Raw genomic sequence first — 54,088 nt, 5'->3', positions numbered from 1 at the left:
GTGCAGGTGCACGGTGTCGGTAATCACTGACTTTCCCGGCGTTCGGCGTTGACTCGAAGGGCGCGTTCCGTATATGTCGCCGCTCTTCGCCCGAGGGGTCTCCTTCGGGCGCTATCTTTTTTGCGTTTACGCTGAGGCTCCAACATGTACGCGGTGATCAAGACCGGCGGAAAACAGTACCGGGTTCAACCGGGCGACGTCATCGTTGTCGAGAAGCTCGATGGCGAGGCTGGCGCTTCGGTATCACTGGGCGACGTCCTGATGCTGGGTGGCGACAAGGGTATCACCCTGGGCGCGCCGCTGATCGCGGGTGCCGCAGTCGCCGCGACCCTGGTCGAAACCCGCAAGGGTGAGAAGATCAAGATCTTCAAGAAGACCCGTCGTCAGGGCTATCGCCGTACCAACGGCCATCGTCAGATGGAATCGGTCCTGCGCATCACCGGCATCGACGGTGCCGGCGAGAACGCCAAATGGGACGGCGAGACCTCGCTGATGACCAAGGCCGAGATGAACCTGCGTGCTCGCGGTCTGGCCCCGCGTACGGAAGAGACCGAAGTCGAGGCCAAGCCTACCAAGAAGGCCGCTGCCCCCAAGGCCGAGGCCGCCGCGACCGAAGACAAGCCTGCTGCCAAGAAGGCCCCGGCCAAGAAAGCCGCCGCCCCCAAGGCCAAGGCCGCCGAAACCGACGAAGCGTAAGAACAGTTTCGCGCACACGCTGACCTCGCGGTCGCTGGCGCACTAGAGAAAGACGGAGCAGACCTATGGCTCACAAGAAATCCGGTGGTTCGTCGCGTAACGGTCGCGACTCCGAGTCGAAACGCCTTGGCGTGAAGAAGTTCGGCGGCGAGCGCGTGCTGGCCGGCAATATCATTGTGCGTCAGCGCGGCACCCAGTTCCACCCGGGTGACAACGTCGGCCTGGGCCGCGACCACACCCTGTTCGCCACCGCCCACGGTGCCGTGAAATTCACGAAGAAAGCCAACGGCCGTTGTTACGTGTCGATTCTCCCGGCCAACGACGACCAACAGGCGATGGCCGCCGAGTAACGCGAGACTGGATCACACCGGATCGCGTTGCTCACCACAGCAGCCGATCCGGACCAGGGAAGTTTTCCGCGGGGAGTCTGGATCACCAGGCTCCCCGTTTGCGTTCCCCGCCTCGAGCCGCCCGAGCCCTCCAAAGGGGGCGGCATGATCGAAGGCGACGCCGATGTGCGTGATCGAAACCACCCCCGTTCTGGAGACGCGGCGGCTGACGCTGCGTAGTCCGAACCCGCAGGACGTCGGCCGTCTGGCCTCCCTGGCCAATGACCCGGACATCGCGCGGATGACCCTGCGCATGCCGCACCCCTATTCCAGCGCCGATGCCGAGGATTTCATCCTGGCCGTCACCGGGCAGGACCCGAAGCGGGCCGCGACGTTTCTGATCGAGCACGAGACCCACGGCCCGGTGGGCGTCATCGGCCTGTTCGAGGATCAGGATCCGGCCCCCGAGGTCGGCTACTGGATCGGGCGCCCGTTTTGGGGCCGCGGCTATGCGACAGAGGCGCTGGATGGTGCCCTGGTCTGGGCATCGAAGCACTGGAAGCGGCGCGCCCTTATGGCCGGACATTTCGCTGACAATGCCGCCTCCGGGCGAGTGCTGGAGAAGGCTGGGTTTCTCTACACCGGCGAGGTCCGCAAGGGCTTCAGCCTGGCCCGCGGTGCGGTCACCGACACGCGCAGGATGGTCTGGCTGGCCTGAGGCTATGGTCCTCAGGCCAGCCTGCTGTCACGCCTGAGGACGCAAATCGGGCGGCGTTGCTTCTTCGGTCAACATCCGGATGGCCTCCTCGACGCTGACCACGGTCTGGGCCTGCGAGCCCAGGCGGCGGATGGCGACCTGGCCCTGTTCGGCCTCCTGACGACCGACGACGGCGATGACCGGCACCTTGCCGACCGAGTGCTCGCGCACCTTGTAGCCGACCTTCTCGTTGCGCAGATCGGTCTCGACACGCAGGCCCGAAGCCCGGAACTTCGCCGCCACCTCTTCGGCATAGCCGTCGGCGTCGGAGGTGATGGTCGCCACCACGGCCTGCACGGGCGAAAGCCACAGCGGGAAGGCCCCGGCGTAGTTCTCGATCATGATGCCGATGAAGCGCTCGAACGACCCCAGGATTGCCCGGTGCAGCATGACCGGACGGTGCTTCTGGCCGTCTTCGGCGATGTAGGTGGCGTTCAGCCGCTCCGGCAGGACATAGTCCAGCTGGATGGTGCCGCAGGTCCATTCGCGGCCGATGGCGTCCTTGACGATGAAGTCCAGCTTGGGTGCATAGAAGGCGCCGTCGCCCTCGGTCACGACCGGCTCGGTCCCGGCGGCGCGGGCAGCCTCGGCCATCAGGGCCTCGGCCTTGTCCCAGAACTCGTCCGAACCGGCGCGGTTCTCGGGCCGGGTGCCCAGGCTGATGTAGGCGGTTTCCATGCCCAGGTCGGCGTGGACGCTGCGGGCCAGTTTGATGAACTCGGCCGTCTCCTCGACGATCTGGTCCTCACGGCAGAAGATGTGGGCGTCGTCCTGGGTGAAGCCGCGCACGCGCATCAGGCCGTGCAGCGAGCCCGATGGCTCATAGCGGTGGCAGGCGCCGAACTCGGCCATGCGCAGCGGCAGTTCGCGATACGACCGCTGGCCCTGGTCGAAGATCTGCACGTGGCCCGGGCAGTTCATGGGCTTGAGGGAAAGCTCCTCGCCCTCGACCGTCTCGCAGACGAACATATTGGGCCGGTACTTGTCCCAGTGGCCGCTCTGTTCCCAGAATTTGCGGTCCAGAACCTGGGGCGTCTTGACCTCGACATAGCCGGCGGCGTCCAGGCGGCGGCGCATATAAGCCTCCAGCACCCGCCACAGGACCCAGCCCTTGGGGTGCCAGAAGACCATGCCCCGGCCCTCTTCCTGCATGTGGAAGAGCTCCATCGCCTTGCCGACCTTGCGGTGGTCGCGCTTCTCGGCCTCTTCCAGCCGCTGCAGATAGGCGTCCAGGTCCTCCTTGGTCGCCCAGGCGGTGCCATAGATGCGCTGCAGCTGCTCGCGGTTGCTGTCGCCCCGCCAGTAGGCCCCGGCCAGCTTGGTCAGCTTGAAGGCCTTGCCGACATGGCGGGTGGAGGGGAAGTGCGGTCCCCGGCACAGGTCGATCCAGTCGCCCTGACGATACAGGGTGATGGTCTCGGTGCCCGGCAGGTCGCGGATCAGCTCGGCCTTGAACTTCTCGCCCCGCGCCTCGAAGAACAGGATGGCCTCGTCGCGGTCCCAGACCTCGCGCTCGAACCTGGCGTCGCGATCAACGATCCGGCCCATCTCCTTTTCGATGGCGGCGAAGTCGTCGGTCGAGAAGGGCGTCTCGCGGTAGAAGTCATAGTAGAAGCCGTCGTCGATGGCCGGGCCGATGGTGACCTGGGTTCCGGGAAACAGCTTCTGGACCGCCTCGGCCAGCACGTGCGCCGTGTCGTGCCGGATGGTGTACAGCGCCGCAGGGTCGTCGCGCATGATCAGGCGGAACGACCCGCCCGTTTCCAGCACACGATCCATGTCGCGCTGCTCGCCGTTCAGCTCGGCCAGCACGGCCTTCTTGGCCAGCGAGGGCGAGATGGACATGGCCACGTCGCGGGCGGTCGATCCGGCCGGATATTCGCGGGCGGCACCGTCGGGGAATTTCAGTTCGATCATCGCTTCAGTCTTTTAAGGGCGGCACCGGGTCATAGCCCGATGATCCGAAGGGGTGGCATTTGCAAAGGCGTCTGACCGTCAGCCATCCCCCCTTGACCGGTCCGTGCTGGATCAGCGCGTCGCGGCCATAGTCGGAACAGGTCGGCATGAACCGGCACTGTTGCCCGATCAGGGGAGACAGCGTCAGCTTGTAGCCCCGGTGGGCCGCGCGGACGCCGCGTTCGTAGAGGGTTTCGCCGAGAGCCATGTTGCGCCGCTTATCCCGCGTCGCGGCGGGCGGGGCAACCGGGCGTGAGGCCAGACGTGACCGGCGTCGGACCCTCAGGCCGCGCCGGCGAGGCTAGTTCGGGTCGAGACTCTCTGGGCTGCCTGGCGGGCGGCCTCCAGCGTCGCCTCGACGGCGACCAGTGTCGAGGCGTGGCGAGCGGGGTAGTCTGCGACCTGTTGCAGGGCACGCAGCCCTTCGAAGCGACCGGTCGGACCCTCACCGCCGGACTTCAGCATGGCGACCATGGCGTCGCGGGCGGTCTGGATCTCGTCGATGCTGGCCCCGATGATGCTCTCGCCCAGGACGCCCGCTGCCGCCTGACCCAGGGCACAGGCCTTGATGTCCTGGGCGAAGTCGACGACGCGGTCAGTGTCGTCCAGAATGACATCGACAATGGCGCGCGAGCCACAGAGCCTGGCGACCTTCTCGCCGGTGCCGAAACGCACATCAGGGGAGGGCTCAGGCAGCCGTCCACTGTGCGGGAGGTTCGCCGCCAGCGTCAGTATCCGCGTGCTGTAGAGCGCGTCGATCATGGCTGCGATATAGGCGTTCGTGGAGGGAGCGGGAACCCTGCCGAGGGGCTACCGACGTATTCGCCCCCCCGCTCAAGGACTTCGCGCGCTATATTTGAGCCGTCTTCGACGTTCGGCGCGACTGAGACCGGGTTCGTGGCGGGCGGGTAAAGCGGACGGTGCGGGCGTGGATTTTTTTGAGTGCACTGTGTGCACTTCGCGCGTCAGAAACGGGTTTTCGGCTTGAATTCGGCGCAGGGCGGCAGCGGCCTGAGCCTCGCCGTCGCGAGCGTTTCGAGGGGGCGGGCGTCGTCGGTCGGTTCTGTCAGCGTCGCGGGCGCGGCCTTCGGTCCGCTCGGTCTCCAGAAGCATGGCGTGGATTCGCAGCCAGCGCACGGCCTCTATCGAGCGCCCGGTGTCGAGTGCCTGGGCCACGCGTCGCCACGCCTTGTCCAGCATGTGTTCGCGCGGGGTGTCGGGATGGAGGGGGCCGGTCATGGCTGCAGGGTGACATGCACCTGCGTCAGAAACGGTCGCAGGTCGTGCTGCTCTTTATGAGGACGGTGGTCGTGCGGCGACCGGGTGGGTTCGAAAGGGCCGGAGCTCTCTGATACGCACCCCACCCTGTCGTCGCTTTGCGCCGAAATCCCTCCCCACGAAGGGGAGGGAGAATACTTAGCCGCCCTGTAGCGAGCCCCAGGTGCGCGAGGCATCGGTGGTCGCGCCGCCCGAGCGGGCCCTTAGCCAGGCCAGATTACGGTCGGCGGCCTCTGGCGGTAGGTCGCGGCGCAGCATCTGCTCCGCCTCGGCCATGTGGCCGTTCAGCCCAAGGACCAGGGCCAGGTTCAGCCGGACCTTCAGCGAGGCTCCGGGCTGGGCGACCGCGCGGCGCAGCAGGGGCTCGGCCGAAAGGGTGTCGCCCCGGGTCATGGAGGCCACGGCCATATTGGTCAGGACATCCGGATTGTCCGGCGACAGGGCCAGGGCCTGGGCCCAGGCGGCGCGGGCGTCGTCGGGGCGGCGCACCTGCTCATAGGCGGCACCCAGCAGGGACCATGACCGCCAGTCGTTAGGGCGTGTGTCGCGCGCCCTTTCCAGATCGGCGATGCCATAGAAGGCCTGGCCCCGGGCGATGTGGGCGCGGCCGGATTCCAGCATGGCGTCGACATTGGCCGGCTGGACCAGCAGCACCTGCTGGGCCATTTCGGCGGCCTGATCGAAACGCCCGAGCTCGCGCAGGGCCTGGGCCGCCTTGACCCCGGCGTCGGGGTCCATCGGGTTGATCTCGGCCTGGTCGGACCAGAAAATCTGGCGGCTCAAGGCATCGGAACGGTCGTAAGCTGCACGTTCCTGGGCGGTCGCCGGCTGGCGGCTGGTCGCGGGCGTAGCGGCGGCAGGAGCCTGCTGGGCCCAGGCGGTTCCGGACAGCGCCATCAGGATGGCTGCGACGGGCGCGGCGGTTGCGATGCGGGCGAGGTTGGGCGACATGGAGGACGCTCCGTTGAAGGTCGAGCTTTTAGACTCGGCGGTTCGCGTCAACTCTTGGTTAAGATCGGTCCTCCGGGCCGGAAAGGCCGCCGAATGTCCGTGCTGCATCCCGATGTCCTGACCCATGAGACGCAAGGGTCGCTTCCGGTCCGTCTGGTCGGTCGTGGCGAGACGCTGTCGGGCCCCGAAGCGGCGTGGGCCAAGGCGCACGACTTCACCGGCAAGGCCGGGCAACTGCTGATGCTGCCGGCCACAGACGGGGCCTTGGCCGGGGCGCTGTTCGGAACGGGTGACCGCTTCGATCCGGCGTCCGTACGGGGGCTGGCGGCGCGGCTGCCGGCCGGGCTGTGGCGTCTGGACGGCGTTGCCGACGATCAGGCAGCACGGGCGGCTCAGTCGTTCGCCTTGGGGACCTATCGGTTCGATCGCTACAAGGCCCGGGCCGCATCGGGGGGCCGGCTGTCGGTGCCCGCTTCCGTCGATGTCGAGGCTTTGTCGCGCATTGCCTCGGCCTGTGCCCTGGCGCGCGAGATGATCGACACCCCGGCCGCCGACATGGGGCCGCTTCAGATCGAGACCATCGCGCGGGAAATCGCGGAAGCCCACGGGGCCACGTTCACGGCCACGACCGGCGACGACTTGCTGGAAGAGAACTACCCGGCGGTCCATGCCGTGGGCCGGGCCGCGACGACAGAGCGGGCTCCGCGCGTGATCGAGATCGGCTGGAATCTCGATCGAACCGACCTGCCGCTGGTCGCTCTGGTCGGCAAGGGCGTCGTGTTCGACACGGGCGGGCTGGACATCAAGTCCGCCGCCGGCATGCGCAATATGAAGAAGGACATGGGTGGATCGGCGCATGCCCTCGCCCTGGGGCGGCTGGTCATGCAGGCGGGTCTGGCGGTGCGACTGGTGGTGCTGGTCGCCGCTGTCGAGAATGCGGTGTCGGCCGATGCCTTCCGTCCCGGTGACATTCTGAACAGCCGAAAGGGCCTGACCATAGAGATCGGCAATACGGACGCGGAGGGGCGGCTGGTCCTGGCCGATATTCTGACCCGCGCCTCGGAGCATTCACCGGATCTGACGCTGGATTTCGCCACCCTGACCGGCGCGGCGCGCATCGCCCTGGGGCCAGAACTGCCCCCGCTCTACACGGACGACGAGGCCCTGGCAGCGGATGTGCTGGCTGCGGCCCGTGCTGTCGGCGACCCGATGTGGCGGATGCCGCTGTGGCCCGGCTATATCGCGGCGCTCGACACCGAGATCGCCGACGTCAAGAACGACAGTTCGGCCTGGGCTCAGGCCGGTTCGGTGACCGCGGCCCTGTTCCTCCAGAAGTTTGCACCCACCACCGGAGCGTGGGCGCATATGGATATCTTCGCCTGGAACCCCCGCGCCCGCCCCGGCTGGCCCGAAGGTGGAGAGGCGCAGGCGATGCGGGCGTGCTTCGAGATGCTGTCGCGGCGGTACCCCGGATAAAAGCAATCGCCGCATTCCGGCCTTGATCCGTTAACGGCCTTTTCGCCTTCATGCTTCAGGATAGCTGTTCAACGGACGGACCCCAGTTTGACCGCAACCGCGACCAGCCTTGATCCCAGAACCACGCTTGCCCGGCCCGATCTGGCTGAACAGGCGCTGGAAGGTGTCGTGCGTGCGAAACTCTTCAGGGCGACGCGGGCGATGCGCTGTGTCGTGCCGCTGGCCGATATCGCAGCCGGGCCGACGGGCGCGGAAGCCCCAGTTGATCAGATCATTTTCGGCGAAGCGTTCGACGTTCTGGATGTTCAGGGCGACCGCGTCTGGGGCAAGGCCCGGCGCGATGGTGTGGTCGGCTGGATCGACCGGACTGCGCTGGAGGAGGGGGCTCCGCTGGCCGAAGCCATCGTCACCTCCGTGTCTGCCGAACTGCCCCTGAACGCCTTCGTCGGCGAGGACAACAAGACCGGTGCGTCCGCTCCCATCGGTGTATTCGCGGCGGACCCCGTGGACGTGGCCGAGCGGTTGGTCGGCGTGCCGCATGTTCTGGGCGGTCGCTCTTCACAAGGCACGGACTGCTGCGGCCTGATCCAGCAGGCGCTCTATGCCTGCGGCCTGGCCGCCCCTCGCTATGCCGACCAGCAGGCCGAGCTGGGACATGCCGTGGACGCCTCGTCTGCTCGCCGAGGTGATCTGGTGATATGGCTCAAGGCCGATGAGACGCCCTGGCGCGGGCATTCGGCGTTTGTGCTGGACGACGGGCGTGTGCTGCATGCCACCGGCCACCATGGCGCAGTCGTCATCGAACCGCTGGTCGAGGCCGTGTCGCGCTATATCGCCGACGGGTTTGCGGCCCCGATCTATCGCCGCCTGTAAGCCGCCGCACCAAAGCGTGAGGCCGCAACGCCTTGGCTTTGGCGTCCGTGGTCACTAGGTTCCGCTCCGTCAGCGGCGAGCATACGCCGCACCCCCAATCAGGAGACGGCCCATGACCGACGCAAAGCAGATCGATCTGGATAACCCCCTCGGCGTCGACGGCTTCGAGTTCGTAGAGTTCACCGGTCCTAACGGGGCCGAGATGATCTCCAAGCTGGAGCTGATGGGTTTCACCCAGACGCATGTGAACCCCAAGACCGATGTGGTTCGCCTGAAGCAGGGCGACATCAGTTTTCTGGTCCATCGTTCGGACAAGGTCGGTCAGGCCGCCGAGTTTGCGCGCGACCACGGCCCGTCGGCCAACGGCATGGCCTTCCGCACCGGAGATGCCAAGGCCGCCTATGAAGGCGCTTTGTCTCGCGGTGCCCGTGCGGCCGAAGGGGTCGCCGGCGGAGCTCTGGGCGACGACTATCCCTACATCCTGCAAGGCATTGGCGGCTCGCTTCTGTATGTCGTGGATCAGTACGGCGAGAAGGGCTCGCTGTACGATGGTTGGGACGAGATCGAGGGCTGGGAAGAGGCCGAGCGCAAGAACTCCTACGGCCTGGAAATCCTGGACCACCTGACCCACAACGTCCGTCGCGGCGAGATGCGGACCTGGTCCGGCTTCTACAACTCGGTCTTCAACTTCGAGGAACAGAAGTATTTCGACATCAAGGGCAAGGCGACCGGCCTGTTCAGCCAGGCCATGATCGCGCCGGACCGCGCCATCCGCATCCCCCTGAACGAAAGCCAGGACGACAACTCCCAGATCGAGGAATATCTGCGTCGCTACAACGGTGAGGGCATCCAGCACATCGCCCTGACGACAGAGGACATCTTCGCGACGGTGGAGGCCATGAAGGCCAATGGTGTTGCGTTCCAGGACACCATCGAGACCTATTTCGAGCTGATCGACAAACGCCTGCCCAACCACGGGCATGACGTGGAGCGTATGCGCAAGAACCGCATCCTGATCGACGGCTCGGACGAGGAGGGCCTGCTCCTGCAGATATTTACCCAGGACACCTTCGGCCCGATCTTCTTCGAGATCATCCAGCGCAAGGGCAACGAGGGCTTTGGCAACGGCAACTTCCAGGCCCTGTTCGATTCCATCGAGCTGGACCAGATCCGTCGGGGTGTGATCAAGGTCGATGCCTGAATGAAAGGGCCGCCACCGGGCTGGCTGCCCTGGCTGGGTCCGCCCCTGGCAGGGATCGGTGCGGGGCTGACCGGTGCCTGGATCGAGGGGGGGTTCTGGCCGGCACTGGCCGGAGCTCTCGTCCTCGGCTTCGTCCCCATGGGCGTCTATCGCCTCTGGAAATGGGCCTATGAGCGAAACAGCTAAGGTGCCCGTTCAGATTGTATAAAAACAACTCCGGATAGTCTCTCTGGCGCGGTCTGTGCAAGGCTGCGCCTGCAAGGGCCGGTCAGGCCCAGAATGAGACGGAGCTGCGTCGTGTCGATCCGGGCGGTCACAGAGGCCGACTATCCCGCCATCCAGACCCTTCACAAGGGCGTGGGCTGGCCGACGCGGTCCCTGGCGGGGTGGCGGTGGCTGCATGCCAATCCCGCAAGATCGGAAATCGACGCCGTCGCGGGCTGGGTCGTCGACGGTCCCGACGGCCTGCCTGCTGCCCACGTGGGCAATCTAATCCATCGCTTTCGGGTGGGTGATCGACAGCTTCATGCGGCGACGGGCTTTTCGATCATTGCCTCGCCGAAGGTGCGCGGGGTGGCGCATCGTATCATCCGCACCTTCCTGGCTCAGCCCCGGGTGTTCGCCACCTATACCTTCAATGCCAACCCCAAGTCTCAGCCCCTGTACGGCCGGCTGGGTATGCGGCCCTGGCCCGAACAGACCCATGCGCTGAAGCTGAGCTGGCGGATAGACCTTCCGGCCCTGGCGATAGGTCGCGGACTGCGCCAACTTCATCGCGTCGCGCCGGACATGGTGGTCCGCATGGGCGAGCAGTTGATGAACGACCGCCTGGGGCGGGTGCCACGTCTGCGCCTGCCGCCCGGCGTATCGATCCTGAGCCGTATCGGTGAGGGCTCGCCCTATGACCGCTTCCAGCAAGCATTGGGGCGCGAGGGGCGTCTTCTGGCCGACCGCAGCCCGGCCATGATGAAATGGCGGCTCGCCGACCCAGACATGACCACGCCGCCCCTGCTGCTGGCCTTCCGGCGCGGTGATGTGATCACCGGCTATGCGATGGCCCAGATGGCCAAGTCGAACATCATCGAAGTGCCGGTGCTGGAGATCATCGACCTCGAAGCCCTGGCCTGGGACGACGAGGCTATTCCCTCCCTGATGAAGGCTCTGACCGATGCGGCGCGTCCGCTGGGTGCCGCCAAGGTGCGGATGCAGGTGGTCAGTCCGCAGATGCTGACGCGGCTGGGCAACTGGGCTCAAAGCGCCGCGCGTGAGGGCGGCTGGGGCCACTGTCACATCCGCTTCGCCGAGGATGCCCCGTCGCCCGAGCTGTGGTCGCCCACGCCGTTCGATTCCGACTATGCGATCTGCCTGCGGCCCCTGCCGTTGGATGCCAGGGTCGCCGGACGCATCCGATCCTGGGTGCCAGTGTCGTCCAGCCCCTCGCGCGCCTGACGTCCTAGTTCAGCGGGCGCGATTTCAGGGCGTCGCGGATTTCGGTCAGCAGGGCCTCGCTGGTGGTCGGTGCCGCCGGTTCGGCCGGCGTTTCCGCCTGTTTGCGGCGCAGCTTGTTGATCGCCTTGACCACCAGGAAGATCACGAAGGCCACGATCAGGAACTGGATCAGGGTGTTGATGAAGGCCCCGTACTGGATGGCGACCTTCTCGATCTCCTCGGTCGCGGGGTTTTCGGCGACCAGCACCCATTCCAGATTGCTGAAGTCGACCTTGCCCAGCAAAAGGCCGATCGGCGGCATCACCACCTGTTCGACCAGGCTGGTGACGATCTTGCCGAAGGACGCGCCGATGATGACGCCGACCGCCAGATCGACGACGTTGCCGCGTGCGATGAATTCCTTGAACTCGGTGCCGATGCCCATGAGGTCGTCCTTTGATGTCAGAAGGTCAGGCGTCGCCTGAGGCGTTCAGCCGCTCGCGCAGCTCCTTGCCACTCTTGAAGAAGGGGACCGCCTTGGCGGGCACGTCCACGGCCTCACCCGTGCGGGGGTTGCGACCGGCACGTGCGGGACGGCTGCGCACCGAAAAGGCCCCGAAGCCGCGCAGTTCGACGCGGCCCGCCGATCCCAGGGAATCGACCATCCGGCCCAGAACGACATTGACCACCCGCTCGACCTCGGCATGCGTGAGATGGGTATTCTCCGCGGCGAGTTTCTCGATCAGCTCGGATTTGATCACGGCAAGGCCCCCGCCTCAGTCAGTGGATCGGACCGCTTGAACGGGCCAAGTCGATCATTAGTCACAACAATACGCCCGAAGGGAAGGGGTGGACACGAAAAAGGCGGCGGGATCGCTCCCGCCGCCTCGTTCTTTTTTGGCCTAATGCTCAAGCCGCGGGCTTTCGCTGCTTGAGGCCGACTTTGGCCTATCGCCCGGACCATGGGCCCTCGCGGTCAGGCCGGTCGGCGACTACTCCTTGGAGCCGGCCTTCTCGCGCAGGGCGGCACCCAGGATGTCGCCCAGCGAAGCGCCCGAGTCGGAGGAGCCGAACTGTTCGATGGCCGCAGCTTCGTCCTTCATTTCCAGGGCCTTGATCGACACCGAGACGCGGCGCGAGGCCTTGTCGATTCCGGTGACCATGGCGTCCACACGATCGCCGACCGAGAAGCGCTCGGTGCGCTGCTCGTTGCGGTCGCGGGACAGGTCGGACTTGCGGATAAAGGAGGACACCGGGGCGTCATCCTCGCCGAACTTGACTTCCAGGCCGCCGGTTTCCACCGCCGTCACGGTGACGGTGACCTGCTGGCCCTTCTTGTAGACATCGCCCTCGCCGACGGGGTCGCCGCCCAGCTGCTTGATGCCCAACGAGACTCGTTCTTTCTCGACGTCAACGTCCAGGACCTTGGCCTTGACGGTTTCGCCCTTGCGGTAGCGCTGGATGGCTTCTTCGCCCGAGACGTTCCAGTCCAGGTCGGACAGGTGCACCATGCCGTCGATGTCGTTGTCCAGGCCGATGAACAGGCCGAACTCGGTGGCGTTTTTGACCTCGCCCTCGACGGTCGAGCCGATCGGGTTGGCGGCCACGAAGGCATCCCACGGATTGTCCTGAGCCTGCTTCAGGCCCAGCGAGATGCGGCGCTTGGAGGCGTCGACATCCAGAACCACGACGTCGACTTCCTGCGAGGTCGAGACGATCTTGCCCGGGTGGACGTTCTTCTTGGTCCAGGACATTTCCGAGACGTGCACCAGGCCCTCGACACCGGCTTCCAGCTCCACGAAGGCGCCGTAGTCGGTGATGTTGGTGATGCGGCCGCTCATCTTGGCACCAACCGGATATTTGGCTTCCACGCCGTCCCACGGGTCGGTCTGCAGCTGCTTCATGCCCAGGCTGATGCGCTGGGTGTCCGGGTTGATCTTGACGACCTGAACCTTGACGGTGTCGCCGACGGCGAGAACCTGCGACGGGTGCGAGACGCGCTTCCACGACATGTCCGTCACGTGCAGCAGTCCGTCGATGCCGCCCAGATCCACGAACGCACCGTAGTCGGTGATGTTCTTGACCACGCCTTCGCGGACTTCACCCTCTTGCAGTTGGCCGACCAGCTCCGTGCGCTGTTCGGCGCGGGCTTCTTCCAGGATCGCACGACGCGAGACGACGATATTGCCGCGCGGACGGTCCATCTTCAGGATGGCGAAAGGCTGTTCCTTGCCCATCAGCGGACCGACGTCGCGCACAGGGCGGATGTCGACCTGCGAGCCGGGCAGGAAGGCGGAAGCGCCGCCCAGGTCGACGGTGAAGCCACCCTTGACGCGACCGATGATGGCGCCGTTGACCGGCACGCCTTCGGCGAAGACGACTTCCAGACGGGTCCAGGCTTCTTCGCGGCGAGCCTTGTCGCGGCTGATGACGGCTTCACCCAGGGCGTTCTCGACGCGCTCGAGGTAGACTTCGACATTGTCGCCGAGCTTCGGAATGACGGCGCCTTCGCCGATGCCGAATTCGCGGGCCGGGATGCGGCCTTCGGTCTTCAGACCGACGTCGATGATCAGGATGTCTTTCTCGATGCCGACGACGCGGCCGTGAACGACCTGGCCTTCGCCGAGGTCGCGGCCCTGAAGGGTTTCGTCAAGCAGGGCGGAGAAGTCGTCGCGGGTAGGGGTGAGCGTATCAGTCATGCAGTGATGCGGTTTCTAACGGTTGTGGCGCGTGACCGAATGGCCCCGCGCGAGGTGAAGGTTGAACAGGGGTCGATCATTGCGACACGGGGCCAGATGACCCGATCGCCCGCGGAAGCCGAGGTTAGGAACGCTGGATTTGCCGAAAGGCCCCTAGAGACCCGACCGGACACGCGCCGCCTCGACGATACGGCGGGCCGCATCGAAGGCCGCCTCTATATCCATTTCGGTCGTGTCCAGCAAGACCGCGTCCTCGGCCTGGATCATGGGGGCCGCGCCGCGACCGGCGTCGCGCTCGTCCCGCCTCAGGATATCGGCCAGCATGTCCTCATAGGCGATGGCGTCGCCGCGTGCGGTCAGTTGCTTCCAACGACGCGTAGCCCGCACCTCGGGCGTGGCGGTGACATAAAGCTTGGCCGGGGCATGGGGGGCAATGACGGTGCCGATGTCGCGTCCGTCCAGCACTGCGCCGCCCGCCTGGCCCGCAAACTCGCGCTGGAGTTCCAGCAGGGCCGCTCGCACGCCGGGATAGCCGGCGATGCGGCTGGCAGCTTCCCCCGCCTCGCCTGTAGTCAGTTGGGGATCGTCAGACAGGCGCGCGGCGTCGAGGTTGCGGGCGACGGCCTCTGCCGCCCCGGCATCGTCCAGCGAAGCGCCGCTGGCCATGACGCCCATGCCGACGGCGCGGTACAACAGGCCGGTATCCAGAAACGGCAGGCCGTAGTGTGCCGCCAACCGTGCGGCGATGGTGCCCTTGCCCGAGGCAGCGGGGCCGTCGACGGCGATGATCAAACTCATGGGCGGGCCTTCAACAGGGCACGTGCCGCCAGGGCGCTGACGGCCAGGCAGATCAGGACGATCACGATGTGAACGATCAGCAGGCTCCAGAACGCACCCGGCTGATCGGCCAGCAGCACATCCGGACCGCGCTGGACCGTCAATCGCCCGTTGAAGATGTCACGCAGCCCCGCCCAGGCCACGACGCCGGCCGCCGCCAGGAACAGAACAGCGTCCAGGGCCAGTCGGCCCTTCGACTTGGGGCGGGTGTGGACGGGCGGATCGATCCTGTTGGGTTTCCACATCACGCGACCTCCATGTTTGCGCCCAAGCCCTGCATCATCTCGACGAAGCCGGGGAAGCTGGTGGCGATCATGCCGGGTTCGTCGACGGTGACGGCGGCTTGCGCGGCCAGGCCGAGCACCAGATGGCTCATGGCGATGCGGTGGTCGCCGTGGGTGGTCACGGTCGCACCGCCCCGGACCGGTCCGCCGGTGACGATGAAGCCCTCAGGCTCTTCCTGCACCTTCATGCCGCAGGCGGTCAAGCCCGCCGCCATCAGGGCGATGCGGTCGCTCTCCTTGACGCGCATCTCGCCGATCCCGCGCATGACGGTGGCCCCCTCCGCAAAGGCGGCGGTGGCGGCCAGGACAGGGTATTCGTCGATCATGGAGGCGGCTCGGCTCTCCGGTACCGCGATACCTTTGAGGCGCGAATGGCGGGCGGTGATGTCACCCACCTCCTCGCCACCACTGCTGCGGCGATTGGTGATGGTCAGGTCAGCCCCCATCTCTAACCAGGTGTCGAACAGACCGGTGCGCAGGGGGTTCAGCATGACGCCCTCGACCGTCACCTCGGCGCCCGGCACGATCAGTCCCGCTGCCAGAGGAAACGCCGCCGACGACGGATCGCCGGGCACGGAAACGGCGGTGCCGGTCAGCCTCTGGCCACCTTTCAGTGAGACGCGCCAGCCGCCGCCGATCGGCTCGACGTCCACCTCGGCCCCGAAGGCCCGCAGCATGCGCTCGCTGTGATCGCGGCTCTTTTCCGGTTCTGTCACGGTGGTCGTGCCCGACGCATTCAGTCCGGCGAGCAGGATGGCGGACTTGATCTGGGCCGAGGCGACGGTCTGCTCATAGTCGATGGCGTTCAATGACCCGCCCGACAGGGTGACGGGCAACCGGTCTTCCTCGGCCTGCCAGTCCAGATACGCACCCATCTCGGCCAGCGGCCCTGTGACCCGCTTCATTGGCCGTTTCCGCAAGCTCGCATCGCCGTCGAACGTCACCGTGATCGGATAGCCCGCCGCTGCCCCCATCAGCAGCCGCACACCCGTCCCGGCATTGCCGCAGTCGATGATCTGATCCGGTGTCACGAAGCCGCCCCGGCCTTCGACCCGCCAACGACCGGCTCCCAATCGTGTGACCGTAGCGCCGAAAGCCTCGACCGCGCGGGCGGTGGCCAGGATGTCTTCGCCTTCAAGCAGGCCTTCGACTTCGGTCGTCCCGGTCGCCATGGCCCCCAGGATCAGCGACCGGTGCGAAATGGACTTGTCGCCCGGAGCCCGCACGGACCCGTTCAGGGCAGGCCCGGGACGGGCGGTCAGATGGAAGGTTGTCGTCACCCGGCGGTCTCCGTGACAGGCTTTGCGGCGCGGGCGCGCGGAGATGGCTTTTGACAGTGGGGCCAAGGGGTGGCAAGGGAGCCGCCCGATTTCCCACTCCCGCCAAAGGTCTATTCCCGTGGCCAATCCCGAACTGGGCCAAAAGCAGGTCTGCCCGAACTGCCAGGCCAAATTCTATGATCTGGGCCGTCGCCCGGCTCATTGCCCCAAATGCGCGACCGAATTTGATCCCGAGGAAGCGCTGAAACTGCGCAACCGTCGCGGTCGCCCGGCCGGCTATCCCGCCGACGACGAGGCCGAGGATCAGGTCAAGGACAAGAAGGTCGACGGTGACGAGGACGACGAGGAAGACGAAACCGTCGCAACACCCGAAATCGACCAGGAAGGCCACGAGCCGATCCTGACGCCGGACGACGACGACGACGAAACGCCGGTCGATCCCACCGAAGAGTCCGGCATGGGTGAAGCCAGCGACGACGACGATGTTCTGGCCGACGACGATGACGACGACGACTCCGTCCCCTTCATCGAGGACGAGGACGACGACAATTTCGAAGACGAGATCCGTCCGCCCAGCAAGGACGAAGACTGATTTTTCGGCGGCTGCCGGACGGTTTCGCGACCGTCCGGCGACCCTGAAAATAAATGCGGAATACGGGCTTGATCGCAATCAGGCCCTGACATAGGTTCCGCCGCCTCGCCGCAGGGCATCTTGCTTCTGCGACGGTCCTTTCGAAAAGCCATTGGCTTGAGATCGGGGCTTTAGCTCAGCTGGTAGAGCGCTTGCATGGCATGCAAGAGGTCAGCGGTTCGACTCCGCTAAGCTCCACCATAAAGGCCGCTTCCCTCAAGGAAGCGGCCTTTTCCATATGCGCCATTGTGCCGGCGATCAGGCGCTTGATGAACAGCGCCCGACATCCCATCTGTAAGGTGCAGTCGATAGTCTCGCCGGTTTCGGGGGACTGTTAGGGCTGGGTCGCTTTCGCAAGGACCGGATCAGGATGACGACACGCACAATATTGTTCGACAGCCCGTTTCTGCTGGGCTTCGATCACACCCGGGCCCAGATCGACCGCGCCGCGCGTGCCGCCGCCGACAGCTATCCGCCCTACAACGTCGAACAGCGGGGTGAGCGGGCGGTGCGCATTACCTTGGCCGTGGCTGGATTCGGCCCGGACGATCTGACCGTCACCGTCGAAGGTCGACAGCTGACCATTGCGGGCAAGCGCGAAGCTTCTGCGCAGGCGGATCAGGCCTTCCTGCACCGGGGCATCGCCGGGCGTGGCTTCGTTCGCAGCTTCGTCCTGGCTGACGGGCTGGAGATCGATGAGGCGCGGTTGGAGCACGGCCTGTTGCATGTCGACATGAGCCGCCCCGAGGGCACCCATGCGGTGCGACAAATTCCCATCACGACGGGCTGACAGCCGTCGTTCATGTCCGGTCGCCGACAGTGGGGCCGAACCTTTCGCCCTTCTGGGGCATTGTAGCGTTGAGGAGGCGGTCAGATGACGCCCATGAGAATGACAAAGGAAGATTTCGCCGGCCTGGGTGCGCCCGACCTGGTGTATGTGCGCGAGATCAGCGCCGCCGACCTGCTGGCCGATGCCCGCGTCAATGTGGTGGACGATGTGAGCATCGATCCTGAATCCACCTTGTACGCCGTTCACGGTGCGGACGGCGAACGTCTGGCCGTCATGATCGATCGAGAGACGGCCTTTGCCGCTGCCGTGGCCCACGAATTGGAGCCGGTGTCCGTTCACTAGAATCCGTGGGAGTGGTCAGGCCGCTGTGGCGGGAGCTGTGTCCCTGACGAACAGGGCCCGGATGGCATCTGCGGTGTGGGCCTGACGAAGCTGCTGGCGCATCTCTGACGAACGCAGGGCACGCGAGGCGGCGGCCAGAGCTCTTAAATGTTCGGCACCATCACTTGGTGGGGCGAACAGGGCGAAGATCAGGTCGACAGGACGGTCGTCCACCGCATCATAGGCCACCGGGGTATCCAGGCGGACGAAGACGGCGACGACCCGCTCCAGACCCTCTACGCGCGCGTGGGGCACGGCAACGCCGGAGCCCAAACCTGTTGATCCCAGAGCCTCGCGTTCGAGCAGGGACTCAAGAACACGGTTTTCGTTCAGGCCCAACGCCCGGGCGGCTGTGTCGGCCACTGTATGCAGGGCTTGCCGCTTGGACGATGCGCCCGAACGCAGGACGACACCATCGGTCGCCAGCAGTTGTGCGATATCCATTAGACGCGACGTCCCGAAACTCGACCACGAACAGAAGGGCGGTGGGCGGCCCTTAGACCACCCACCGCCGATTTGAAAGCTTAGGCGCTTGCTTCGCCCGTTGCGGCTGTCTTCCCGTGACCATTCAAAGCCACGGTGCGCTCGGGGTCGATCCATCCGACGTTGCCGTCCGGGCGCCGATACACGACCGATAGTCCGCCGTGGGCCGCATTGCGGAACAGCACCAGCGGATAGCCGGTCATGTCCAGTTCGAGAACAGCCCGGCCCACGGTGATGGTGCGGATTTCGGCCTGGGTTTCGGCGATGACCATGCCGATGGGCGGAGGCTCATCCGGACGTCCGGCCTCACCAAAGGCATCGTCCTCGACCTCGTCAGGATTGCGAAGGACAATGCTACGCGCCACGTCACGGGCGGCATTTTCGGTCTTCTCAGGCGAGAGGCCCTTGGGTCCGATGTGGTGATCCTTCAGGCGGCGCTTATAGCGACGGACACGCTTTTCGAGTTTCTCGAGCGAGTCAGAGAAGGCTGCGTGCGCATCACCACCGCTGCCACTGGTGACGATGGCCTCTCCCGACGCCAAGCGGACCCAGCAATCGACCTTGAAGCCGTATCCGTCCTTGGAGACGACGACTTCAGCGTCCTGTGCCCCTCGTTCGAAATACTTGCCGATCCCGTCTTCGAGTTCCTGGGAGATGCGCGAGCCTAACGCTTCGCCGACATCCACACGCTTTCCGCTTACCTGGATTTGCATACCCGACAGAACGCGCCCGACTGATTTTGGTGTCAACGCCGAACGACGATTTCACGGTCACGCTTACGCGATCAACTAGCCGGTTCGGCCCATCCGCTTGCGCTCGACCGAGGACGGAATTCTCAAGGCTTCCCGGTATTTGGCTACGGTGCGGCGGGCGATGTCGATCCCGGTTTCATTGAGTATTTCGACGATGCGGTCGTCCGACAGGATGTCGCCGTCACGCGTCTCGTTGTCGATCATGGCCTTGATCCGATGACGGACGGCTTCGGCCGAGTGAGTGGCCCCGCCGTCGGACGACTGGATGGAGGCCGTGAAGAAGAATTTCAGCTCGAACACCCCGCGCGGGGTGGAGACATATTTGTTCGAGGTGACGCGGCTGACGGTGCTTTCATGCATGCCGATGGCGTCGGCGACGGTCTTGAGGTTCAGCGGCCGCAGGAACTCGACGCCGAAGGCCAGGAAAGCATCCTGCTGGCGTACGATCTCGGATGATACCTTCAGGATCGTCTTGGCCCGCTGATCCAGCGACTTGACCAGCCAGCTGGCCTGGGCCGCGCATTCGGCGACGAAGGTCTTTTCGGTATCGGACCGCGCGCCCGCCTGGACCACGCCGTGATAGCGCTTGTCCATGATCAGACGGGGCAGGGTGTCGGCGTTCAGCTCGACCTTCCAGCCGCCCGCAGGATCGGCGCGCACATGGACGTCGGGAATGACGGTCTGGGCCGGTTCGCCGCCGAAGCCTGCGCCAGGCCGCGGCGTCAGGGCCTTCAGCTCGGCGATCATCTCGGCCATGTCCTCGGCATCGACACCGCAGGCCTTCTTCAGCGCCGTCAGATCGCGCCGGGCCAGCAGATCGAGATTTTCCAGCAGGCAATCCATCGCCGGGTCGAACCGGTTGCGCTCGATCAGCTGCAGCTTCAGACACTCGGGCACCGACCGCGCCATGATCCCGGTTGGCTCGAACCCGTGACAGGTCGCCAGAACGGCCTCGATCCGATCCAGCGATACACCCAGACGATCTGAAATCTCGGCCAGCTCGCCACGCAGATAGCCGCCCTCGTCCACCGCATCGATCAGCGTCAGGGCGATGGCGTGATCTGAGGCGGAGAACCCCGCCTGGGACGCCTGCATCTGCAGATGTTCCCACAGTGTGGCGTCGCGGGTGTCGGGCTGTTCGCGGCCTTCGCCGTCGGGCAGGCCACCGCCCGATCCGGCGCGGGACCAGTCGTTCAGGCCGGGCTGGGCTTCGCCAGTGCCGACGTCCTCCATTCGATCGCCGGTGCGCTCTCCGGGACTGGCGTCGCCGTAAACGTCGTCCGAGCGGGCATCCAGTGTTCGGTCCGCATCCTGAACCCGGCCCTCGTCGAAGGTCATCTCAGCGGTGTCACGATCGCCCGCCCTTTCGGAAGGCACCTCGGTCTCACCGCCGGGCTCGCCGTCCTCGCGCTGAAGCAGGGGGTTCTTTTCCAGCTCGGCCTCGACGAAGGCGTCCAGCTCCAGGTTGGACAACTGCAGAAGCTTGATGGCCTGCTGCAGCTGGGGCGTGATGACCAGACCCTGGCCCTGCCGAATATCCAGCCTTTGTCCGAGCACCTGGAACCTGTCCCCCGCTGTCCGTGACCGACGTGGCCCGAAACTTGCTGTGGCCACCTTGTGGCCAGACCGGTTAACGAGCGGCTACCGCCTCAGCCAAACTCTGCCGCGCCCCGCTGGATCATGTCCTGCACCACCGGGTCCATCAGGCAGCCGACCACTTCCAGATCATAGGCGTCCTCTGCCGCTTCCAGACTGGTCAGCCTGGGCAAGCGGACGGGACGTAGAGACCTCAGGCGATACTCAGCCTTCAGTACTGCGCCATGCGCGTTGATACGCTCCAGCAATTCCAGCCGGACCCCGGCCTGGCTTTTCAAAAGGGTATTTCTGACGGCCATCGTCGCCTCCCTGATGTGGCGAGGATGACACGGCGTTCGGCGAATGTGGAGTCACGGCGTGGTGAAGGGCCCGATAGCAAAACAGGCCGTCAGCCGTACATGTCGCCCAGGTAGACGCGGCGGACTTCGGGGTCGCGGATCACGTCTTCGGCCTTGCCTTCGAACAGGACCGAGCCGCCGGAGATGATCGAGGCGTGGTCGATGATTTCCAGGGTCTCGCGTACATTGTGGTCGGTGATCAGCACGCCGATGCCCTGGCCCGCCAGATAGCGGATGACCTGGCGGATGTCGGCGATGGCCAGGGGGTCGATGCCGGCAAAGGGTTCGTCCAGCAGCATGAAGCTGGGCCGTCCGGCCAGGGCGCGGGCGATCTCGCAACGGCGCCGCTCCCCGCCGGACAGGCCGGACGCGGGGGCGTGGCGCAGGTGGTCGATGCGTAGCTCGTTCAACAGTCGGCTGGTCTCGTCGGCGATGGCCTTGCTGCCGGTGTGATGCAGTTCGACGACGGCGCGGACGTTCTGCTCGACCGTCATGCCACGGAAGATGGAGGCTTCCTGCGCCAGATAGCCCAGGCCCATGCGCGCGCGCTGATACATCGGCTGGGCGGTCACATCCTCGCCATCCAGCCAGATGGAGCCGCTGTCCGGCGGGATCAGGCCGGTGATCATGTAGAAACAGGTGGTCTTGCCCGCACCATTGGGCCCCAGCAGGCCGACGACCTGACCGCGCTGAACATCCAGGGACACGTCCTGCACGACCTTACGCTGGCCGAAGGCACGAGCGATGTTGCGCACGCGCAGGCCCTTGGTCGCTTCCGGCGCAGGCGCGTCGTCCACCGCTAGCGGCGTCTCCAGCACATTCAGGGCTGACAGTTCCTTGCGCGCCATGCGTCAAGCCGAGCCGCTAGGCTCAGTTCCCCGTGCTGCTGGGGTAGAAAACGCCCTGAACGCGACCGTTGGAGCCGCCTTCCAGCCGCGCCGATTCCGTGCGGGTATTGTAGGTCAGGCGCGATCCGGTGGCGACGTTCTGCCCTTGCGTCAGGATGACGTCGCCCGTGACCACGATGGTGTCATTGCCAGTTGTATAGACGGCGCGGTCGCCGCGGATCGTCTGGTCCGGCGTGACGAAATAGACGTTGCCAGTCGCTTCCATGCGGCTGTCGCTGGTCTGGCTGAAGCCGGCCAGCCGGTCGGCGCGCAGTCGGTTCTGGCCCTGGATCAGTTCGGCCCGCCCGATCAAGGTCAGGGTGTCGCCCTCATACTGGACGTCGTCGGACGACCAGGCGATCGGTGCATCGGCGTTGTTCGGTGCTGTCTGGGCATCGCCCAGGGTCGGGACGCCTAGGGCGGCCAGCAAGACGATGGCTGCGGCGGTGAGGGGTCTGGTCATGCTCATGGATCCGAACGCGACGGGTTGAAGGTCCCGCGCACCTTGTTATCGCCCGTGCCGCTGAACACGACCCGGTCACCCTGTTCATAAATGGCATAGGACGAAGCGTTGATGGTTCCAAGGGGGCCTGTGCCCTGAACGCCCTTGTTGCCTGTCACGATGCCGGTCGAGGTGTCGACCACAGCCTCTGGCGTGATCATGGTGAAGCCCGAGCCGCCGTCGGCAATCCGCACATTGGGGCCGATGGTGACGGTCTTGGCGACCTGATCATAGGTGCCGCCGTCGGCCGTCAGTTCGGTGACCTTTCGGCCGCCCAGATTCAGCCTCAGCGCAGGGCCGACCAGGCGGAAACGGCCCGTCTCTGGGTCACGGATCGCGCCCTTGGCCCCGATGACGAAGCTGCGACCCTCCGCGTCCTGGCCGTGGAACATCGGGTTATCCAGGCGGACCTCGTTGCTGGCCCCGGCCTGGCGTTCGACGTCCGACATGACGGTGCGCAGGACGATCCAGCTGATGGTGCCGCCCGCCAGCACCAGAATGACGACCGGCAGCACCCGGCGCAGCAGACGAACCCGGCGCGAGCGCGCGCGAAAGGCCGCAGCCGTCGCGGCGACGCGGGCCTCGTCATCCTGATTGCGAATGTCGTCGGAGGGGGTCATCAGGTGTGCGCGAAGATGTCCATCTCGTCCCAGCCGGCCAGATCCAGGGCGGACCGCGTCGGCAGGAAGTCGAAGCATTTGCGGGCCAGCTCGGTGCGTCCCTCGCGCTCCAGCATCATGTCCAGCCGCGTCTTGGCGGCATGCAGATAAAGGACATCAGAGGCGGCGTAATCGAGTTGGGCCTGCGTCAGCTCGGCATTGCCCCAGTCGCTGGACTGCTGGGCCTTGGACAGATCGACGCCGACCATCTCGCGCACGACATCCTTCAGACCATGCCGGTCCGTATAGGTGCGGGCCAGTTTGGAGGCGATCTTGGTGCAGTAGACGGGCCGGGTCTCGACTCCCAGATGCAGCTGGAACATGCCGATGTCGAAGCGCCCGAAGTGGAAGATCTTGGTCACTGCCGGATCGGTCAGCACCCGCTTCAGGTTTGGACAGTCATAGGCGGGGCGGTTCAGGCGCACGACGTGGGCGTCGCCATCGCCGGACGACAGCTGGACCACGCACAGCGGGTCGCGGCGAAAGCGCAGGCCCATAGTCTCGGAATCGATCGCGACCTCGGGGCCCAGGTCCAGGTCGTCGGGCAGGTCGCCCTGATGCAGATAGACGGTCATACCTTCCCGTAAACCAGCCGGGGCTTTGAGGCGATAGGCAGAGATGTCGTCAGTGAAGGCCGGAAACGAAAACGGCGCCGCACCTTTCGATGCGACGCCGTTCGAATGATTGGTGCCCAGGAGAGGACTCGAACCTCCACGACATTTCTATCACTGGCACCTGAAGCCAGCGCGTCTACCAATTCCGCCACCTGGGCCCGGATGTCGCCGCGCCGGGGCGCGTTTCCATCTGGAAGGCGCGGACCCTTAAGGCAGGGTCCGGGGCGGGTCAACAGGGTTTTCATCCGATTGCGTTGCGAGCGGCGGGCGCATCGTCTAATCCCCGGCGCAGCAAGGGTTCGGCCAGATATGTCCGCCCGGTTTCGCGTCGTCCTCGGAGCAGTTCGCCATGAACGAAGTCACCCCCGGCCTGGTCACCGTCTTCGGCGGCTCCGGCTTCGTCGGCAGTCAGGTGGTCCGTGCGCTGGCCCGTCGTGGCTGGCGGGTGCGAGTGGCCGTGCGCCGCCCCGATCGCGCCTATGACCTGAAGCCTCAGGGTGACGTCGGCCAGATCGTCGCCGTCCGCTGTGACGCGACGCGGCCCGACGACGTCGCCGCCGCGCTGAAAGGTGCCGATGCCGCCGTCAATCTGATCGGCATCCTGTATGAAAGCGGCAAGCGGTCCTTCGAGGTCATGCATGTCGATACCTCGCGCATCATCGCCGAGGCCTGTGCGGCGGCGGGGGTCGATCGCCTCGTCCAGATGTCGGCCATCGGAGCCAATCCGGAAGGCGCGTCCGACTATGCGCGGACGAAGGCCGAAGCCGAAATGACCGTGCGGGCGGTGAAGCCGGACGCAGTCATCGTGCGGCCCTCCATCGTCTTCGGGGCAGGCGACAACTTCCTGAACCAGTTCGCCCGCATGGCCCAGTTCGCCCCGGCACTGCCCCTGATCGGTGGCGGCCAGACGAAGTTCCAGCCGGTCTATGTCGGCGACGTGGCCGAGGCCGTGGCGCGTGCCGTCTCGTTGCGCGAAGCGGCTGGCCGTACCTTCGAACTGGGCGGACCGGCGGTCATGACGTTCGAGGATCTGCTGAAACTGGTTCTGCGCGAGACCTATCGTCCGTCACGCGGTCTGATCCCTCTGCCGTTCCCGATCGCCAAGATGATCGGCGGCATGGCCCAGCTCAGCACCATGGTCGGCATCCCGCCGGTCCTGACACGCGATCAGGTCGTTCTGCTGGAGACCGACAATGTCGTCGCCGACAGCGCCGAGGGTCTGTCGGCCCTGGGCATCGAGCCGACGGGCGTGGAGGCGATCGCCGCCTCCTATTTGTGGCGCTATCGCGATGGAGGCCAGTTCGCCTCGGCCCCGGTGAAGACCACGCCGGTCTAGGGTCAGCCCACTCCGCCCCAGATCAGGCCCAGGCCGATCACGCCGACCACGATCCGCCACCAGGCGAAGGGCGCAAAGCCGTGCCGGCTGACAAAGTCCAGCAGGAAGCGCACCACGAACAGGGCCGTCACGAAGGCGACGACGAAGCCCAGGCCGATCAGGCCGAAGTCGCTGAAATCCAGATCGCTCCAGCTCTTGAACAGGTCATAGGCGACGGCCCCGCCCATGGTCGGCAAGGCCAGGAAGAAGGTGAACTCGGCCGCCGATCGCTTGTCTGTGCCCAGCAGAAGGCCGCCCGCGATGGTCGCACCCGAGCGCGAAACGCCGGGAACAAGGGCCAGACACTGGAACAGGCCGATCAGGCCGTAGACCCGCATCGGATAGGTGTTCACATCCAGATAGGTCGGGACCTTCTTCATCCGGTCCAGCAGCAGCAGCAGGACCCCCCCCACGATCAGGGCGATGCAGACGACGGTCGGCGTCTCGAACAGGACCGCCTTGATGAAATCGTACAGAAACACCCCGGCGAAGGCTGCCGGCAGAAAGGCCAGCAGGACGCCGAGGATGAAATGCCGCGCCTTCGGATCGTGCGGCCAGCGCGTGGCCAGGGCCCAGAGGCGCTGGAAATAGACCGTCACGATCGCCAGAATGGCCCCCAGCTGGATCACGATCTCGAAGGTCTTGCCCTCGCTCTCGAAGCCCAGGAAGTGGCCCAGCAGCAGCAGGTGGCCAGTCGAGGAGACGGGGATGAATTCGGTCAGCCCCTCGACGATGCCCAGGATGATCGCCGCGATCCAGTCCGCCATGATGCCGTCAGCCTCTTGTCGCGGCACGTGCGCCGCCGCCCAGCCTTTAGCCAGACTGCACCGGATAGGCGAGCCGTCGATTGCACCTCGTGGCACCACGTCACCTTGGCAGCGCGTCTGCTTTCCGCGACAAGGCAGCGATGACTTCCACCCCTTCGTCCGAGGCACAGATCGTCACCCGTGACATTACCCGCCTCGCGGTGGGCGTGGCCGTGGTACTGATCGTATTGAAGGCCTTCGCCCTCGGTGCGTCGGGGTCGGTGTCCATCCTGGCGTCGCTGGCCGATTCGACGCTGGATCTGGTGGCATCCTTGGCGACCTTCTTTGCCGTGCGCTGGGCCGCCGCGCCCGCCGATGACGATCACCGCTATGGGCACGGCAAGGGCGAGGCCCTGGCGGCTCTGGTTCAGTCGGGCCTGGTGTTCGCCTCGGCGGTCTTCATCGGCTTCGAGGCCGTCCAGCGCATGTTCGACCCGCAGCCGGTTACATCCGGTGTGGCGGGCGTGGTGGTCATGCTGATCTCGATCGGTCTGACAGGCTGGCTGATCTGGATGCAGTCGCGGGCCATGCGGCGCAGCGGTTCGCTGGCCGTCGCGGCTGACCGCGCCCACTACGCCAGCGATCTAGCGGCCAATGGCGTGGTCTTGATCGGGGTGATTTCCGGCAGCTTCCTGTCGGCCCCGGGTCTGGATGCGGCGGCGGGGCTGGTGGTGTCGGTCTGGCTGTTCTGGGGCGCGATCGGCATTCTGAGACATGCGTCCGATCACCTGCTGGACCGCGCTGCGCCCGAAGAGCAGCGTAAGGCCATCGTCGTCGCCGTTCTGTCCGACCCGCGCATCTCGGGCCTGCACCAGTTGCGGACCCGGATGGCTGGAACCGTTTTGATGATCCAGATGCATGTCGATCTGGATCCCGGCCTGACCCTGGTCGCGGCCCATGACATCGTCGTCGAGGCCGAGGATCGTCTGCGTGTCGCCTTCGCGGGGGCCGACGTCCTGATCCATGCCGACCCGCGCGGTCGTACGCGGCCCGACGATCCGGCGGCGATGGTGCCGGCCAGCACGGGTCCGTGGGCCTGATGTTCGCGTTCGGTCAACGGCATAGCTAACGCGGGCTTAACATCCCCGGTCGCATAAGGGCCGGATGTCGGACCCCGTCCTGTATCATTTTGCCTTCGACCCCGCCTCGCGCAGCGTGCGTCTGGCGCTGGGCGAGGCCAAGGTCGCGGTGGTCGAAACGGCCGTTCGTCCGTGGGAAGACGATTGCCCGGTCGGTCCGCTGAACCCGTCCGGCATGCCGCCTGTCCTGCAAGTCAGCGAGCATGGCCGCCCCCTGACCCTGTGCGAACCCGCCGCCATTCTGGGTTGGCTGGAGGATCGCGCCAAGGGCGATTTCCTGATGCCGACGGATGCCGCCGAGCGGGCCGAGACGCGCCGCCTGATCGGCTGGTTCGACCGCCGCTTCACCGACGACGTCAATGCCGTCTTGCTGCACGAGCGGATGGAAAAACCCCTGCTGCGTCTCGGCCCGCCCGAGGCCCGCGCCCTGCGCGCTGGTCGCGAGTCGCTCCGCACCCACCTGACCCTGCTGGAAGAGTTGCTGTCCCAGCGCGACGCCCTGGCCGGACGCCGGATCGGCCAGGCGGACCTGGTCGCGGCCGCCCATATCTCGGTGCTGGATTACTTCGGCGAGATCGCCTGGGCGGCCTATCCGGGCCTGAAGACCTGGTACATGAAGCTGAAGTCACGGCCATCGTTCCGGCCGCTGCTGGCGGATCGCTTTCCGGGCGTGGCCCCGTCGCCCCACTATGTGGACCTCGATTTTTAATCTCCCCCTTCCGCTCATCCCGGCGAAAGCCGGGACCCAGTCCTGTCCAGTGTGATGGCGGCGTTTCTGGATAGGCGATGTTGGTCATCTTCAATGTTGTTCATCCAAAGCACTGGGTCCCGGCTTTCGCCGGGATGAGCGGTGTGTGAGAGAGCAGGGATGACCGGCGACTTCCGCGACACCATCCGCACCGCCGCCAGCGCTCTGGGTTTCGATGTCTGCCGTTTCGCCTCGGCGTCGGAGCCGTGGAGTGCGGGCGAGCGGCTGGCGCATTTCGTCGAGGCGGGGCGGCATGGCGACATGGGCTGGATGGAAACGACGCTGGAGCGGCGCGCCCACCCCACCGCCATGTGGGACGGGGCGAGGACGGCCATAGTTCTGGGCCTCAACTACGGGCCGGGGCATGATCCCTTGCCGGAGATGGCCGACCCCGGAGCAGGATACATATCGGTCTATGCGCGGGGCGACGACTATCACGAGGTCATCAAGGGGCGGCTGAAGACCCTGGCTGGTCAGGTGGCGGCGCGGACGGGGCAGGACGTGAAAGTCTTCGTCGATACCGCGCCGTTGATGGAGAAGCCGCTGGCCCAGCGGGCGGGCCTGGGCTGGCAGGGAAAGCACACCAATCTGCTGAGCCGTGACCACGGCAACTGGCTGTTCCTGGGCGTGATCCTGAGCGCCGCCGAGATCGCGCCGGACGCACCGGAGACAGAGCATTGCGGCTCCTGCACCGCCTGTCTGGATGCCTGCCCGACGCAGGCTTTCCCAGCGCCATTCCAGCTGGATGCCCGGCGGTGCCTGTCCTATCTGACCATCGAGTTCGCCGGTCCCTGGCCGGTGGAGTTCCGCACGGCGACCGGCAGCCGGATCTACGGCTGCGACGACTGTCTGGCCGTTTGTCCGTGGAACAAATTCGCGTCCGAAGCCCATGAGGGGCGGGTGAAGGCGCGAGAGGCGCTGGTGTCACCGCGTCTGGCCGATCTGGCGACACTGGACGACGCGGCTTTTCGGGCGCTGTTCTCCAAGAGCCCGGTCAAGCGGATCGGGCGGGATCGGTTTGTTCGCAATGTGCTGTACGCTATCGGCAACAGCGGTGACCCGGCCCTGGTGTCGGTGATCGAGCCGCTGCTGGTGGACCCGGCACCAGTGGTTCGAGGCTCTGCCGTGTGGGCCCTGTCGCGGCTGCTGGCACCGGAGGCCTTTGCCCTGCTGGCCTTGCATCACGCGGACGATGAGGACGCATCGGTTCGGAACGAATGGGAGTTGCCGAACGCTGACACCTGACGTGGATCAGGAGTGTCGGATGCGATTGCTGTTGCTGGCCCTGGCCTTTCTGAGTGTGGCCGGACCGGCCCTGGCCGAGGTCACCCTGTCTTTCTATGCCCATCCCGGGGCTCGAGTGCGGGGCGGCTATCTGTTGTTTCCGCATGCCTATGTGCAGGCGACCGGCACACTGGAGGCGACGGGCGAGCCGGTGGACTGGGCCGCCGGGTTCACCGCCCGCAGCCCCGGGCCGCAGCTGCTGTTCGTCTCCGGACGCGGCGTGGTGGCCAGCCCGGACGCCCGGTACATCGACGAGGGCAAGGGCTATCTGACCGTGACTGTCAGCGACGAAGTCTATGCCGCCATCCGTGCACGAGCGGACTGGTGGAACGGGCCGGAGGGGTGGACCTACGACCTGCGCCGCCGAAACTGCATTACCTTCATCGCCGACTTGATCCGGATGGCGGGGCTGGCGACGGGGCGCGAGCCGTCGATGAGCCCGGGCCGGTTCTTCGAGGAGACAGCGGCGCTGAACCCCGACGCACCATTCCGGCCGCTCTCCGTGCCAGAGCAGGTGTCGATGGCCCCACTGCCGGAAGCCATCGACAACGTTGACGAGGTGGCCCCCTAGATCTGCGCGTTCGCCCCTACTGCGGGCGACCCACCACGGCATCAACCGAGTTCGTCGTCACCGGGTGATAGCCGGGCCGCGCCTCGCCATAGAGGCGGGTGGCGATCGGGCGGCCCCAGTCGCCCTGACCCCAAAGGGTGGTGAACAGCGGCAGGACGAATTTGCGACGACCTTGCGTGGTCAGGAACCGCTCCAGAGTCGGCACGGCGGGCTGGTAGCGATGCTGGACCGCGATATCCAGCCAGGCGAAGACCAGTTCGGCATTGCCTTCCTGACGCAGGTTCAGGGTCGTCTCCAGATCGGCCAGTTGGGCATCGCTGAACCAGCGGCCTGAGGCGGGCGGCACCGGCGGACGCCAGGCCAGGAAGCGCTGGCGCTCCTGTGTCGACCAGTTGGCCCACGGAATGGCCGAGGCCGGTCCGCCGTCCGCAAAGGCCAGGGCCGCCGCATCGACGGGGGCGAAGGCGTCCGACACCGGCGGCTGCCAGTTCGACGGCATGCCGGGCTGATAGATCCAGGCATCCATCATCAGCTGGTCCTCCAGCGCGCGCGTCGTGACCAGATGGGTGCGGATGTCCTCCAGGAACAGCTCGGTCGTCATGGGGCGGAAGGCATTGCGCTCGAAATAGCCGGTCAGCCAGGCGTCGAATTTCTCACGACCCACGATGCGCTCGATGGTGCGCAGGAAGGCGGCCCCCTTCTCATAGGCGATGTCGGTCAGTCCCTCGTCCGGGTCGCGTCCGGCCAGATCCAGCTTCAGCCGGGTATCGGCGGGCGGCAGGCTGGCCAGGGTGTCCTGAAGATCGCCCCAACCGAGGGACTGCAGCATCAGGGCGCGGTCGCGTCCCTCCGTTGCCTCCATGATCCGGTTCTCGAAATAGACGGTGAAGCCTTCGTTCAGCCAGAAGTCCGCCCAGGTCGCATTGGTCACCAGATTGCCGGACCAGGAATGCGCCAGCTCGTGCGCGACCAGGCTGACCAGCGAGCGGTCGCCGGCGATGATGGTCGGGGTGGCGAAGGTCAGGCGCGGGTTTTCCATCCCGCCGAACGGGAAGGAGGGCGGCAGGACCAGCAGGTCGTACCGGCCCCAGCGATAGGGGCCGTACAGCGCCTCGGCCGCATCGACCATGGCGGCGGTCGGAACCAGTTCGTCATGGGCGGCCTCGAGGCGCGATGGCTCCGTCCAGACGCCGGTCCGCTCATCGATGGCCTGGAAATCGACATCGCCCACGCCGATGGCGATCAGATAGGGCGGCACCGGATTGGTCTCGACATAGCGCCAGGAAATCAGATCAGGCCCGATGGGTGCGCGGCCCGAAGCCCTGCCGCTCATGACCACCTTCAGATCGCGTGGCGCGGTGATGCGGGCGTCCCAGGTCTGGCGGATGCCAGGGCTGTCCTGGGTCGGCACCCAGGTGCGGGTCAGGATCGCCTGGCCCTGGCTGAACATATAGGGCTGCTGGCCGCCTGCGGTCTGGGCCGGGGTCAGCCATTGCAGGGCGGCCGCATCGGGGCGCGTGGCATAGGTGATGACGATCTTGCGAACGTCACCGATCTGCACCGTCAGGGCGTGACCCAGGATGGGGTCGTCCTGCCCCTCGGCAAATCCCAGGGGGCGGCCCTCGGCGTCGGTGATCGACCGGATGTCCAGATTGCGGGCGTCGAGCACGATCTCGGTGGCACCCGGCTGGGCGGCGATGTCGAGTGTGGCCGTACCCGAGAGGCTCTTGCTGTCGAAGTCGGCAGTCAGGTTCAGATCGACGTGGGTGACCCGCGCGATATTGGGCTGGGCATAGGTGTGAATGTCCTGCGGGATGGGCGTCATCGCCTCGGACGCTGCGACGGCTGCGATGGCACCGGGATCGGTCACAGACCCGCCTGTCGTCTGACACGCCCCCAAGGCCGTCGTCAGTGCCATCATCGAAACCATCATCAGTGGGCGGACCATCACGCATCTCCTCGAAACCGTTGTCGCGGGGGACAACGCCTCCTGGAGACGAAAAGATCAAGGGGCGGATGCGGCTGCGGTCGTGTTTCGTCCGGTGAACAGTCGACCCTTCTCGGCCAACAGCACGAAGGTCAGAGCCAGCAGGCCCAGGCCGACGAAGCCCAGGGTCATGGGCGTGGCGCTGCCGTTGAACTGCTGACCGATCAGGAAGCCGAAGGTCGCCCCAAGGGTCGTGGAGATAAATCCCTGGGCCGAGGAAGCCGTGCCCGCGATATGGTCCATCTTCTCCATGGCCATGGAGCCGAAATTACCCGCGATGAAGCCGAAGCAGAACATGGTCAGGCCTTGCAGGACGGCGAAGGTCCAGATGGTCTCCAGCCCCATCAGGTTCACCACCGAATGAATGGAGGCCATGACGATGAAGCCGATGAGGGCGGTGTGCGAGATCAGGCGAGAGCCCAGTTTCTCGACCAGTCGTGCATTCAACAGGGACGCCACGGCGATGCCGCCCGCGACCAGGCCGAACACGGTGGTGAACAGATGCGGGGCCTGGAACACATCGAAGAAGATCTGCTGGCTGGAGTTGATGAAGCCGAACAGCGCGCCGGTGATGCAGGTCATGGCCAGGGTGTAGCCGATGGACTGGCGCTCGGTCAGGGCCTGGCGAAATGCCCCGGCGATGCGTCCGACCTGGATGGGCATGCGGTCGTCTGGGTGCAGGGTTTCAGGCAGGCGGATGGCCGTCCAGATCATGTAGGCGCTGCCGGCCAGGGCCAGGACGCCGAAGATCCACGGCCAGGGCGCGACTGTCAGGATCAACTGGCCAAGCGTTGGGGCCAGGATGGGAATGCCCAGAAAGACCAGGAAGCTGAGCGACATCACCCGCGCCATGGTCCGCCCGGAATAACGGTCCCGCACGATGGAGACGGCCAGGACCCGCAGGGCTGCCGCGCCGATACCCGTGCCGACGCGGGCGGCGATCAAGAGCTCGAATGTCGGTGCAAAGGCGGCCAGGGCACTGAACACGACATAGACGCCGAGCCCGAACATCAGCACAGGCTTGCGGCCGTATCGGTCAGCCAGCGGGCCATAGATGATCTGGGTGACGCCGAACCCCAGCAGATAGGCCGTTACGACCCACTGGCGACTGTTTTCATTGGCCACGCCCAGCGCCTCGCCGATGGCGGGCAGGGCGGGCAGCATGGAATCGATCGCCAGCGCATTCAGCGCCATCATCATCGCGATCAGGGCGACGAACTCGGGAAAGCCGGGGCCTTTGAGGGGGATTTCAGTACCGGCTTTTGTCATGCCCGGTCAGATGCGCCCGACAGTTTCGCATCGCAACCTTGTCCGGATGACATTTCGCAACTGCGAAGGCGGCTAGGCCAGTTCTAGGGCGTGAACTGAATGGTGCGGGCGAACTGAATGTCGCCTTGTCCAGGCTCGACGCGGCTGTCCTGCACCAATGCCACGGCCGCCTCTCCGAAACCCAGACCTGGATGGGTCTCGCCCAGGACGATGCAGCCTTCGACATTGCCATCCGAGCGGGCCGTACACTCGACCGTCACGGCCACGCCTGCCAGAACAGGAGCCGCGTCTTCGGTCGTCATGACTACAGGCTTGATGTCGAACTCGGCCTCGTCGAGCTGCGCATGCGTCTGCGTGGGTCCGGCAGTCAGGGCGATGGCGAACAACATGGCAATCATGGGTCGAGCCTCCTGACCTATTAATGTTCGTGAAAGGACTGCGTTCCGTCAGGCTGTATGCGAGAGCCGCGCCCCCCAAGGCCACAGCTTCACCATATGAACGAAAGCTGACCGCCAGGCTGTCGCGGCGTTCAGGTCTGGCCTGCCAGAACGGGGCCATCGGAACGGGGCGAGACCCCGAAAGCCCGGAGGATGTCCCAATGGCCAGCGCCGCCCTGAATATCGCCTCTTCCACCGCCGAAATTCGTGCCCTGATGAGCACGCCCGAGAGCCGTGGTGACCGGATCGCCCGCCTGCAGCGCGAGGCCCGTGCCCTGGCTCTGGACGACGTCCAGGCCCTGGTCCGGCTGATGGCCCAGGTCGCGGAGGCGGCCAGCGACATAGCCGACGGCGGCGACGCCTATCCTGTCGGTGTGCGCGAAGCGGCCTTGCGCCTTGCGACCGATTTGCCGGCCCGTGCCGACACGCTGAAGGCGATCTCGGGCCGCGCGCTAATCTGAAGAGATGGTGCCCCGGGTCGGACTCGAACCGACACTCCTTTCGGAACCGGATTTTGAGTCCGGCGCGTCTACCAGTTCCACCACCGGGGCCCGCGAGTGTCCTTTAGCCGGACTGGGCGTCTTGTGCCAATAGGCCGTGACGAAGAGCAGGAGCGACGCCATGAATTCTGCAACCGCCCCTCTTGCGTTTCATCGTGGTGTAACGCATCTGGCATCGCATGAGCGCTTCAGACCTGCCCGACCTCGCCGTCGTCTATGAACATCCGGAATGGTTCGAGCCGCTGTTCGCGGCGCTGGACCGGCATGGCGTCCGCCATGTGAAGGTGCCGCTGGCCGGGCATGGGTTCGATCCGGCGGGTTCGCCTGCACCTGCAAAGGTCGTGTTCAGCCGCGTGGCGATGTCCTCCTTCCTGCGCGATCCGGAGCACCCGATCTTCTATGCCCAGAGCCTGTTCGACCACTGGCAGGGGCAGGGTACGCGGGTGGTCAACGCCTCAGCCCTGAACATCGACACCTCCAAGGCGCGGCAGATGTCGCTGATCGCGCGGCAGGGTCTGAAGGGCCCCGCGACCCGGGTCGCGCACCGCCAGGCGGACATTCCGGCGGCGGCCGAGGGGCTGCGCTTTCCGGTCCTGGTTAAGGCCGATATCGGCGGGGCCGGTGCCGGCATCACCCGTTATGAAAGTCCCGAAAGCCTTGCCGAGGCGGCGGGCGAGAAATGGTGTCCGGTCGGGGTGAACGGCATCTCCCTGATCCAGGAATATGCGCCGCGTCGGGGCGGCAAGATCACACGCGTCGAGACGCTGGGCGGCAAATACCTGTACGCTATCGACATCGAGAGCCCCGGCGATGCCTTCGACCTGTGCCCCGCCGATGCCTGTCTGGTGCGGCCCGGTGCGCCGACCCTGACCATGACGAAGGCCACGCCGCCGGACGAGATCATCGCGGCGGTCGAACGTCTGGCCGTGGCGAGCGAGATCGAGGTTGGGGGCGTCGAATATCTGATCGACGACCGGGACGGTTCGGTGCTGTTTTACGACATCAATGGTCTGTCGAACTTTGTGGCCAATCCGGTCCAGGTTCTGGGCTTCGATCCCCATGACAACCTGGTCGCCTGGCTGGCGGCCATCATCGACGACGAGAAGAGAAAGGCCGCAGCATGAGGTACGGTTACTGGGCCCCGGTCTTCGGCGGCTGGCTGAGGAATGTCGACGACGAGCGCGAGGCGTCGTGGGAAAATCTGTCACGGCTGGTCCGTCGCTCCGAGGAGATCGGCTGGGACCTGACCTTGATCGCCGAGCTGAACCTGAACGACATCAAGGGCATCGAGGCCCCGGCGCTGGATGCCTGGTCCAGCGCGGCGGCCCTGGCGGCGGTGACGAAGACGATCGAGCTGATGGTGGCCGTACGGCCGAACTTTCACCAGCCCGCCCTGTTCGCCAAGGCGGCAGCCAATATCGACCAGATTTCGGGCGGGCGACTGGCGCTGAACGTCGTTTCGTCCTGGTGGGCCAAGGAAGCGGAAAGCTATGGCCTGCAGTTCGACCAGCACGACGACCGCTATGCCCGCACCACCGAATGGCTGCAGGTCGTGGACCGGTTGTGGACGCAGAAGCGTACGGATTTCGGGGGTCAATTCTACACGCTGAAGGACGCCATCGTGGAGCCCAAGCCGACCTCAACGCCTGCGCGGCCTCGCCCCGTTATCTATGCGGGCGGCGAGAGCGAGGCGGCCAAGACCCTGATCGCGCGACACTGCGACGCCTATGTCATGCACGGCGACGAGCCGGAGCATATCGCCGCCAAGGTCGAGGACATGAAGGCCCGACGCGAGAGCTTCGGCCTGCCGCCCATGTCGTTCGGCATGGCGGGCTATGCCGTCGTCCGCGACAGCCAGGCCGAGGCCGACCGCGAGCTGGAGCGTGTCACCACCATCCCCGGCCTGGCCGAGGGCAATCCACCCGCCGGCTTCGCCAACTTCGATCAGTGGCTGTCGGGCACCGAGCTGGAGCGCGAGCTGAAGATCCGCGAATACAGCGTCTCCAATCGCGGTCTGCGGCCCGGCTTCGTCGGCACGCCCGAGACGGTGCGCGAGCGGGTCGCCGAATTCGAAGCCGCCGGGCTGGACCTGGTCCTGCTACAGATGTCGCCGCAGGAAGACGAGATGGAGCGGTTCGCGGCCCAGGTGATCAACGGCTGATCGGGCTTAGGCCGGGGTCTGCCCCGACGTGATTGGCTCGACATGCGCGTCGGATTGGCCGTGCTAAATACGGCGAGCGCGGATGAACAGTTCGAACCCACATCCGCTGTGGTCGCAGGGTGTAAGGCTTGCGCCCTTTCAGCAGGAGTAATCTCCGGCTGACCTCGATGCTGTCAACGCCTGATCAGCCCCGAGGCTGCGCTAGGTGTACCCTGTTGATCCATAGTGAAATGCGCGCGGAAAACAAAGCGCACAGGACGAAGGGGGGCACCAGGCTGGGCTGAGTTGCTCAGACGCGCTCCGTCCATGGCATCGAGCGTCGCGCGACCGAAACGACCGTCATGAGGGTGCTCACTTTCGATGACACAGTCACGGGCCCGGCCCGACTGATCTGCAATACAACTGAGCACGACGTGACCTCGGGCATACCGGGTTTCGGGATAGCGAATGCGGGGGCGGGTCTGCCAACTCAAGCCGCTCGGCAGCCCGTTGTCTGGCAAGGCATCCAGTTCCGCGTCGCGAGGATCCGTAAGGGGCTTTTCGCAGCGAGTTAGTGTTTCATCGATGGCAGAGGACGACGACGGAAGGTCGACGACATAGGTAATATCGCGTCCATTCGCAGCAGCGCCGGGCACGGTCAGTCTGAGCGATCCACCCTTGCGAAAGGTGCGAGCCAGGGGGGCAGGGATATCGGCTACGGCCACGGTGGGTTCGGTCGTCGAGTTCCAGCCGGTCTCATACGCATCCTCGTCGCCGAACTTCAGCCGAAGCGTCCGGCGCTCGGTGGGGCTGGCCGGTAGCCCGCTGACGACGGCCGAGAAATCTCCATTCCGGCATCTGAACCCAAGGCCCAGGCCATTTGAGAACTCTGTATAAGCCATAGTCGTGCGAGTGCTGGCATCGCCATGCAGGTCCCAATCTCGGGCAGCGTCCTGGGCAGAGGCGGATGGAGCAAAGGCCACCGAGGCCATGAGCAAAACGGCGCGACGAATGGGTATACTCAAGTTGTTCGATTTCAGGTCGACCGTGGATACTGCAACTCCTGAACGCAAGCGTTGCAGCAGTTCGATCAGTTTTCGTCAGACGCACTTACCCCCTCAACCGTCTGTTCGATCGCGCCGAACAGGGTGTGGTGGTGGTCGTCCAGCATTTCGATGCGGACGGTGTCGCCGGGTTTCAGGAACGGTGTCTCGGGCTTGCCGCGCAGGATCGTCTCGACCGTGCGCACCTCGGCGATGCAGGAAAAGCCCAGGCCGCCTTCGCTGACCGGCTTGCCGGGCCCGCCGTCGGCATCGCGGTTGGACACGGTGCCCGAGCCGATGATCGTGCCGGCCCCCAGGCTGCGGGTCTTGGCCAGATGGGCGATCAGGGTGCCGAAGTCGAAGGTCATGTCGGTGCCGGCGTCGGCCTGGCCGAAGTCATGACCGTTCAGCTGGACCGACAGCGTGCCGTGCAGCTTGCCGTCCTTCCAGCGATCGCCGAGCGCATCGGGCGTGACAAAGACGGGCGACAGGGCGCTGGCGGGCTTGGACTGGACGAAGCCGAAGCCCTTGCCCAGTTCGGCGGGGATCAGGTTGCGCAGGGATACGTCGTTGACCAGGCCGACCAGGCGGATGGCCGCCAGCGCCTGATCCCGCGTCGCGCCCTGCGGCACGTCGCCGGTCACGACCACGACCTCGGCCTCCAGATCGCAGCCCCAGGCCTCGTCGGCCAGCGGGATGGGATCACGCGGGGCCAGGAAGCCGTCGGAGCCGCCCTGATACATCAGCGGATCGGTCCAGAAGCTGTCGGGCATTTCGGCCCCGCGCGCCTTCCGCACCAGTTCGACGTGGTTCACATAGGCCGAGCCGTCGGCCCACTGATAGGCGCGGGGCAGGGGGGCGGCGGCGTCGCGTTCATGGAAGCGGCCACGCGGCACACCTCCGTGTTCCAGACTTTCCGCCAGAGCGCGCAGATCGGGCTCCAGCCGGTCCCAATTGTCCAGCGCGGCCTGCAAGGTCGGCGCGATCAGGAAGGCGTCTGTGAACCAGTTCAGATCACTGGAGACGAGGACGAGGCGACCGTCGCGGCCGTGCTTGAGCGAGGCGAGTTTCATGCCTCAAGGCCTAAACGGTTTTTCCGCAAAGGGAAGCGGGTGTCTGTGGTCGATCAGACGGGCGGGGTGATCAGGGCCTTGGCCTCGGCCCCTGTGCGAGCGCCCATGTCGCGCACCTCGACCTCGACAGCGACGGCCCCCTCGGGCTGATGCGCCCACAGATAGCGCCGCTCCACCTCGACCTCGCGGCCCGAGGGCGCAAAGCCGGTGAAGATGTCACCCCAGGGCGTCACCGCCTTCAGATCGGGCCACGGCAGGGCGCAGGCCGCGTCCAGTTCCTCGATGGCCATGGCGGAAAGCTCGTCGTCGCTCATCGCGGCGGCTCATTGGCATAGATGCCGACACGGGCGGGCTCGGTCGAGGACACCGCGCCGCGATACATGCCCGAGGTGTTCATGTGCAGCCAGGCATCGCCGCTGCGGGTCATCACGATCACCCCGCCGCTCCCGCCCAAAGCCTCCACCTGGGCTAGTTCTCGGTCGATGACGACGAAGTCCGGATTGCGAGGGTGCGACAGGCAGATTTCATCGGCTGGGCAGGCTGAAGCTTCTCGTTGGCGGGCCCGGGCTTCTGGAGACACTGCCGCCTCGGCCGCGATGCCGGCACAGATGTCCCGCGCCACCGTCGCCCGGATGAAATACTCGCCATCGCCCGTGGCCGAGACGGCGCAGCCGTCGGCATTGGAGGCATAGGTGCCCGCGCCGATCACCGGCACATCGCCGACGCGGCCCCAGCGTTTGGCCGTCATGCCGCCGGTCGAGGTGCCGGCGGCCAGGTTGCCGGACTGGTCCAGCGCGACCGCGCCAACGGTGCCGAACTTGCGCTCGTTCAGGGGCGGACTCTGGCCTTCGTCGATCGCAGCCTGCGGACCGGGCGCACCGGCGGGCCGGGAGGGGATGGGCAGGTTTCGCGCCCGCAGCGCCGTCTCAAGCCCCTGCCAGCGGCGCTCGGTGAAGAAGAAGGACGGCTCGACCTGCTCCAGCCCAACCGAGGCGGCGAAGGCGTCGGCACCCGACCCGATCAGCATCACATGCGGGCTCTGATCCATCACGGCGCGGGCGGCGGCAATGGGATGACGGGTGGTGGTCAGACCCGCGACCGAACCGGCGGTCAGGTCCGAGCCATCCATGACGGCGGCATCCAGCTCGTTGCGACCGGCGGCGGTGAAGACCGCGCCGCGCCCGGCGTTGAACAGGGGGTCATCCTCCATGATCTGGATCGCCGCCTGGACCGCATCCATGGCCGTGCCGCCACGGGACAGGATGGCCTGACCCGCCTCCAGTGCGCGGGTCAGGGCGGCGCGGTAAGCCGCGTCCTGCTCGGGCGAAAGGCTGTCGCGCTCAATGACACCTGCTCCGCCGTGGATGGCGAAGGACCAGCGCGGGGCCTCGGGCTGGGCGGTCTGGGCGACGGCGGGCGTGGCCATCAGGGCCAAGGCGAAGGCGGCGGGGATCAGGCGGGTGAGGGTCATGGAGAGCAGCGTCGGTGATCGCGTCGCCGAACTCAAGCCTCAGGTCGTGATCGCCTGACCGCAACAGGGGCAGACGGCGTGGGCGATGCCGAACAGGGCGGTCAGGGCGGCGGGTGCCAGCATCCGCTCTGGTGTCCCCGTCTCGACCCAGTCAGGACCCAAGGCCATCACCTGATCGGCCCGTGCAGCAAAGGGCAGGTGGTGGGTCGAGGCGATGACGGTGCGGCCCTCGGCGGCGAGGCTGCGGATCGCCGCCTCGACGGCCTGGGCATGCGCGAGGTCCAGCATGGCCAGGGGCTCGTCCAGCAGACAGAGGGCGGCATCCTGAACGAACAGGCGGGCCAGCAGGACCAGTTGCTGCTGGCCGCTGGACAGACGATCGAAGGAGCGGACGGCCAGACTACCGATGCCCAGCCGGTCAAGGGCGGCCTCTGCAGCCGCCAGATCGGCAGGGGCCAGACCAGCGGCCCAGCGACGGCGTCCTGAGCGACCCAGGGCCACCAGATGCAATGCCGAGAACCCCGCGTCGACTTCTCCTGGCGGGGGCAACCAGCCGGCAGGACCATCGCGCGAGACTGTGCCGTCCAGCGGCGGCAGCAGGCCGGCCAGGGTCTTCAGCAGCGTCGTCTTGCCCGCGCCATTCGGGCCGATCAGGGCGATGACCTGACCGGGTGCCACGGTCTGATCCAGCGCCGGCAGGCGAAATCCTGCGCGTCCGGCCACCATCCTGTGCAGGGTGAGGCCGCTCATGCCCGCCGCGCTGTGGCAATGAACAGGGCCAGAAAGGCAGGCGCGCCGACCAGCGCCGCCAGCAGGCCGACGGGCAATTCCGCTGGACCGAAGGCGGTGGCCAGCCGGTCGATGGCCAGCGCAGCGAGAGCGCCGATAGCCATGGAGGCAGGAATGAGCTGGCTGGCCTGCTCGCCGACCAGACGTCGCGCCGCATGCGGGGCCAGAAGGCCGATCCAGCCGACCACGCCTGCGACGGCCACAGCGGCGGAGGTCATCAGCGCCGCCGCCGCCAGGGCGATCACGCGCAGGGGACCGGCAGGCAGCCCCAGCGATCGCGCCTGCTCCTGACCCAGAGACAGCACGTCAAGCCGAAATCCGAGCCAGAGCAGGACCAGTGCGCCCGCCGTCATCGGCACCAAGGCCGACAAGGCTTCGCCCAGATCCGCCCGCGTGAAAGAGCCGAGCAGCCAATAGGTGATGGACGGCAGTTGCGAATAGGGCTCAGCCGCGATGACGACGAGGCCCAGTCCTGCCGTGGCCAGTGCTCCGGCTACGATGCCGCACAGGATAAGGGAAAGCCGTCCGTCATTGCTGCGTGCGCCGTCACTCGCCAGACCGGCGCACACCAGGGCCAGAGCCCCGGTGGCCAGACCACCTGCGAAGGCCGCGCTCTGGACAATCCAGGCTCCGGCTCCCAGCAGCAAGGCCGTCGCCGCGCCTAGCCCCGCACCGGAAGTCACGCCCAACAAATCCGGGGAGGCCAGCGGATTGCGAAACAATATCTGGAATGCAGCTCCGGCCCCGGCCAGTGCTGCCCCACAAGCCAGCGCCGCCAGAAGACGAGGCACCCGGAGGGACAGGGCCAGTTCGGCTTGCGAGGAGCCCGACCCTGCGACGGCTTTAAGCAGTGCCGCAGGAGTAACCCCCAGTGGCCCGGTTGCCATGACCAGAAATCCCAGGGCGACTATCAGCGCGACAAGAAGCGCTGTGGTCCGTGATGCGCCTGCACGCTTCACTTGATCCAGCGCGGGCGGGCAATCTCGACGGGTGCCATACCATACAGTCGGCGGGTCAACGAGCCGATCGCCAGGGCACTTCCTTCTGGATCGGCCAGCCAGGTGCAGCCCAGAAGGCGGTTCACCGACGGTGGGCGATCAACCCAGCCGAAAGGCACGTCGGGCATCAGAAGCAGACGTCGGGGCGTGCCGTCACGCCGCCAGCCCCAGACGTCGTCGCCGCGCATGGTGGCCGCGAATCCGGTGCTCAGCGTTACGATCGCTTCCGGGTCCCAGGCTGCGACCTGTTCGCGCGTCACCCGACCGATGTCGTTGCCGCCGACGGCCACGTTGGACCAGCCCGCCCCTTCCAGAACCTCTGTCGCCAAGGCTCCGCGAAAGCCTGTTTCCAGTCCGTCATTGCCGCGCGCATAGTAGAAGCTGGGGCCCGCCGGGGCCCTGGCCCATGCGACCAGAATACCCGCAGCCTGATCGGCCAAAGGCTGCACTGCCGATTCGGTACCCAGCAGGCGTGCCGCCTGGCGCAGGGCCTCGGGGATATGACGCAGAGCCCCGTCGATCAGGGTCCAGTCGACGCCGAGGCGCGCCTTGAACTGTTCGGACAAGGCCTGATATTTGGGGTCCAGATCGCCATAGTCGATGATCCGGCTCGGCGACAAGGCCGCGATGGTTTCCAGGTTTGCGGCCTGTCCGACGCCTGAAAGACTGCCCAACTCCGGCAGTCTGGAGGCCACTTCTGGCAGGGTCGCCAGGCAGTCTGCGGCGGGGCGTCGGGGCCAGCCCGCCAGTCGCTCGCGCGCCACCGCCCAGATCAGGAGTGCCGCAGGCTGACCCGCCGCCACCACGTCGCCGCGCACGGCGATCTGCGGCTGCGCGGAACACCCGGCCAGGGCCCCCATGCCGCCCAGCGTACCCAGTCCAACCAGAGCTGATCGCCGTGTCGTCGTCATGCCGTCCGCTCGTCCGTTCGGGTCGTGATCATAGTGCCGCTTCACCCCCGCCGATGCCAGACAGTAGCGAATTTACCCTTAACCCTTGTTCGGGCTTGGTCCGTGTGCTGGTTATGCGCCCTTCGCGCGTCAGGTGGGGCGCAGCATCATAGGGAGTGAGCCGTTGAGTACGACGGACGCAGGGGGGGCGCTTATCGGCGATCCTCGCAAGACGTTTCTGGGACACCCGCGGGGGCTGGTCGTCCTGTTCTTCACGGAGATGTGGGAGAGGTTCTCCTTCTACGGCATGCGGGCCATGCTGACTCTGTATCTGATCCAGCACTTCCTGTTTGGACCGGTCGAGGCGCAAGGCATCTATGCCGCCTATGGCGCACTGGTCTATCTGCTGCCCGTCGTCGGCGGCCTGATCGCCGACAAATATCTTGGATCCAGGAAGGCCGTCATCATCGGCGCGGTCCTGCTGGTCGCCGGTCACTTCACCATGGCCTTCGAGGGCTCGGGCGGGCGTGAGTTCATCACCGTCGGTGGCACCGAATATGCCATTCAGGTCGAGGGGCGGAACACCGACCGTCAGCTTTATGCCGTAACCGATGCTGGCCGCGTGCCGATTTCGATCGCACCTGAAGGTGTCAGCGTCGTAGACGTGGCCGGACAACCTGCGGGTTCCGGAGCCCAGTTGGCGACAGCGGCCGCCTTCCCGGCGACGATCGCGGCGGACGGTTATACGACCCGCATCGATCGTGATCCGTCGGGCGAAATGACCCTGTTCCTGGCTCTTTCGCTGATCATTGTCGGCGTGGGTTTCCTGAAGGCGAATATCTCGACCGTCGTGGGTCACTTGTACGAAGAGAATGATCCACGTCGGGACGGGGGGTTCACCCTGTTCTATGTCGGCATCAACCTGGGTTCAGTGTTGGCCACCGGCCTGTGCTCCTATCTCGGCTTCACCTATGGCTGGGCCTATGGCTTCGGTCTGGCGGGCTTCGGCATGTTGCTGGGTCTGGCGACCTTCCTGCTGGGTCAGTCCTGGCTTGAGGGCCGCGGCGGGCCGCCTAACCCCGAGAAGCTGGCCGGCACCAAGGTGCTGGGCATTCCGCTGGAAGCGACCTTCTGGATCCTGGGTCTGATTGCGGTCTTCCCGGTCTGGTTGCTGATGCAGCGTCACGAGATCATTTCGACCGCCTTGCCCTGGCTGGCCGGCATCATCTTCGCGCTGGTCGTCGGCTATACGGTGATCAAGCTGCAGGGGGCAGAGCGCGCTCGCATGCTGGTCGCCCAGGTCCTGATCTTCTTCTCGGTCCTGTTCTGGGCCCTGTTCGAACAGGCTGGTTCGTCCCTGACCCTGTTCGCGGACCAGTCCACGGCCATGCCGTCCTGGTTCAATGCGGGCTACACTCAGATGTTCAACCCGGGCATCATCGTGATCTTCGGGCCGATCTTCGCGGCCCTGTGGGTGTGGTTGGGCAAGCGCAACAAGGAGCCTTCGACCCCGGTCAAATTCTCCTTCGGGTTGGTGTTCGTGGGCCTGGGCTTCCTGGTTCTGTCCTGGGCGGCCGTGACGCAGGCGGGTGTCGATTTCCGCGTGCCGCTGTTCTTCCTGTTCCTGACTTACTTCTTCCACACCATGGGCGAGCTGTGTCTGTCGCCCGTGGGCCTGTCGATGATCACCAAGCTGTCGGTCGATCGTCTGGTGGGCATGATGATGGGGGTCTGGTTCCTGTCCAGCTCCGTGGCCCACATCGTGGCTGGCATCATCGCCCAGGCCACGGCGACCGATACGGTGGCCGGGGTGGTGACCAACCCGCAACTGGCGCTGGACACCTACAGCTCCATCTTCGGGACCATTGGCTGGACGGGCGTCGGCGTGGGCGTCCTGCTCTTGCTGCTCTCCCCCGTTCTGAAGAAGGGTATGGCTGGGGTCCGTTGATCGTCCGCTGACCAAAAGAATGAAGCCCCGGTGGATCATTCCACCGGGGCTTTTTCTTTGCCGCTGATCAGAACGTTTTCCGCAGACGCAGTTGCCAGAAGGCGCGCGGGTCGACTTCGCGGCGTTCGATGAAGGCGACGTTGCGGATGGTGCGGTCGGCATATTCGATCCGTTCGGAATCGAAGTCCTCCCAGATGTTCAGCTGGGCCCGCAGCGACAGGGTCGCGGTCGGTTTGTACTCGACGAAGAACTCGAAATAGTTGTGGCCGCGCCAGCTGAAATCACGGTCGGGATCGAAGGAGGCCTGGCCCAGCAACGGAATCCAGGCGAGGCCCCACTGGGTCTTGTAGCGTGTGACGTCCTGCTCAAAGCTGATCACGGCCTGGGTCGGGCGCACGTTGGAAATGGGGCGGGTGCGCCCCGTGGTCGGATCGGTCACCTCGGTCCGGTTCCAGTCGTTGCGGAAACCGAAACGTCCGCCTGGAATCCCCAGCTTTGTGGTCGGCAGGGTGATCCGCAGCGACAGCTGATCCAGCGTCCCGTCGCCGATGTTGCCGACTGCCGACAAGCCATCGGCCAGAGGAATGGCGTCGATCACATCGGTGATTTCGTCGTGACGCAGGCCCAGGGTGACGATGCCGTCGCCCCAGAAACGACGCTCATAGGTCAGCTCGCTGATCCAGCGCTGCTCGGGCTCCAGATCGACATTGCCGCCGAAGACGTTCTCGTCTTCCAGATCGGCCGAAGCAGCAAAGTCCCCGAAGTTCAACTGACCGACCTCTCGCTCGACACGCAGGCGGAACTGGTGGCCGGCCCAGGGCGTCCAGGTGGCCAGGGCGCGCGGCTTGGCGAAGAAGAAGGATTTCTCCTGCTCGGCATCGCCTGACTGGCTGATGGTCGAGGCCTCCAGCCGCAGGCCGCTTTCCAGTGTCAGGTCCGAACGCGCGCGCCAGGTTGCCTTGCCGAACAGTTCGCCGCGCGTCTCTTCCACCACCACAGAGGCGGAGGGCAGGGGGATGTTCACACCGCCCTCGGTGTAGCGCTGCTCGACATCCAGCATGTTGTAGGCCACCTCGGCACCCGTTTCGAAAGTCAGGGCTGGCGAGCGCTCATACCGAACGAGCCCACGCAGGATGGTTTCAGACGATGAGCCGTCGGCGGCAAATGCCTGCTCTGGTCCGTCCACATTGCCCAGACGCGTGCGCGACGTGGACAGGTTCTCGAAATCCTCGAACTGATGGATGAAGCGGCTTTCCATTTTCAGGGAAGAGCTCAGCGGGCGCGTGTAGACGACCCCGAACTCTCCACTTGAACTGTCCTGTTCGCCCAGGCTCTCGCGGCGGACTGTCGGCGCGGTTTGCAGATTGATGCTGTGCCAGTCGTTGACGCCATAACGCGCCGTCAGGTCGATCTTGCCGCCGAACAAGGGGGTCGAATAGTTGCCCCGGATCGAGTTTCCGCCGCCGTAGCCGTCGTTGTAATAGCCTTCGTCGCGCAGGACATTGCCCAGCGCGTCCGTGCGCAGGACGCGGCCTGAGCCGTTCGAATCACTGGTCGAGATGCCGTCGCTGAGCGTCACGCCCCAGGTCCGCTCGCCCTCGCGTGCCGTGAACTGGTAGGAGCCGCCGTAAACGTCCTGGCCGCCTTCGAAGAGGACGGCATTGGCTGTCAGAACGGATTCCCGGCTGCTTTCCGTCTTCAGGATGACGTTCACGACGACGGAATAGCCCTGCATGTCGATACCGGGGGCACCGCCGCGGATCAGCTCGATCCGTTCGACCTGACTGGCGGTAGTGCGAGACAGGACGTTGGAGCCGGTGTCGTTCTTGGAGGCGGGACGCTCGCCATTGATCAGGATGTTCCCGACCGACCCTTCGAAGCCCCGGCTGCCGGAGCCGTCGTCGGTGGAGAATCCGGGCACCCGCTCGACCATGTCCAGGGCGGTGTTGGGGCGCGCCTCGGCGAAGAAGGCGGGCTGGAAAACCAGGACGCCCTGCTGACCCGCCTCGGCGACCGGCGGGACTTGTTCAGGCGTCTGGGCCAATGCGGTCCCGGTGGTCAGGAGGACGGCCGTGGTGGCCATCAGGATGGTTCTGGTCATTGCAGGTTTTCCCCTCGTCTGTTGGCGAGAGGTGTGGCTGGATGTCGCGGCGGTCTCCAGTTACAAGACGGCAAGGTGGATTAAATCGACGACATCATTACATGGCTGTCATCTTTGTGTTCTTGTAAAGACAGTCTTGTTGGGCCTTTACTTTATTCTTTTGGAATATTGGCATGAAACAGACACTGGCTGGCTTTGCTGCTTTCGCCGCTCTCTCGCTTTGTCATGCACCGGTTCTGGCGCAGGAAGCCGCCGTGGACGCCGTTCAGGAGGAGGCCACCACCCTGGATGACATCGTCGTTCTGGCCCGGCGGTCGGGCGCGCCGATGTGGACGGTGACGCGGGGAGACAGCACCCTGATCCTGGTGGGAGCCATCGGGCGTATTCCGCGCGATGTGACATGGCGACCAGACGATCTGGAGGCGGCGGCGGCGCGGTCGAACCTGATCCTGACGCCCCAGGTCGGGCAGGCGTCGGTCAGCGATATCCTGCGGGTCATCTGGCGGGCCCGCACCATCGGCCAGATGCCGCGGGGTACGACGACGGCGACCTACCTCAGCCCCGCCGATCAGGCGCGGCTGGAAACCATCATGGCGGGCGAGCGCAATCAGGGCTGGCGCACCAAGAGCCTGCTGTTTCTCAGCTTCGACCTGATGAAGGACAAGGCTGGATATGGCCAAGGGCGCGAGGGCGAAGACGCGGTCGACGTCATACGCCGAGCGGCTCGGCGGGCGCGTATCGAGACGCGCCCGGTCGGAACGGTGCGCGGCGACGAGATCGTTGACAGCCTGATCACCGCACCCCAGCCCACGCACCTGCCGTGTGCCGAGGCCGCCATCGCGGCGGCCGAGTATGGCCCGACTGCCGGCCGCGACCGGGCCGAGGACTGGCGCGCGCTGCGGGTCGCCGATGTCGTGGCCTCGCCCATCGACCGGGCGTTGAGCGTCTGCTGGCCCTGGGCCGACCCGGAAATCGGCTCGCAACTGCATCAGCAATGGGCAGCCGCCATCGAGACGGCGATGATTGCGCCGGGGGTGACCATGGGTGTCGCCCCGATCCGCCTGCTCGCCGAAGACGGCGGCGTGCTGGACGGGCTGGAGGCACGTGGCTTTGAGGTGGTCGGCCCGGCGTGGAAATGACGGGGACAAAAAAGACAGTCCACTCAGTCCACTCAGTCCACATGTATCCCGGTGTTGCTCGATAGGGCGGTGGTGATCATGGGGGCGCATGAGGCCTTGATAGCGTCGGCCTGCGTCAGTTCCGGACGTGTCAGACCGCCGTGCCGCCCACCGTCAGGCCGCCCATTTTGAGCGACGGCTGGCCGATGCCGACGGGGACGCCCTGGCCGGCCTTGCCGCAGACGCCGACACCGGGATCGAAGGCGAAGTCGTCGCCGATCATCTGGATGTGGGTCAGGGCCGTCGCGCCGTCGCCGATCAGGGTCGCCCCGCGTACGGGGGCGGTGATCTTGCCGTCCTCGATCAGATAGGCCTCGGTGCACTGGAAGACGAACTTGCCGTTGGTGATGTCCACCTGGCCGCCGCCGAAGTTGGCGGCATAGAGACCGCGTTTGGTCGAGGCGATCATGTCGGCCTTCGAATCCTTGCCCCCTTCCATGAAGGTATTGGTCATGCGCGGCATGGGCATGTGGGCGAAGGACTGGCGACGACCGTTGCCTGTGGCCTGGGCGCCCAGCTGACGGGCCGACAGCCGGTCGTGCATCAGCCCGACCATGATGCCGTCCTCGATCAGGACGGTGCGCGAGGTCGGGGTGCCCTCGTCGTCGATGGTCAGGGAGCCGCGACGGCCAGAAATGGAGCCGTCGTCGACCACGGTCACGCCCGGTGCCGCCACCCGCTGACCCATCTTCCCGGAAAAGACGGATGAGCCCTTGCGGTGGAAGTCGCCCTCGAAGCCATGGCCGATGGCTTCGTGCAGCAGGACGCCGGGCCAGCCTGCGCCCAGGACGACGTCCATCTCTCCGGCTGGACAGTCGACGGCGTCCAGGTTGATCAGGGCCTGCCGTAAGGCCTCATCGACCTGTCCTTGCCAGCGATCGGGCGCGATCCAGGTCTCGAACCCGGCACGGCCGCCTGCGCCCGAGGAGGCGCTCTCGCGGCGGCCGTCACGCTCGACAGTGACGGATACGTTCAGCCGCACAAGCGGGCGAAGATCCTGCATGCGCAGGCCATCGCCGCGCAGGATCTCGATCTGGCGGCGCTCGCCCGTCAGGCTGGCCGAGACCTGGACGACGCGCGGATCGCGGGCGCGGGCCCAGGCGTCGATCTCGGACAGCAGGGCGATCTTGTCGGAAAAAGCGGGCGAGGCGAGCGGATCGACGGGCTCGTAGAGTTTCTGATTGGTGGCGCGGGGACCTTCGCCGACTGTGGCGGCATGGCCGGCCTTGGCGAGGGCCGCGCTGTCGGCGGCACGGCGCAGGGCCGGGCCAGTGATCTCGTTGGCGTGGGCATAGCCGGCGGTCTCGCCCGCCACGACCCGCAGACCGAACCCTTCGGAGGCGTCATAGGCGGCCGACTTCAGCCGCCCGTCGTCGAAGACCAGCGATTCGCTTTCGGAGCGTTCGAGATAAAGCTCGCCGTCATCGGCCCCGGCCAGGGCTCCCTGGAGATTCGACAGGGCCTCGTCGGCACCGACGTCAACGCTGTCGAGGAGGGCGGGCGGAGAAACATGCAGGGTCATGCAGGCTAGATAGGGTGTCGCGATTGCGGCGTCACCCCGGACAGACAAAAGGCCCCCACCCGTGCGGGCAGGGGCCTCGTTGCCCGATGGCGGTCAGGTCAGTCCTGGTTCAGCGAGCCGTTGCCGCTGATGGTCTGTTCCAGACGGGCCGGACGGCGGGTCAGGGTGACGTCGCCATTTCCGGACAGATCGACCGTGGCCTGGCCGGTGGGGCCAAGGTGGGCGTCGCCGTTGCCACTGACGGTGACGGTGGCGTCGGTCATGGCGACCGCCTCCAGATCCGCATCGCCGTCGCCGGAGATGTCGAGGGTGACGGACTGGGTCCGCCCCTGGACGTCGACGTCGGACGAGCCGGACAGGGTCAGGTTGAGCGCGGGCTGATCATAGGCCCGCACGCTCAGTTCGCTGGATCCGGCCACGTCGAAGGTGGTGACCGAGGGGGCGGTGACAGTGATCTTCAGCGCTTCGGTCTCGCTCCAGCCCTGGATGCCGGTACGGCTCCAGCGGATGTAGGCGCGATCACCGTCTTCGCCGTTCAGAAGGGTCAGACGCCCGTCGGTGAAGCGAACGCGATCCACGACCGTGCTGGGGCCGGTGATCGAAATGCCGGCCTCGGAGCCCTGGACGTAGGTCACGTCGGCAGGCAGGTCGATGGCGAGGGTATCCGACCCCGTCCATTCGATGGTGCGGGTCGTCTGGGGTGAGACCACGCCGCGCTCGATGCGGAAGCTTTCGTCCCCCGCCTCGTCGTCGGTGACGACCCAGGTCCAGCCGGGGCCAGCGAGGTCACGACCGCCGAGGGCTGCTGCCCCGCCGATGCCGACTACGGCGAGGATGAAGCCAACGCCCGTGATGATGAGAAGATTGCGGATCATGAAGGTCTCTCCTCAGACTTGATAGGTCGTGGGGGCCGAAGTCCCCAACGCAGGTTTCAGGACGCGGTAGTGCAGGCGGGCGTACCAGACGGTGGCATCGACCAGCCACTTGGTCAGGAGTGCGCCAAGGCCCGTCATGAACATGCCGATCCCCATGATGCCGATGCCCAGCAGGACGGCGGCGAACGCTCCGCCCGGTCCACCCAGGAAGGGCCCGACCACCAGGGCGACGGCCCCGCCGATGAAGACGAAGACGCCCATCAGCAGCACAGTCAGGACGGTGCCGAAGACCGGCAGGACGATCGGCAGCAGGATCAGGATGTCCAGCGCCCCCAGACCGATCAGGCCGAAGATGGCTCCGACCGCAGCCGACGGGTTCTGTTCCTGGGTCCAGCGCTGGGCGGTCGATTCGGCGCGCAACTCGCGAGCCAGACGATCGGGATCGCCCAGGGCGGCGGCCACCTCGGCCTCGGATCGGCCGGCGGCGACGCCGTCGCGGAAGTGGCTGTCATAGTCCGAGACGATGTCCTGGGCGGCGGCGATGGGCAGGCCCACCAGTCCGCGCCGCAGACGGCCCATGAATTCCTCGCGTGTCATTGTTTCGGCTCCCCTTGATCGGTGGTGGCGACGGCCGTGGCTTCGGGGACGGCGGGGGCGTTCATGACGCCTTCCACGGCCCGGACGAAGGCGTGCCATTCGCGGGTCTGTTGTTCGAGCGCGGCGCGCCCCGCTTCGGTCAGGCGATAATATTTGCGCGACGGACCGGACGGCGATTCGACCAGATAGGTCTCGACCTGGCCCTCGGACTGCATGCGCCGCATCAGCGGATAGATGGTGCCCTCGCCCATATCGATGGCGTCGGACAAGGTGGCGGCAATCTCGTAGGCGTAGCTTTCGCGCCGGTTCAGCAGGGCCAGGACGCACAGCGTCAGCACCCCCTTCTTCAGCTGTATCTCTATGGTTTCGGGCACCGTGGCGTCCTCCTGTGATGTCGAAGGTGTATCGCAAGGTATCTGGCGTCACAAGGTAGCTGGCGAAACATGACAGCGATTTAATCAACGCATGGATTTCGCATGCGGCGTCCAGACGCTTGGCAAGCGGGGGACAGGGCGATATGGACCGCGCAACGACCGCTGCGGGCTTTGGGCCTGTGGCGACTGTTTGCGATTCACTCGCAAACGCTTGCGGCAGAACGGTTTTTATGAGGAAGTCTCGTATGGGGATGGGCACGCGGGCCCGGGGTCTGATCGGCGGCGGTGTCGCGGGTCTTTGCCTGGCCATCTTTGCCGCTGCGCCGGCATGGGCGCAGGAGCTGATGGGTCAACCGACGCCGGGTGGCATCGGCCTGCAGCCGTCCGCCTCGCCGTTGAAGGCCGAGGCGCACTTCTTCCATGATGTCATCCTGATGCCGATCATCACGATCATCACCCTGTTCGTTCTGGGTCTGATCATCTGGATCGTCGTCCGCTACAACAAGAAGTCGAACCCGACCCCTGCGCGCTGGAGCCACAACACCCTGATCGAGGTGATCTGGACGGTCGTGCCGGTCCTGATCCTGGTGTTCATCGCCCTGTTCTCGTTCCGGCTGCTGTTCTCGTATCACAACATGCCGACGCCGGACCTGACGGTGAAGGCCACGGGCAACCAGTGGAACTGGTCCTATGAATATCCCGACCAGGGCATCGCCGAATACATCTCCAACATGCTGCCGGAAGACGAGATCGCGGCCCGCGGCATGGATCACGGCCTGTACCGTCTGGCCGCCGACGAGCCGATCGTGGTGCCGGTCGGCAAGACGGTCCGGGTTCTGGTCACCGCCGCCGACGTCATCCACGCCTTCGCCCTGCCGGCCTTCGGTCTGAAGACCGACGCCATTCCCGGCCGGGTCAACGAAACCTGGTTCAAGGCCGACCGCGTCGGCACCTTCTACGGCCAGTGCTCGGAACTGTGCGGCGTCGACCACGCCTTCATGCCGATCCAGATCAATGTGGTGACGCAGGCCGAGTTCGAGGCCTGGGTCGTGTCCAAGGGCGGCTCGATGACGCCCCGGACGGCTGAAGAAGCGCCGGGCGGCACCACCGCCCAGGTCGCTGCCGGTACGACCGGTGCCGCGACCACCACCGACGCGGCCGCGCCTGCGGCAATCCCGACGGCCCAGACGGCGACGACGCCGGCTGCCCCCGCCACCACCGCTGCCCCCGCGACGGCTCCCGCCGCCGCCCCGGCCGCCCAGTAACGATACGCGAGAGCCCAGAACACATGGCCACCGCAGCCGAAAACCTAGCCCACGACCACGACGGGCATCACGACCACAAGCCGGGCTTCTTTACCCGCTGGTTCCTGTCGACCAACCACAAGGACATCGGCACCCTGTACCTGCTGTTCGCCATCATGGCGGGCATCGTGGGCGGGGCGCTGTCGGGCCTGATCCGCTGGGAACTGGCCGAGCCGGGTATCCAGATTTTCAAGGACGGCTCGGTCGTCAATCTGCTGGGCCTCGTCGAGCAGTCCAAGCACGGCTATAACGTCGTCGTCACCGGCCACGCCCTGATCATGATCTTCTTCATGGTCATGCCCGCCATGATCGGCGGCTTCGGCAACTGGTTCGTGCCCATCATGATCGGTGCGCCGGACATGGCCTTCCCGCGCATGAACAACATCTCGTTCTGGCTGCTGGTTGCGGCCTGGATCCTGTTGATCGTGTCGCTGTTCGTCGACGGCGGACCGGGCAAGGGCTTCGGCGGGGGCTGGACCATCTATCCGCCGCTCTCGACCACGGGACACACCGGACCGGCCATGGATCTGGCGATCTTCTCGCTGCACGTCGCCGGTGCCTCGTCGATCCTGGGCGCGATCAACTTCATCACCACCATCTTCAACATGCGCGCGCCGGGCATGACGCTGCACCGCATGCCGCTGTTCGCCTGGTCGGTGCTGATCACCGCCTTCCTGCTGCTGCTGTCACTGCCCGTCCTGGCCGGCGCCATCACCATGCTGCTGGCCGACCGCAACTTCGGCACCAGCTTCTTCGACCCGGCCGGCGGCGGCGACCCCGTCATGTTCCAGCACCTGTTCTGGTTCTTCGGTCACCCGGAGGTGTACATCCTGATCCTGCCGGGCTTCGGCATCATCAGCCACATCGTCTCGACCTTCTCCAAGAAGCCGATCTTCGGTTATCTGGCGATGGCCTATGCCATGGTCGCCATCGGCTTCGTCGGCTTCATCGTGTGGGCGCACCACATGTACACGGTCGGCATGAGCGTGAACCTGCGCGCCTATTTCATCGCCGCCACCATGATCATCGCCGTGCCCACGGGTGTGAAGATCTTCAGCTGGATCGCGACGATGTGGGGCGGTTCGCTCAGCTTCAAGACGCCCATGCTGTGGGCCATCGGCTTCATCTTCCTGTTCACGGTCGGCGGCGTGACCGGCGTGGTCCTGTCCAACGCGGGCATCGATTACAGCCTGCACGACACCTATTACGTGGTCGCCCACTTCCACTACGTCCTGTCGCTGGGCGCGGTGTTCGCGATCTTCGCGGGCTTCTACTACTGGTTCGAGAAGATGTTCGGCGTGAAGTACAACGAGTTCCTGGGGTGCGCGCACTTCTGGATCATGTTCGTCGGCGTGAACCTGATCTTCTTCCCGCAGCACTTCCTGGGCCTGCAGGGCATGCCGCGTCGCTACATCGACTATCCGGACGCCTATGAGATGTGGAACCACGTTTCGACCATGGGCTATCTGATCACGATCGTCGGCGTCGCCGTCTTCCTGATCATGCTGCTGGAGGCTGCCATCCGGCGTCGTCCGGGCGTGGCCAATCCGTGGGGCGAAGGCGCCACCACCCTGGAATGGACCCTGTCCTCGCCGCCACCGCACCACCAGTTCAACGAACTGCCGGTGGTCAAGGGTGACGACCACTAACCGGTTCCTGCGAACCTGAGCTAAACAGGGGCCGCTCTTTCGAATGAAGGGGCGGCCTCTGATCTTTTTGGTGCGCTACCGCGCTTCGCGCTACTTGAGCGTGGTTGGTGCGCCACTCACGTTCGCGCTATGGAGCGCGAGAAAGCCTCATGACTGAAACCTCCACACCCGCCCTGTCGACAGCCCAGCCGGAAGATTTCTTCCAGCTACTGAAGCCGCGCGTGATGTCGGTGGTGATCTTCACCGCCTTCGTGGGTCTGGTGGTCGCGGGTGGGGATATCGACTGGATTTCGGCGGCCATCGCCATTCTGTGTATCGCGGTGGGGGCCGGGGCAGCGGGGGCACTGAACATGGCGCTGGAGGGCGAGACCGACGCCCTGATGCGGCGTACGCGCGGGCGAC

Annotated in this window: 59 protein-coding genes and 3 tRNA genes (1 of these 62 running past the window's edge); 25 read left to right on the top strand and 37 right to left on the bottom strand. The window is 65.9% G+C overall.

The window, feature by feature from the left end; all coding sequences use genetic code 11:
* The first annotated feature begins 144 nt into the window (after window positions 1-144).
* From rplU to AC4PRM_RS03555, 3 genes are all read left to right on the top strand, one after another.
* Window positions 145-696, top strand: coding sequence for a 50S ribosomal protein L21 (rplU, locus tag AC4PRM_RS03565; RefSeq protein ID WP_492038804.1), 552 nt, complete (start codon window positions 145-147; stop codon window positions 694-696).
* A gap of 65 nt (window positions 697-761) precedes the next feature.
* Entirely contained in the window at window positions 762-1,046 is a 285-nt protein-coding gene (gene rpmA / locus AC4PRM_RS03560; RefSeq protein WP_373256204.1) for a 50S ribosomal protein L27, read from the top strand.
* Window positions 1,047-1,209: 163 nt separating this feature from the next.
* The gene (locus AC4PRM_RS03555; protein ID WP_492038803.1) at window positions 1,210-1,743 is read left to right on the top strand and encodes a GNAT family N-acetyltransferase; all 534 of its coding nucleotides are present in this window, start codon (window positions 1,210-1,212) and stop codon (window positions 1,741-1,743) included.
* Between the two features lie 27 nt (window positions 1,744-1,770).
* On the opposite strand, the gene thrS is transcribed toward AC4PRM_RS03555, so the two are convergent.
* From thrS to AC4PRM_RS03530, 5 genes are all read right to left on the bottom strand, one after another.
* The gene (gene thrS, locus AC4PRM_RS03550; RefSeq protein ID WP_492038802.1) at window positions 1,771-3,699 is read right to left on the bottom strand and encodes a threonine--tRNA ligase; all 1,929 of its coding nucleotides are present in this window, start codon (window positions 3,697-3,699) and stop codon (window positions 1,771-1,773) included.
* Window positions 3,700-3,703: 4 nt separating this feature from the next.
* On the bottom strand, window positions 3,704-3,946 hold the full coding sequence (gene yidD / locus AC4PRM_RS03545) for a membrane protein insertion efficiency factor YidD (RefSeq protein ID WP_492038801.1): 243 nt from the start codon (window positions 3,944-3,946) through the stop codon (window positions 3,704-3,706).
* A 74-nt stretch (window positions 3,947-4,020) separates the two neighbouring features.
* Window positions 4,021-4,500 (bottom strand): iron-sulfur cluster assembly scaffold protein, encoded by a 480-nt coding sequence (locus AC4PRM_RS03540; RefSeq protein WP_492038800.1) that lies wholly within the window; start codon window positions 4,498-4,500, stop codon window positions 4,021-4,023.
* A gap of 72 nt (window positions 4,501-4,572) precedes the next feature.
* Entirely contained in the window at window positions 4,573-4,977 is a 405-nt protein-coding gene (locus AC4PRM_RS03535) for a hypothetical protein (protein WP_492038799.1), read from the bottom strand.
* Window positions 4,978-5,154: 177 nt separating this feature from the next.
* The gene (locus tag AC4PRM_RS03530) at window positions 5,155-5,967 is read right to left on the bottom strand and encodes a tetratricopeptide repeat protein (RefSeq protein WP_492038798.1); all 813 of its coding nucleotides are present in this window, start codon (window positions 5,965-5,967) and stop codon (window positions 5,155-5,157) included.
* A 93-nt stretch (window positions 5,968-6,060) separates the two neighbouring features.
* Here AC4PRM_RS03530 and AC4PRM_RS03525 point away from each other — a divergent pair, with 93 nt between their 5' ends.
* The 5 genes from AC4PRM_RS03525 (at window position 6,061) to AC4PRM_RS03505 (ending at window position 10,966) form a co-directional block, all read left to right on the top strand.
* Window positions 6,061-7,443, top strand: a complete 1,383-nt coding sequence (locus AC4PRM_RS03525; protein WP_492038797.1) for a leucyl aminopeptidase family protein — start codon at window positions 6,061-6,063, stop codon at window positions 7,441-7,443.
* Window positions 7,444-7,530: 87 nt separating this feature from the next.
* Window positions 7,531-8,316, top strand: coding sequence for a C40 family peptidase (locus tag AC4PRM_RS03520; protein WP_492038796.1), 786 nt, complete (start codon window positions 7,531-7,533; stop codon window positions 8,314-8,316).
* A gap of 112 nt (window positions 8,317-8,428) precedes the next feature.
* Entirely contained in the window at window positions 8,429-9,517 is a 1,089-nt protein-coding gene (gene hppD / locus AC4PRM_RS03515) for a 4-hydroxyphenylpyruvate dioxygenase (RefSeq protein ID WP_492038795.1), read from the top strand.
* Window positions 9,518-9,703, top strand: a complete 186-nt coding sequence (locus tag AC4PRM_RS03510; protein ID WP_373256194.1) for a hypothetical protein — start codon at window positions 9,518-9,520, stop codon at window positions 9,701-9,703.
* Between the two features lie 111 nt (window positions 9,704-9,814).
* Complete coding sequence (locus tag AC4PRM_RS03505) at window positions 9,815-10,966, top strand: N-acetyltransferase (RefSeq protein ID WP_492038794.1); 1,152 nt, start codon at window positions 9,815-9,817, stop codon at window positions 10,964-10,966.
* A 4-nt stretch (window positions 10,967-10,970) separates the two neighbouring features.
* On the opposite strand, the gene mscL is transcribed toward AC4PRM_RS03505, so the two are convergent.
* From mscL to aroA, 6 genes are all read right to left on the bottom strand, one after another.
* On the bottom strand, window positions 10,971-11,390 hold the full coding sequence (mscL, locus tag AC4PRM_RS03500) for a large-conductance mechanosensitive channel protein MscL (RefSeq protein WP_373256192.1): 420 nt from the start codon (window positions 11,388-11,390) through the stop codon (window positions 10,971-10,973).
* A gap of 25 nt (window positions 11,391-11,415) precedes the next feature.
* The gene (locus AC4PRM_RS03495; RefSeq protein ID WP_292173720.1) at window positions 11,416-11,706 is read right to left on the bottom strand and encodes an integration host factor subunit beta; all 291 of its coding nucleotides are present in this window, start codon (window positions 11,704-11,706) and stop codon (window positions 11,416-11,418) included.
* Between the two features lie 231 nt (window positions 11,707-11,937).
* Window positions 11,938-13,644: a 30S ribosomal protein S1 gene (gene rpsA / locus AC4PRM_RS03490; RefSeq protein WP_373256191.1), complete on the bottom strand. Its 1,707-nt coding sequence runs from the start codon at window positions 13,642-13,644 to the stop codon at window positions 11,938-11,940.
* Window positions 13,645-13,797: 153 nt separating this feature from the next.
* Window positions 13,798-14,442, bottom strand: a complete 645-nt coding sequence (gene cmk / locus AC4PRM_RS03485; RefSeq protein ID WP_492038793.1) for a (d)CMP kinase — start codon at window positions 14,440-14,442, stop codon at window positions 13,798-13,800.
* Window positions 14,439-14,726 carry a hypothetical protein gene (locus AC4PRM_RS03480; protein ID WP_492038792.1) on the bottom strand — a complete coding sequence of 96 codons (288 nt, stop codon included), beginning with the start codon at window positions 14,724-14,726 and terminating at the stop codon, window positions 14,439-14,441. The genes cmk and AC4PRM_RS03480 overlap by 4 nt, the downstream gene beginning before the upstream one ends.
* Window positions 14,726-16,045, bottom strand: coding sequence for a 3-phosphoshikimate 1-carboxyvinyltransferase (aroA, locus tag AC4PRM_RS03475; RefSeq protein ID WP_492038791.1), 1,320 nt, complete (start codon window positions 16,043-16,045; stop codon window positions 14,726-14,728). Before aroA ends, AC4PRM_RS03480 begins: the two co-directional genes overlap by 1 nt.
* Window positions 16,046-16,163: 118 nt before the next feature.
* Between aroA and AC4PRM_RS03470 the strand changes: the two genes are divergently transcribed.
* From AC4PRM_RS03470 to AC4PRM_RS03455, 4 genes are all read left to right on the top strand, one after another.
* On the top strand, window positions 16,164-16,637 hold the full coding sequence (locus AC4PRM_RS03470; protein WP_373256188.1) for a TIGR02300 family protein: 474 nt from the start codon (window positions 16,164-16,166) through the stop codon (window positions 16,635-16,637).
* A 164-nt stretch (window positions 16,638-16,801) separates the two neighbouring features.
* Window positions 16,802-16,877 (top strand) — tRNA-Ala (locus AC4PRM_RS03465).
* Window positions 16,878-17,046: 169 nt separating this feature from the next.
* Complete coding sequence (locus AC4PRM_RS03460; RefSeq protein ID WP_373256187.1) at window positions 17,047-17,466, top strand: Hsp20 family protein; 420 nt, start codon at window positions 17,047-17,049, stop codon at window positions 17,464-17,466.
* 84 nt (window positions 17,467-17,550) lie between these two features.
* A complete protein-coding gene (locus AC4PRM_RS03455) occupies window positions 17,551-17,808 on the top strand; it encodes a DUF1150 family protein (RefSeq protein WP_373256186.1) in 258 nt (85 codons plus the stop codon).
* 15 nt (window positions 17,809-17,823) lie between these two features.
* Here the strand turns inward: AC4PRM_RS03455 and ptsN are convergent, their stop codons facing one another.
* The 9 genes from ptsN to AC4PRM_RS03410 form a co-directional block, all read right to left on the bottom strand.
* The gene (gene ptsN / locus AC4PRM_RS03450) at window positions 17,824-18,291 is read right to left on the bottom strand and encodes a PTS IIA-like nitrogen regulatory protein PtsN (protein WP_492038790.1); all 468 of its coding nucleotides are present in this window, start codon (window positions 18,289-18,291) and stop codon (window positions 17,824-17,826) included.
* Between the two features lie 80 nt (window positions 18,292-18,371).
* Entirely contained in the window at window positions 18,372-19,043 is a 672-nt protein-coding gene (hpf, locus tag AC4PRM_RS03445; RefSeq protein ID WP_373256184.1) for a ribosome hibernation-promoting factor, HPF/YfiA family, read from the bottom strand.
* Between the two features lie 75 nt (window positions 19,044-19,118).
* Window positions 19,119-20,639, bottom strand: coding sequence for an RNA polymerase factor sigma-54 (rpoN, locus tag AC4PRM_RS03440; protein WP_492038789.1), 1,521 nt, complete (start codon window positions 20,637-20,639; stop codon window positions 19,119-19,121).
* Window positions 20,640-20,731: 92 nt separating this feature from the next.
* Window positions 20,732-20,977 carry a hypothetical protein gene (locus tag AC4PRM_RS03435; protein ID WP_373256182.1) on the bottom strand — a complete coding sequence of 82 codons (246 nt, stop codon included), beginning with the start codon at window positions 20,975-20,977 and terminating at the stop codon, window positions 20,732-20,734.
* An 89-nt stretch (window positions 20,978-21,066) separates the two neighbouring features.
* Entirely contained in the window at window positions 21,067-21,864 is a 798-nt protein-coding gene (lptB, locus tag AC4PRM_RS03430; RefSeq protein WP_492038788.1) for an LPS export ABC transporter ATP-binding protein, read from the bottom strand.
* Window positions 21,865-21,886: 22 nt separating this feature from the next.
* Window positions 21,887-22,366: an LptA/OstA family protein gene (locus AC4PRM_RS03425; RefSeq protein WP_373256180.1), complete on the bottom strand. Its 480-nt coding sequence runs from the start codon at window positions 22,364-22,366 to the stop codon at window positions 21,887-21,889.
* A 2-nt stretch (window positions 22,367-22,368) separates the two neighbouring features.
* On the bottom strand, window positions 22,369-23,025 hold the full coding sequence (gene lptC, locus AC4PRM_RS03420) for an LPS export ABC transporter periplasmic protein LptC (protein WP_492038787.1): 657 nt from the start codon (window positions 23,023-23,025) through the stop codon (window positions 22,369-22,371).
* Window positions 23,025-23,639, bottom strand: a complete 615-nt coding sequence (locus AC4PRM_RS03415) for a ribonuclease D (protein WP_373256178.1) — start codon at window positions 23,637-23,639, stop codon at window positions 23,025-23,027. Before AC4PRM_RS03415 ends, lptC begins: the two co-directional genes overlap by 1 nt.
* Window positions 23,640-23,749: 110 nt before the next feature.
* A tRNA-Leu gene (locus AC4PRM_RS03410) sits at window positions 23,750-23,836 on the bottom strand.
* A 191-nt stretch (window positions 23,837-24,027) separates the two neighbouring features.
* Between AC4PRM_RS03410 and AC4PRM_RS03405 the strand changes: the two genes are divergently transcribed.
* Window positions 24,028-25,014, top strand: coding sequence for a complex I NDUFA9 subunit family protein (locus AC4PRM_RS03405; RefSeq protein WP_492038786.1), 987 nt, complete (start codon window positions 24,028-24,030; stop codon window positions 25,012-25,014).
* Window positions 25,015-25,016: 2 nt separating this feature from the next.
* On the opposite strand, the gene AC4PRM_RS03400 is transcribed toward AC4PRM_RS03405, so the two are convergent.
* Window positions 25,017-25,820 carry an undecaprenyl-diphosphate phosphatase gene (locus tag AC4PRM_RS03400; protein WP_373256783.1) on the bottom strand — a complete coding sequence of 268 codons (804 nt, stop codon included), beginning with the start codon at window positions 25,818-25,820 and terminating at the stop codon, window positions 25,017-25,019.
* Between the two features lie 140 nt (window positions 25,821-25,960).
* Here AC4PRM_RS03400 and AC4PRM_RS03395 point away from each other — a divergent pair, with 140 nt between their 5' ends.
* The 4 genes from AC4PRM_RS03395 (at window position 25,961) to AC4PRM_RS03380 (ending at window position 29,541) form a co-directional block, all read left to right on the top strand.
* Window positions 25,961-26,899: a cation diffusion facilitator family transporter gene (locus tag AC4PRM_RS03395; RefSeq protein ID WP_492038785.1), complete on the top strand. Its 939-nt coding sequence runs from the start codon at window positions 25,961-25,963 to the stop codon at window positions 26,897-26,899.
* 64 nt (window positions 26,900-26,963) lie between these two features.
* Window positions 26,964-27,647, top strand: coding sequence for an FtsZ-binding protein FzlA (fzlA, locus tag AC4PRM_RS03390; RefSeq protein WP_373256175.1), 684 nt, complete (start codon window positions 26,964-26,966; stop codon window positions 27,645-27,647).
* Between the two features lie 159 nt (window positions 27,648-27,806).
* Window positions 27,807-28,931: a tRNA epoxyqueuosine(34) reductase QueG gene (queG, locus tag AC4PRM_RS03385; protein ID WP_373256174.1), complete on the top strand. Its 1,125-nt coding sequence runs from the start codon at window positions 27,807-27,809 to the stop codon at window positions 28,929-28,931.
* Window positions 28,932-28,950: 19 nt separating this feature from the next.
* The gene (locus AC4PRM_RS03380) at window positions 28,951-29,541 is read left to right on the top strand and encodes a hypothetical protein (RefSeq protein ID WP_373256173.1); all 591 of its coding nucleotides are present in this window, start codon (window positions 28,951-28,953) and stop codon (window positions 29,539-29,541) included.
* 16 nt (window positions 29,542-29,557) lie between these two features.
* On the opposite strand, the gene AC4PRM_RS03375 is transcribed toward AC4PRM_RS03380, so the two are convergent.
* The 3 genes from AC4PRM_RS03375 to AC4PRM_RS03365 form a co-directional block, all read right to left on the bottom strand.
* On the bottom strand, window positions 29,558-31,489 hold the full coding sequence (locus AC4PRM_RS03375; RefSeq protein ID WP_492038784.1) for a M1 family metallopeptidase: 1,932 nt from the start codon (window positions 31,487-31,489) through the stop codon (window positions 29,558-29,560).
* Window positions 31,490-31,546: 57 nt separating this feature from the next.
* Window positions 31,547-32,797 (bottom strand): multidrug effflux MFS transporter, encoded by a 1,251-nt coding sequence (locus tag AC4PRM_RS03370; RefSeq protein WP_492038783.1) that lies wholly within the window; start codon window positions 32,795-32,797, stop codon window positions 31,547-31,549.
* An 83-nt stretch (window positions 32,798-32,880) separates the two neighbouring features.
* Window positions 32,881-33,195, bottom strand: a complete 315-nt coding sequence (locus tag AC4PRM_RS03365) for an energy transducer TonB (protein ID WP_492038782.1) — start codon at window positions 33,193-33,195, stop codon at window positions 32,881-32,883.
* A 200-nt stretch (window positions 33,196-33,395) separates the two neighbouring features.
* On the opposite strand from AC4PRM_RS03365, the gene AC4PRM_RS03360 reads away from it, so the two are divergent.
* Window positions 33,396-33,695 carry a hypothetical protein gene (locus AC4PRM_RS03360; protein ID WP_492038781.1) on the top strand — a complete coding sequence of 100 codons (300 nt, stop codon included), beginning with the start codon at window positions 33,396-33,398 and terminating at the stop codon, window positions 33,693-33,695.
* 5 nt (window positions 33,696-33,700) lie between these two features.
* Here AC4PRM_RS03360 and AC4PRM_RS03355 read toward each other — a convergent pair.
* Window positions 33,701-33,785, bottom strand: a tRNA-Leu gene (locus AC4PRM_RS03355).
* A gap of 128 nt (window positions 33,786-33,913) precedes the next feature.
* On the opposite strand from AC4PRM_RS03355, the gene AC4PRM_RS03350 reads away from it, so the two are divergent.
* Together AC4PRM_RS03350 and AC4PRM_RS03345 are read left to right on the top strand one after the other, a co-directional pair.
* Window positions 33,914-34,858: an ATP-grasp domain-containing protein gene (locus tag AC4PRM_RS03350; protein ID WP_492038780.1), complete on the top strand. Its 945-nt coding sequence runs from the start codon at window positions 33,914-33,916 to the stop codon at window positions 34,856-34,858.
* A complete protein-coding gene (locus AC4PRM_RS03345) occupies window positions 34,855-35,895 on the top strand; it encodes an LLM class flavin-dependent oxidoreductase (protein ID WP_492038779.1) in 1,041 nt (346 codons plus the stop codon). Before AC4PRM_RS03350 ends, AC4PRM_RS03345 begins: the two co-directional genes overlap by 4 nt.
* A 173-nt stretch (window positions 35,896-36,068) precedes the next feature.
* On the opposite strand, the gene AC4PRM_RS03340 is transcribed toward AC4PRM_RS03345, so the two are convergent.
* The 7 genes from AC4PRM_RS03340 to AC4PRM_RS03310 form a co-directional block, all read right to left on the bottom strand.
* Window positions 36,069-36,899 (bottom strand): hypothetical protein, encoded by an 831-nt coding sequence (locus tag AC4PRM_RS03340; protein ID WP_492038778.1) that lies wholly within the window; start codon window positions 36,897-36,899, stop codon window positions 36,069-36,071.
* Between the two features lie 65 nt (window positions 36,900-36,964).
* On the bottom strand, window positions 36,965-37,990 hold the full coding sequence (locus AC4PRM_RS03335) for a fumarylacetoacetate hydrolase family protein (protein ID WP_492038777.1): 1,026 nt from the start codon (window positions 37,988-37,990) through the stop codon (window positions 36,965-36,967).
* Between the two features lie 53 nt (window positions 37,991-38,043).
* The gene (locus AC4PRM_RS03330) at window positions 38,044-38,304 is read right to left on the bottom strand and encodes a hypothetical protein (protein ID WP_373256163.1); all 261 of its coding nucleotides are present in this window, start codon (window positions 38,302-38,304) and stop codon (window positions 38,044-38,046) included.
* Window positions 38,301-39,461: an isoaspartyl peptidase/L-asparaginase family protein gene (locus tag AC4PRM_RS03325; RefSeq protein ID WP_492038776.1), complete on the bottom strand. Its 1,161-nt coding sequence runs from the start codon at window positions 39,459-39,461 to the stop codon at window positions 38,301-38,303. Before AC4PRM_RS03325 ends, AC4PRM_RS03330 begins: the two co-directional genes overlap by 4 nt.
* 39 nt (window positions 39,462-39,500) lie before the next feature.
* Window positions 39,501-40,211 (bottom strand): ABC transporter ATP-binding protein, encoded by a 711-nt coding sequence (locus AC4PRM_RS03320; RefSeq protein WP_492038775.1) that lies wholly within the window; start codon window positions 40,209-40,211, stop codon window positions 39,501-39,503.
* The gene (locus AC4PRM_RS03315; protein ID WP_492038774.1) at window positions 40,208-41,209 is read right to left on the bottom strand and encodes a FecCD family ABC transporter permease; all 1,002 of its coding nucleotides are present in this window, start codon (window positions 41,207-41,209) and stop codon (window positions 40,208-40,210) included. The genes AC4PRM_RS03320 and AC4PRM_RS03315 overlap by 4 nt, the downstream gene beginning before the upstream one ends.
* Window positions 41,206-42,159, bottom strand: a complete 954-nt coding sequence (locus AC4PRM_RS03310) for a TroA family protein (protein ID WP_492038773.1) — start codon at window positions 42,157-42,159, stop codon at window positions 41,206-41,208. The genes AC4PRM_RS03315 and AC4PRM_RS03310 overlap by 4 nt, the downstream gene beginning before the upstream one ends.
* 163 nt (window positions 42,160-42,322) lie before the next feature.
* On the opposite strand from AC4PRM_RS03310, the gene AC4PRM_RS03305 reads away from it, so the two are divergent.
* Window positions 42,323-44,086 (top strand): peptide MFS transporter, encoded by a 1,764-nt coding sequence (locus AC4PRM_RS03305; protein WP_492038772.1) that lies wholly within the window; start codon window positions 42,323-42,325, stop codon window positions 44,084-44,086.
* 67 nt (window positions 44,087-44,153) lie between these two features.
* Here the strand turns inward: AC4PRM_RS03305 and AC4PRM_RS03300 are convergent, their stop codons facing one another.
* Complete coding sequence (locus AC4PRM_RS03300; RefSeq protein WP_492038771.1) at window positions 44,154-46,187, bottom strand: TonB-dependent receptor plug domain-containing protein; 2,034 nt, start codon at window positions 46,185-46,187, stop codon at window positions 44,154-44,156.
* 173 nt (window positions 46,188-46,360) lie between these two features.
* Between AC4PRM_RS03300 and AC4PRM_RS03295 the strand changes: the two genes are divergently transcribed.
* On the top strand, window positions 46,361-47,326 hold the full coding sequence (locus tag AC4PRM_RS03295; RefSeq protein WP_492038770.1) for a TraB/GumN family protein: 966 nt from the start codon (window positions 46,361-46,363) through the stop codon (window positions 47,324-47,326).
* A gap of 130 nt (window positions 47,327-47,456) precedes the next feature.
* Here the strand turns inward: AC4PRM_RS03295 and tldD are convergent, their stop codons facing one another.
* The 4 genes from tldD to AC4PRM_RS03275 form a co-directional block, all read right to left on the bottom strand.
* Entirely contained in the window at window positions 47,457-48,887 is a 1,431-nt protein-coding gene (gene tldD, locus AC4PRM_RS03290; RefSeq protein ID WP_492038769.1) for a metalloprotease TldD, read from the bottom strand.
* 98 nt (window positions 48,888-48,985) lie between these two features.
* Window positions 48,986-49,762, bottom strand: a complete 777-nt coding sequence (locus AC4PRM_RS03285) for a GIN domain-containing protein (protein ID WP_492038768.1) — start codon at window positions 49,760-49,762, stop codon at window positions 48,986-48,988.
* A 12-nt stretch (window positions 49,763-49,774) separates the two neighbouring features.
* Window positions 49,775-50,359, bottom strand: coding sequence for a DUF1700 domain-containing protein (locus AC4PRM_RS03280; RefSeq protein WP_373256152.1), 585 nt, complete (start codon window positions 50,357-50,359; stop codon window positions 49,775-49,777).
* Entirely contained in the window at window positions 50,356-50,733 is a 378-nt protein-coding gene (locus AC4PRM_RS03275; protein WP_492038767.1) for a PadR family transcriptional regulator, read from the bottom strand. The genes AC4PRM_RS03280 and AC4PRM_RS03275 overlap by 4 nt, the downstream gene beginning before the upstream one ends.
* A 230-nt stretch (window positions 50,734-50,963) precedes the next feature.
* On the opposite strand from AC4PRM_RS03275, the gene coxB reads away from it, so the two are divergent.
* The 3 genes from coxB to cyoE all read left to right on the top strand — a co-directional run.
* Window positions 50,964-51,998: a cytochrome c oxidase subunit II gene (gene coxB, locus AC4PRM_RS03270; RefSeq protein ID WP_373256150.1), complete on the top strand. Its 1,035-nt coding sequence runs from the start codon at window positions 50,964-50,966 to the stop codon at window positions 51,996-51,998.
* A 23-nt stretch (window positions 51,999-52,021) separates the two neighbouring features.
* Window positions 52,022-53,686 carry a cytochrome c oxidase subunit I gene (gene ctaD, locus AC4PRM_RS03265; RefSeq protein WP_373256149.1) on the top strand — a complete coding sequence of 555 codons (1,665 nt, stop codon included), beginning with the start codon at window positions 52,022-52,024 and terminating at the stop codon, window positions 53,684-53,686.
* Between the two features lie 149 nt (window positions 53,687-53,835).
* On the top strand, window positions 53,836-54,088 hold the 5' end (the start) of the coding sequence (cyoE, locus tag AC4PRM_RS03260) for a heme o synthase (RefSeq protein ID WP_492038766.1). It continues 713 nt past the right edge of the window; the window shows 253 of its 966 coding nt (coding positions 1-253); the start codon lies at window positions 53,836-53,838; the stop codon falls past the right edge of the window.

It is taken from the genome of Brevundimonas sp. DW-iso22 (genome assembly GCF_058725425.1).
The sequence above is the reverse complement of the archived record's forward strand: the minus strand, read 5'-3'. Positions and strand labels throughout refer to the sequence as shown.

Excerpts from the sequence above, each read along its gene's own strand:
- AC4PRM_RS03555 (WP_492038803.1), top strand. The coding sequence starts at position 1,210 with ATGTGCGTGATCGAAACCACCCCCGTTCTGGAGACGCGGCGGCTGACG.
- AC4PRM_RS03280 (WP_373256152.1), bottom strand. The coding sequence starts at position 50,359 with ATGACACGCGAGGAATTCATGGGCCGTCTGCGGCGCGGACTGGTGGGC.
- AC4PRM_RS03370 (WP_492038783.1), bottom strand. The coding sequence starts at position 32,797 with ATGACAAAAGCCGGTACTGAAATCCCCCTCAAAGGCCCCGGCTTTCCC.
- AC4PRM_RS03295 (WP_492038770.1), top strand. The coding sequence starts at position 46,361 with ATGAAACAGACACTGGCTGGCTTTGCTGCTTTCGCCGCTCTCTCGCTT.
- AC4PRM_RS03350 (WP_492038780.1), top strand. The coding sequence starts at position 33,914 with ATGAGCGCTTCAGACCTGCCCGACCTCGCCGTCGTCTATGAACATCCG.
- AC4PRM_RS03285 (WP_492038768.1), bottom strand. The coding sequence starts at position 49,762 with ATGATCCGCAATCTTCTCATCATCACGGGCGTTGGCTTCATCCTCGCC.
- cmk (WP_492038793.1), bottom strand. The coding sequence starts at position 14,442 with ATGAGTTTGATCATCGCCGTCGACGGCCCCGCTGCCTCGGGCAAGGGC.
- ctaD (WP_373256149.1), top strand. The coding sequence starts at position 52,022 with ATGGCCACCGCAGCCGAAAACCTAGCCCACGACCACGACGGGCATCAC.
- yidD (WP_492038801.1), bottom strand. The coding sequence starts at position 3,946 with ATGGCTCTCGGCGAAACCCTCTACGAACGCGGCGTCCGCGCGGCCCAC.
- AC4PRM_RS03325 (WP_492038776.1), bottom strand. The coding sequence starts at position 39,461 with ATGACCCTCACCCGCCTGATCCCCGCCGCCTTCGCCTTGGCCCTGATG.
- coxB (WP_373256150.1), top strand. The coding sequence starts at position 50,964 with ATGAGGAAGTCTCGTATGGGGATGGGCACGCGGGCCCGGGGTCTGATC.
- AC4PRM_RS03330 (WP_373256163.1), bottom strand. The coding sequence starts at position 38,304 with ATGAGCGACGACGAGCTTTCCGCCATGGCCATCGAGGAACTGGACGCG.
- lptC (WP_492038787.1), bottom strand. The coding sequence starts at position 23,025 with ATGACCCCCTCCGACGACATTCGCAATCAGGATGACGAGGCCCGCGTC.
- AC4PRM_RS03425 (WP_373256180.1), bottom strand. The coding sequence starts at position 22,366 with ATGACCAGACCCCTCACCGCCGCAGCCATCGTCTTGCTGGCCGCCCTA.
- AC4PRM_RS03380 (WP_373256173.1), top strand. The coding sequence starts at position 28,951 with ATGCGATTGCTGTTGCTGGCCCTGGCCTTTCTGAGTGTGGCCGGACCG.
- hppD (WP_492038795.1), top strand. The coding sequence starts at position 8,429 with ATGACCGACGCAAAGCAGATCGATCTGGATAACCCCCTCGGCGTCGAC.
- AC4PRM_RS03460 (WP_373256187.1), top strand. The coding sequence starts at position 17,047 with ATGACGACACGCACAATATTGTTCGACAGCCCGTTTCTGCTGGGCTTC.
- AC4PRM_RS03455 (WP_373256186.1), top strand. The coding sequence starts at position 17,551 with ATGACGCCCATGAGAATGACAAAGGAAGATTTCGCCGGCCTGGGTGCG.
- AC4PRM_RS03535 (WP_492038799.1), bottom strand. The coding sequence starts at position 4,977 with ATGACCGGCCCCCTCCATCCCGACACCCCGCGCGAACACATGCTGGAC.
- AC4PRM_RS03510 (WP_373256194.1), top strand. The coding sequence starts at position 9,518 with ATGAAAGGGCCGCCACCGGGCTGGCTGCCCTGGCTGGGTCCGCCCCTG.
- thrS (WP_492038802.1), bottom strand. The coding sequence starts at position 3,699 with ATGATCGAACTGAAATTCCCCGACGGTGCCGCCCGCGAATATCCGGCC.
- AC4PRM_RS03345 (WP_492038779.1), top strand. The coding sequence starts at position 34,855 with ATGAGGTACGGTTACTGGGCCCCGGTCTTCGGCGGCTGGCTGAGGAAT.
- AC4PRM_RS03335 (WP_492038777.1), bottom strand. The coding sequence starts at position 37,990 with ATGAAACTCGCCTCGCTCAAGCACGGCCGCGACGGTCGCCTCGTCCTC.
- tldD (WP_492038769.1), bottom strand. The coding sequence starts at position 48,887 with ATGACCCTGCATGTTTCTCCGCCCGCCCTCCTCGACAGCGTTGACGTC.
- AC4PRM_RS03530 (WP_492038798.1), bottom strand. The coding sequence starts at position 5,967 with ATGTCGCCCAACCTCGCCCGCATCGCAACCGCCGCGCCCGTCGCAGCC.
- AC4PRM_RS03525 (WP_492038797.1), top strand. The coding sequence starts at position 6,061 with ATGTCCGTGCTGCATCCCGATGTCCTGACCCATGAGACGCAAGGGTCG.
- queG (WP_373256174.1), top strand. The coding sequence starts at position 27,807 with ATGACCGGCGACTTCCGCGACACCATCCGCACCGCCGCCAGCGCTCTG.
- AC4PRM_RS03320 (WP_492038775.1), bottom strand. The coding sequence starts at position 40,211 with ATGAGCGGCCTCACCCTGCACAGGATGGTGGCCGGACGCGCAGGATTT.
- hpf (WP_373256184.1), bottom strand. The coding sequence starts at position 19,043 with ATGCAAATCCAGGTAAGCGGAAAGCGTGTGGATGTCGGCGAAGCGTTA.
- AC4PRM_RS03300 (WP_492038771.1), bottom strand. The coding sequence starts at position 46,187 with ATGACCAGAACCATCCTGATGGCCACCACGGCCGTCCTCCTGACCACC.
- AC4PRM_RS03395 (WP_492038785.1), top strand. The coding sequence starts at position 25,961 with ATGACTTCCACCCCTTCGTCCGAGGCACAGATCGTCACCCGTGACATT.
- AC4PRM_RS03360 (WP_492038781.1), top strand. The coding sequence starts at position 33,396 with ATGGCCAGCGCCGCCCTGAATATCGCCTCTTCCACCGCCGAAATTCGT.
- AC4PRM_RS03415 (WP_373256178.1), bottom strand. The coding sequence starts at position 23,639 with ATGACCGTCTATCTGCATCAGGGCGACCTGCCCGACGACCTGGACCTG.
- lptB (WP_492038788.1), bottom strand. The coding sequence starts at position 21,864 with ATGGCGCGCAAGGAACTGTCAGCCCTGAATGTGCTGGAGACGCCGCTA.
- fzlA (WP_373256175.1), top strand. The coding sequence starts at position 26,964 with ATGTCGGACCCCGTCCTGTATCATTTTGCCTTCGACCCCGCCTCGCGC.
- rpsA (WP_373256191.1), bottom strand. The coding sequence starts at position 13,644 with ATGACTGATACGCTCACCCCTACCCGCGACGACTTCTCCGCCCTGCTT.
- AC4PRM_RS03375 (WP_492038784.1), bottom strand. The coding sequence starts at position 31,489 with ATGGTCCGCCCACTGATGATGGTTTCGATGATGGCACTGACGACGGCC.
- AC4PRM_RS03405 (WP_492038786.1), top strand. The coding sequence starts at position 24,028 with ATGAACGAAGTCACCCCCGGCCTGGTCACCGTCTTCGGCGGCTCCGGC.
- AC4PRM_RS03435 (WP_373256182.1), bottom strand. The coding sequence starts at position 20,977 with ATGGCCGTCAGAAATACCCTTTTGAAAAGCCAGGCCGGGGTCCGGCTG.
- rplU (WP_492038804.1), top strand. The coding sequence starts at position 145 with ATGTACGCGGTGATCAAGACCGGCGGAAAACAGTACCGGGTTCAACCG.
- AC4PRM_RS03540 (WP_492038800.1), bottom strand. The coding sequence starts at position 4,500 with ATGATCGACGCGCTCTACAGCACGCGGATACTGACGCTGGCGGCGAAC.
- ptsN (WP_492038790.1), bottom strand. The coding sequence starts at position 18,291 with ATGGATATCGCACAACTGCTGGCGACCGATGGTGTCGTCCTGCGTTCG.
- AC4PRM_RS03310 (WP_492038773.1), bottom strand. The coding sequence starts at position 42,159 with ATGACGACGACACGGCGATCAGCTCTGGTTGGACTGGGTACGCTGGGC.
- AC4PRM_RS03480 (WP_492038792.1), bottom strand. The coding sequence starts at position 14,726 with ATGTGGAAACCCAACAGGATCGATCCGCCCGTCCACACCCGCCCCAAG.
- AC4PRM_RS03365 (WP_492038782.1), bottom strand. The coding sequence starts at position 33,195 with ATGATTGCCATGTTGTTCGCCATCGCCCTGACTGCCGGACCCACGCAG.
- rpmA (WP_373256204.1), top strand. The coding sequence starts at position 762 with ATGGCTCACAAGAAATCCGGTGGTTCGTCGCGTAACGGTCGCGACTCC.
- AC4PRM_RS03400 (WP_373256783.1), bottom strand. The coding sequence starts at position 25,820 with ATGGCGGACTGGATCGCGGCGATCATCCTGGGCATCGTCGAGGGGCTG.
- mscL (WP_373256192.1), bottom strand. The coding sequence starts at position 11,390 with ATGGGCATCGGCACCGAGTTCAAGGAATTCATCGCACGCGGCAACGTC.